The sequence below is a fragment of the Pseudoxanthomonas sp. CCNWLW251 genome (assembly GCF_037402255.1).
Lineage (GTDB): Bacteria > Pseudomonadota > Gammaproteobacteria > Xanthomonadales > Xanthomonadaceae > Pseudoxanthomonas_A.
On record NZ_JBBEGA010000001.1, the window covers coordinates 906,849 to 960,840 of the forward strand.

The window sequence follows — 53,992 nt, forward strand, 5'->3', positions numbered from 1 at the left end:
CGCGATCGGCCAGGCCCACCACGTCGTGGTCGGCGGGCAGCTCATCGATGGCGAACTGGAAGACGGCGTGTTCGGCATGGAAGGCGGCGGCGATGGCGGCGGCACCGTGCAGGACCACAAGATGTGGTCGCTGTTCGCCGAGGACAACTGGAACCCGATCGAAGCCCTCACCATCACGCTGGGCCTGCGCCATGACGACCACAATGTGTTCGGCAGCCATCTCAGCCCGCGTGCTTACGCGGTATGGGACGTCAGTGAAGCCTGGACGCTGAAGGGCGGCGTCAGCACGGGCTTCAAGACACCCAAGACCACCGACCTGTACGACGGCATCACCGGTTTCGGAGGCCAGGGCACCACGCCCTTCGTCGGCAATCCCGACCTGCAGCCCGAGACCAGCGTCAACAGCGAGATCGCGCTCTACTGGACGTCACCGGACGACGCGCACAACTTCAACCTTACGGTGTTCCGCAATGACTTCGACGACAAGATCGCGCGCGGCGAGACCAGCCTGAGCTGCGAGCAGACCGGCGGCGTGCGCCCCTGCGCCAACCTGGGCGACTACGCGCTGCTGGGCTACAGCACTTACGCGCAGAACATCAACATCGACGAAGTACGTATCCAGGGCGTGGAGATTGCCGGCCGCTGGGGCATCACCGACGCCTTGTCGCTGCGTGCTAACTACACCTTCACCGACAGCGAGCAGCTCAGTGGCGCGCAGAAGGGCTTGCCGCTCACCAACACCGCCAGGCATATGGTCAATACCAGCCTGAACTGGCAAGCCACGGAGAACTTCAGCCTGCAGTTGCTGGCCGAAGCCCGCTCCAAGCGCTACCGCGACACCCTCAACGGCGTTCGGCGCGACTACCAGGACTACACCGTGCTGCACCTGGGCGCGCAGTACCGCTTCAACGAGCACGTCTCGGTGTCGGGACGCATCAACAACCTGCTGGACGAAGACTTCACCACCTTCCAGACGGTCTTCACCGACCTCAACAACGATGGCACCTACACCTCCAACGAGGTGGCGTACCTGGACGACTACAACAACAAGGACAAGTCGCGGAACCTGTGGCTGAGCCTCAACGTCAACTTCTGACGCGAACGCGCGCTCCCCTCTCCACGCGGGAGGGGAGCGCGCCCCTTAATTGAGAGCCATTCTCATCTGTGATGTAATGGCGTCCCGCTCCACCCTGCGTCGAGACTGCCGTTGTCCTCTTCCGCGTCCCCCGCCCTCCAGCAACAACGCCGCGGCTTCTGGCTGCGCACGTTGCACCAGTGGCACTGGATCAGTTCGGCGGTCTGCCTGATCGGCATGCTGCTGTTCTCCATCACGGGGATCACGCTGAACCACGCATCCAGGATCGAGGCCTCGCCCGAGGTCACCAACCTCACCGCCACGCTTCCCGCCCCCTTGCTCGCCGCGCTCGGTGACCGGCAGGACGGCAATGCACCGCTGCCTGCCAACATTGCCGATTGGCTCGACAAGGAACTGTCGGTATCCGTCGGTCAGCGGCCAGCGGAATGGTCAGACATGGAGCTTTACCTATCGATGCCTGGCCCCGGTACGGATGCATGGCTGAGCATCGACCGGGAAACCGGCGCAGTGGAATACGAACGCACGCACCGTGGCTGGATCTCCTATTTCAATGACCTGCACAAGGGTCGCAACGCCGGGCCGGCATGGGGCTGGTTCCTCGACATCTTCGCCGTGGCCTGCCTGGTGTTCTGCATCACCGGCCTGTTCCTGCTCTACCTGCACGGTCGGCAGCGCCGCATGACCTGGCCGATGGTCGGCCTGGGCCTGCTGGTGCCGCTGTTGATCGCGCTGCTCTTCATCCACTGATTCCCTTCCACGAACCCACGAGTGACCGCATGTCGAAGATCGCCGTCCACACCACGCTGACCATCGCGCTCAGCGGCCTGCTGGCCACGCCGGCATATGCCGCCACGCTGGACATCAACGTCGAGATCCCCAAGCTCAACGTGGCCGAGTACCACCGCCCCTACGTGGCCATCTGGATCGAAGGCGCGGACCAGAAGGTCGCCGCCAATCTGTCGGTCTGGTACCAGCAGACGAGCAACGCCGAAGGCCATGGCACCAAATGGTTGCCCGACATGCGCCAGTGGTGGCGCAAGTCCGGACGCAGCCTGAAGGTGCCCGTGGACGGCGTGACCGGCCCGACCAAGCCGGTGGGCAAGCATGCGCTGAGTTTCACCGACAAGCAGCCACAACTGGCCAAGCTGGCGCCGGGCGAATACACGCTGGTGGTCGAGGCCGCGCGCGAGGTCGGTGGCCGCGAACTGCTGAAGATCCCCTTCAGCTGGCCGGCGAAGAAGCCTGCGCAGACCGGCAAGGCGCAGGGCAGCACCGAACTCGGCGCCGTGACCCTGGCCGTGAAGCCCTGATCGCCCTTCCCTTTTCCTTGCTGGAGACTTCCATGAAGCGTTCCCTTGCCGTCGCCATCGCCCTGGCCGCCACCATTCCCGCCACCGCCCTGGCGCACAAGGCCTGGATGATGCCGTCGCAGACGGTCATTGCCGGCACCAATCCGTGGATCACGGTCGACGCCGCCGTGTCCAACGACCTGTTCTACTTCAACCACGTGCCGCTGCGCACCGAAGGCCTGGTCATCACCGCGCCGGACGGCAGCACGGTGGAAGCGCAGAACCTGGCTACCGGCAAGTACCGCACCGTGTTCGATGTCGAACTGAAGCAGCAGGGCACGTACCGCATCGCGACCGTCAACAAGGGGTTGATGGTCCGCTGGGAAGGTGCCGACGGCAAGCCGGGCGGACTGCGTGGCGCCAAGCCGGAAGACCTCGCCACCAAGGTGCCGAAGGATGCGAAGAACCTGCAGGTATCGCAGTCCATCGGCCGCATCGAGACGTTCGTGACCAACGGCTCGCCCAACGACACGGCGTTGAAGAGCTCGGGCGAAGGCCTGGAACTGGTGCCGGTGACGCACCCGAATGACCTGTTCGCAGGTGAAGCCGCGAAGTTCCGGATGCTGGTCGACGGCAAGCCCGCTGCCGGCCTGGAATTCGAGATCACGCGCGGCGGCACGCGCTATCGCAACGCGCAGGAAGAGATCAAGGTCACCACCGACGCGAGCGGCGAGTTCAGCGTGACCTGGCCGGAAGCCGGCATGTACTGGCTTGAAACCGGTACGCAGGATGACAAGACGTCGGTACCGCAGGCCAAGCAGCGTCGCCTGAGCTACGTGGCGACGCTCGAAGTGCTGCCGCAGTAATTCCGCATGGCGCCGCCGGACAGGCACCCGGCGGCGCGCAATCGAATGAACGTTTCCCTCTCCCCGCTCTCCGCTCCTCCATCGCCCGTACAGGCCGTGCACGGGCAGACCATGGGCACCACCTGGTCGGTGCAATGCTCGAGCGCGACGCGCCTCGATCTCCACACACTGCATGACGCGGTGCAGGTGCGCTTGGACCAGATCGTGGCACAGATGAGCACGTGGCATGTGGACACGGACATCATGCGCTTCAACCGTGGCAGGGCGGGAGAATGGTTCGCGCTGCAGGACGACTTCCTGCACGTGCTGACGGCAGCGCTCGAGATCGCGGCCGCCAGCGAAGGAACCTTCGACCCGACCGTGTCGCCCCTGGTGGCCGCATGGGGTTTCGGCGCGCATGCCGGCGCCCGTGGACGTCCGACGCCAGCCGATCTCGTCGACGCGCGCGCGCGCGTGGGCTGGCAGCACCTGCGCTTCGATGCCGACCAACGCCGCGTCAGGCAACCGGGCGGCCTCATGCTCGATCTCTCGGCCATCGCCAAGGGCTACGGCGTGGATATCGTCGCGGCGCTGCTGCGCCGTCGCGGCATCGACAGTGCGCTGGTGGAAGTAGGGGGCGAACTGTACGGCTACGGCCGCAAGCCCGACGGCCAGCCTTGGCGCGTGCTGGTCGAGTCGTCGCCGGACGAGGAAGTGGATGACGATGGGCTGGAGCCGCGCGTGCTGACGCTCGATGGCGTGGCGGTCGCGACCTCCGGCGACCGTTGGCATGCCTACGCACACGAGGGCCGGCGCTATTCGCACACGATCGATCCGCGCAGCGGTGAGCCGGTAACCGATGCCGCAGCGGCCGTCACCGTGGTCGCGGCCGATGCCATGCAGGCCGATGCGTGGGCGACTGCGTTGACCGTGATGGGGACAGCCGATGGCCAGGCATTCGCAGCGCGCCACGGATTGGCCGCGCGCTTCCTCCAACGCTCCGCACAGGGCCTGCAGGAAACCATGACGCCCGCCTTCGAGCGACACCTCGCGGCATGAGCACGTCCCCGACGCCCTCGCGCGGAATCGCCCCGCTGCTGGGCAACACGCTGGTGATCCTGCTGCTGGTCGCATGCGCGTGGCTGTTCGCTCGCCTGCACGAAGGCGCCTGGTGGATGGCCGCGCCCTCGGCGATACGCGGCTACGCCGCTGCGGCAGCGGTGCTCGCGTACGCAGGCTTGACGGGTTGGTTCCTGCACCGTGCACGCGTGCGCGAACGCGCCGCCCAGCCCAGTGCGCATGCCGCGCAGGATGCAGTGTGGGTCGTGCATGCCAGCCAGACAGGCTTCGCGCTGGAACTGGCCGACCTGACAGCCGCCTCGCTCCGCCACAGCGGCGTGGTTGTGCAGCGCGCGGGGCTGGAGCATCTGGATGCGGTCCGGCTCAAGGGCATGACCCGCGCGGTCTTCGTGGTCAGTACGACCGGCGAGGGTGATCCACCCGATCCCGCCCTGGGCTTCGTGCATCAGGTGATGCCGCAATCGCTTTCGCTGGCAGGCTTGCAGTACGCGGTGCTTGCGCTGGGCGACCGTGAGTACGCGCACTTCTGCGCTTTCGGCCATCAACTGGACGACTGGCTGCGTCGCCACGGCGCGCAACCGCTGTTCGACCTGGTCGAGGTCGACAACGCCGACGACAGCGCGCTGCGCCACTGGCAGCACCACATCGGCCAACTCGGCAATGGCACGGACATGCCCGACTGGTCGGCGCCACGCTACGAATCCTGGCGATTGCGCGAGCGCATCGAACTGAATCCCGGCAGTCTCGGCGGACCCGCGTTTCACCTGGTGCTGGAACCCACCGCGGGAACAATGCCGGCATGGACGGCGGGCGACATCGCGGAGATCGGCCCACGACACGCCATTGCCGATGTCGAAGCCTTTCTGCGTGCCAGCAGCCTGCAGGGCGATGCTGTGGTGGACTGGCAGGGCGAACGGGTGACATTGACTGACGTGCTCGCACGCAGCCAGTGGCCTTCCTCTGCCGGCGCGTCCCTGTTTCCGACTCCGCAGGCACTCGTTGACGCCTGCGCGCCGCTGCCCCATCGCGAGTATTCCGTTGCGTCGATACCGGAAGATGGCGCGCTGCACCTGCTGGTCCGCTTGATGCAGCGCGCGGACGGTGTGCCCGGGCTCGGTAGCGGATGGTTGTGCCGTCACGCCCGGCCCGGAGAAACGATTGCCCTGCGCATCCGGAGAAATCCGAACTTCCACCCCCCTGCTGCCCACGTACCGATGGTGCTGATTGGCAATGGCACCGGGTTGGCGGGATTGCGGGCCCACGTGAAGGCCCGAATGCATGCCGGAGTGACACGGAACTGGCTGCTGTTCGGCGAACGCCAGCGTTCCCGCGACTTCTTCCATGCCGACGAATTGATGGCATGGCACTCACAGGGTGTACTCGAACACCTTGACCTGGCGTTCTCCCGCGATGACGACGAGCACCGGTATGTCCAGCACGCCTTGCTGGCGCAGGACGAGCGTCTTCGCCAGTGGGTCGACGAAGGGGCCGCCCTGTACGTCTGCGGCAGCCTGGCGGGCATGGCGCCGGACGTGGACGCCACGCTGCGCCAGATACTCGGAGATGACAGGGTCGAGCGACTGCGTGGCGACGGGCGCTACCGCCGCGACGTCTACTGACGCCATCCGCTCAGGCGTTCTTGCCAGCGCCCTCATCCTCGACGCGGATGGCCAACAGTTCGCCACCACCCTGAAGCGCGTAGCGGGTACGCGCCGGCCCGGCGGCCAGGATGGCAGTGTCACCGCTCCAGAGATTCCCGAGTCCGCAATCGGCATCGAACGCCGCCTGCCCTGCGAGCAGGTGAACCACCCAATGCACACTAGGCTCGGTGAAGAACAGCATCGGTCCAACCAAGGGGCGATGCAGCAGTTCGGTGCGGACGACACCGCGTCGCCACATCAGATTGAAGTCATGCGTGGCGCCATCGACCAGTTCGCCGGTCACCGCGTCTTCGCCCGCGAAACGATGGCGACCGTGCGGTGGGGCAAGCTCCACCACGCGCCCTCCGTTGAAACGGAGGCGCAGGCCGTTGCCACGCAGCAGGACCAGTTCGCGATCAATGCCGGGAAATTCGGAGAAAGCGGCATCTTGTTCGATCTCGGCGATCGAGAGGCGCCAGTTCCATGCCCCGGCATCAGGCACCCGCGCGATCTCGCGCGTCCAGCCCAGGCCATTCCTCCAGCGCTCCCGTCGGTACTCATTGGCGGGAATGATGCGCGACACGTCCGGCATGGTGGTCCCCTGTCTGGATGCGGCGCGATTCTAGCCCCTCCCCGTTATTGAGGCAGCTACGCGACAACCCCAAAACGACATCGCCCGGATGCGCTTCCTGCGCGCCCGGGCGATGTCCACCTCCGTGTCGGCATCCTGCCAGTGGCAGGCCAATGCCTGTTCCTGACCCATGCGCGTCCTGCGCGTTGTAGGTACGTCCTTGTCGGCCTCCTGCCTGTTTCCCCCTGGCATCCAGCCCCTGTGTCCGGCGCTCCACATCCTGTGGAACCGCCGGGCACGGGAATCGATCAGCGCCGTGCTACCGGCTTGGCAGGCGTCGCGGCGGCGGCCGGCTTGCGTACCGGGGCGGCACCGGCCCGCAGTTCGATGCGGTCGCGGTTCTGCTCCACGGTGCTCAGGCCGATGCCCTTCACCATCGCCAGTTCCTCGGCGCTCTTGAATGGTCCGTTGGCCTTGCGGTACTCGACGATGGCGGCGGCCTTCGCCGGACCCACGCCAGTCAGCACACGGTCCAGTGCGGCCGCATCCGCCGTGTTGATGTTGACCTTCTCCGCCGCCATGGCCTGTACGGCGATCAACAGCGAAAGTGCAGCGGCGAATACGATGTGGATGAACGACTTCATGACAACTCTCCTTGTGACGTTGGACTCTCCATGGATGGCGGGTGCGTCGACGCATCCGTCATGTGTCCGTCGGTCGCCTTGGGGCCGCGACGGTAGGGAGAGTGTCCAGCGCCCATGGGTGCCAAGGTATCGCCACTGCGCGTGCGAATCTGCCCGTAAACACCCCGGCCATGCGTAGGAAAAGTCCTACCCCAGGCAAGAGCGTAGAATGGCGTACTACGTCTCAAGTACTCCGGAGTTGCCATGGATACCGCCAAAGTCGACCGCTACGTAGCCGAAAAGTGGGATGACGACATCGTCCCGCAGCTGGTCGAGTACATCCGCATCCCCAACAAGTCACCGATGTTCGACAAGGACTGGGTAGCCAACGGGTACATGGAACAGGCGGTCCAGCTGATGGAGCGCTGGGCGAAGGCGCAGTCGGTTCCGGGCATGCAAGTCGAAGTGGTGCGCCTGGAAGGCCGCACCCCGCTGATCTTCATCGAGATTCCTGCGACCGGACCCGAGACAGCAGCGGATACGGTGCTGCTGTACGGCCACCTGGACAAGCAGCCGGAAATGACCGGCTGGGACGACGACCTGGGCCCGTGGGTGCCGGTGATCAAGGGCGACAAGCTGTACGGCCGCGGCGGCGCCGACGATGGTTATGCGATCTTCGGCTCGCTGGCCGCCATCCAGGCGCTGCAGCAACAGGGCGTACCGCATGCACGGTGCGTGGTGCTGATCGAGGCCTGTGAGGAATCGGGCAGCTACGACCTGCCCGCCTATGTGGATCACCTCGCCGACCGCATCGGCATGCCGTCGCTGGTCGTGTGCCTGGATTCGGGCTGCGGCAATTACGACCAGCTCTGGTGCACTACGTCGTTGCGCGGCCTGGCTGGCGGCAACTTCACCGTCAAGGTGCTGGAGGAAGGCGTGCACTCGGGCGATGCCTCCGGCGTGGTGCCGTCCAGCTTCCGCCTGCTGCGCCAGCTGCTGTCCCGGCTCGAGGACGAGCAGACCGGCCGCATCCTGCCGGAGGGCTTGCAAGTCGAGATTCCGGCGGACCGCCTTGCGCAGGCGCAGGAAGCCGCGCGCGTGCTGGATACGGCCGTGTTCGACAAGTTTCCGTTCCTTCCCGGCATGACCCCGATGGCGGACGACCTTGCGCAGCTGGTGCTCAACCGCACCTGGCGCCCGGCGCTGTCGGTGACCGGCGTGGACGGCATGCCGCCGCTGTCGTCAGCCGGCAACGTGCTGCGACCACATACCTCGGTGAAGCTGTCGCTGCGCCTGCCGCCCACGCTGGATGGCAAGCAGGCCGGCCAGTTGCTGAAGGAACTGCTGGAAAAGGATGCGCCCAACGGTGCGCAGGTCAGCCTGGACCTGGAGAAGGCCAGCACCGGATGGAACGCGCCCGCCATGTCACCGTGGCTGGAGAAGGCCATCGATGCATCCAGTCGCGAGTTCTTCGGTGCCCCGGCGATGTATATGGGCGAAGGCGGCACCATTCCCTTCATGGGCATGCTGGGCGAGAAGTTCCCCGGTGCGCAGTTCATGATCACCGGTGTGCTGGGTCCGCATTCCAATGCGCACGGTCCGAACGAATTCCTGCACATCCCGATGGGCAAGAAGGTGACCGCCTGCGTTGCGCGCGTGATCGCCGAGCACCATGCGGCGAGCGTGCGTGGCGAAACCACGGGCGTGGGCGTGGCGGCCGGTGGCGAGCAGCACGGCGACCACGGTTGCTGCTGAGCCGGATGGTTCGCGGGGGGAGTCCTGGGTTACGCTCCGGACACCCCCGCATTCCCAACTGGAGCGACTCGATGGAACAGATCTTTGGCGGCGGCATCCTCTGGACGTTGTTGATCGGCTTCCTCGCCGGCTTGCTGGCACGGGCCCTCAAGCCCGGCAACGACAAGCTCGGCTTCTTCATGACCATCGTGCTGGGCATCCTGGGCGCCCTGCTGGCGCGCTTCATCGGGGGTGCGCTGGGCTGGTACTCACCCGGCGAACCGGCAGGCTTCATCGCCTCGGTGATCGGCGCCATCGTGCTGCTCTTCATCTACGCCATGGTGAAGAAGAAGGCCTGAGCCGCCAGGGACAACCGGACGGCCCAGTGCCACGAAAAGCCCCGCCACGCGGGGCTTTTTCTTGTCCCCGTGCGGCGCGCACGACCGCTTTCATAATTCTTCATTCGGCTGTCAGGCGCTTCATCGAGGCCCGCGATGGAATGACGCTCCCTTCCAAGGAGTCATGCCATGCATCGTTCCCTGCTGTTGCTCTTCCTCGTCATGTCCCCCGTTGCACACGCGGCGGAGCCATCTGCCAGCGCCCCAGTCGTGCCGGAAGCCTATCGCCCGCCCGTGCCGATGCAGGATGGTTGGCAGACCGCCGACGCCCGTCGCGGCGGCTGGCAGGTTGATCGCCTGCAGGCGCTTCAAGCGGCCATCGCGAAGGGGGATTTCCCGGGCGTCACCAGTGTCGTCATCGCCCACCAGGGCAAGCTGGTGTACGAGCGCTACTTCAACGGCGGCGGCCCGGGCGTGCTCAACGACACGCGTTCGGCCACCAAGAGCGTCACCGCCCTGCTGCTGGGAGCGGCGATTGATCGCGGGCACATTCCCGGCGCGCAGGCGTCCGTGTATGCCTACTTCGCCGACAGGCAACCGTGGCAGCACCCCAGTCCGCGCAAGCAGCAAATGACGCTGAAAGACCTGCTCACGATGAGCTCGGCCTGGGAGTGCGACGACGAAAACCAGTTCTCCGCCGGCAACGAGGAGCGCATGTATCTGAGTGAGGACTGGACCCGGTTCGCGCTGGACCTGCCGATGCGCGGCTTCGCGCCGTGGATGACGCGACCCGAGGACAGCCCGCATGGCCGGGCCTTTTCGTACTGCACGGCGGGCAGCTTCCTGCTGGGCGCGGTGATTGAACGCGCAACAGGCAAGCCGCTGGCGACGTTCGCTGCCGAAGCACTGGAACACCCACTCGGTATCCGGCAGGTGCAGTGGAACAGGTCGTCGGAGGGTGTGGGCATGGGTGGCGGTGGAACGCGTTACCGCAGCCGCGACCTGGCCAAACTGGGGCAACTGGTAGCCGATGGCGGCCGCTGGCAGGGCCGGCAGATCATCTCCACGCCCTGGATCAACGCGGCACTGACGGTGCATGCGCAGGCGCGCGAGGATGCGGACTACGGCTACCAGTTCTGGCGGTTCCGGTTTCCGGGCAAGCAAGGAGAGCAGGCGGCATGGGCGATGTCGGGCAACGGCGGCAACTACGTCTTCATCGTGCCCGAACGGCAGTTGGTGGCAGTGATCACGCGGACTTCGTTCAACCAGCGCAACGTCCACCCGCAATCGCAACAGATGTTTGGCGACTACGTGCTCAAGGCGATGCCGTAAGGCGTTCCAGCAACGCGACGGGCACCTTGCGGTGCTCGAGCGCGACGCGCCGGTTCAGCGCATCCACGCTGCGGGCGAAGGCGGGCTCGGCAGCCAGCGTCCTGAACAACGGCGACACCCGCAGGTACGCCGCATCGCTGTAGCCCGCATCCACTGCGCGTTGCAGCGATGCGAGCGCCGCCGCGCGATCGCCGGCGGCCTCGCGCAGCACCACAACTTCAAGCCAGTCGGAGGGATAGCCCGCACCGTCCTCCAACTCGCGGGCAAGGCCGTCGGCACGCGCACTGGCCCACGCCGGGTCGACGGCGCCGGCATGGAGGCGGGCCAGCGTCGTCGGCAGGCTGGCACCGGGACGCAAGGCTTCCGCCTGCCGGTAGGCCGCCAGGGCAACCGCGGGATCGCCGCGCAGTTGCGCCAGTTCGGCCGCCAGCTGGAACAGGTCGGCATGTTCCGTGCCGCGCCGCATGGCCTGGTCCAGCGCGGCCTGCGCTTCCGTCGTGCGGCCGTGGCGGAACAGGAAACGCGGCCACGCGATGTTGGAGAACACGTTGTCGGGATACAGCGCGAAGCTCTGGCGATAACGCGCTTCCGCCGCCTGCGGATAGCCCAGCAGATCCAGGATGCCGGCGATCTGCACCTGCAGGTAGCGCACGCGCGCGGGATCGCCGCGCAATGATGTGTTCGCGAGCAGCGCCTGGGCGAGCCGCCCCTTGCGGTCATAGAGGTAGGCCGCGGACGCGCGGCTGTTGTCGGCGGTGGGGTCCAGTGCGACGGCACGTTCGTATCCGGCGAGCGCATCGTCGATACGGCCGCGACAGTCATGCGAATACCCCAGCGCGGCGTGGGCAGCCGCGCGCCTGGGCTCGGCGCGGATGGCCTGCTCTGCCAGCACTTGCGCGCGCGCCGCCCATTCCGGCGGGAAATTGAACAGGCAGACGCGGGCACTGTAGGCGCGGCTCAATCCGACCAGTGCATCCACGTTGCCGGGCTTTTCTTCTAGGGCTTGGCCGAAGAGTTCGACCGCGCGTTCGTTGTCGTCGCGCTGGCCGATGCTGGCGTAGTAGGCGGCACGCTGCAGCAACGAGGGCGGGGCGGTCGCCGTGGCCAGCGTACGGGCGTCCTTGCCATCGACATGCTGCTTCCACGCCCACAATCCCGTGCACGCTGCGAGCACCACGACGCCTGCCATGGCCATGACCACACGGCGTGATCGATGCGGCTTGGGTTCCGGCATGTTTGCGGGCTCGAAGGCAGGCATCGGTTCCGGGCGCGCGCACAACTGGTAGCCCTGCCCACGCACTGACCGCAGGTAGCGCGGACTGCGTCCGTCATCCCCCAGGGCCTGGCGCAGCAGCTTCACCCGCTGGGTGACGGTTTCCTCATTGACGATCGCCGGCGCCCACACGCGCTGGATGAGCTCATCGAAACCGACGACACGGTCGCCCTGTTCCAGCAGGTGGCGCAACAGCTGGAAGCTGAGACCCGCCACGTTGAGGAGTTCGCCATTGCGTTCGACGCGCTGCCGCTCCAGATCGATCACCAGATCGTCCAGGCGGTAGCGCACGGAGCTCACGCCATTACTCACTGCGACCGTAGACATCCTCGAAGCGGACGATGTCGTCTTCACCCAGATAACTGCCGGACTGCACTTCGATCAGCTCCAGCGGCACCTTGCCGGGATTCTCGAGGCGATGCTTCACGCCCAGCGGGATGTAGGTGCTCTCGTTCTCGGACAGCAACAGCGTCTCGTCGCCGCGCGTGACCTTCGCGGTACCGCTGACCACGATCCAGTGCTCGGCGCGGTGGTGGTGCATCTGCAGGCTCAATGCTGCCCCCGGCTTGACCTTGATGCGCTTCACCTGGTGGCGTCCGCCATTGTCGACCGAATCGTAGCTGCCCCACGGGCGGTGCACTTCGCGGTGCAGCACGGCCTGGCTGCGCTGCTCTTCCTTCAGCCGCGCCACCACCAGCTTCACGTCCTGCACGCGGTCCTTGCGGGCCACCAGCACGGCGTCGTCGGTCTCGACCACGACGATGTCGTCCACGCCCACCAGGGCCACCAGTCGTTGCGCGTAGGCGTAGCTGTTGCGACTGTCGACGGCGATCACGTCGCCGTGGTGGGCGTTGCCATCGGCATCGCGCTCCGCGACATCCCACAGCGCGGACCAGCTGCCGACGTCATTCCAGCCGATGTCCACCGGAAGCACCATCGCGTGATCCGTCTTCTCGAAGACCGCGTAGTCGATCGAGTCCGACGGACACGCAGTGAAGGCCTCCTTGTCGAGGCGGACAAAGTCGCCGTCGTGGCGCGCGGCTGCATGCGCCGCGCGCACGGCTTCGACGATGTCGGGGCGGAAACGCGCGAGTTCTTCCAGATAGCGGCTGGCGCGGAACAGGAACATGCCGCTGTTCCAGTAGTAGCCGCCCGCATCGAGGTAAGACCGGGCCGTGGCGGCATCGGGCTTCTCGACGAAGCGCGACACCTTCCGCAGGCCGTCGCCGGCTTCGGCCTGGATGTAGCCGAATCCGGTTTCCGGCGCATCCGGCACGATCCCGAACGTCACCAACGCGCCGGCGTCGGCTGCAGGCAACGCTTCGCGCACGGCGCGCTGGAAGGCGGCCTCGTCGCGCACCACATGATCCGATGGCAGCACCAGCAGCAGCGGATCGGCGCCGCCGGCCATCGCCTGCAGCGCGGCCGCCGCGATCGCGGGAGCCGTGTTGCGACCAACCGGCTCAAGCAGGATCGCCGGTGTTGGCGCGCCGATCTGCCGGAGCTGTTCCGCGACCAGGAACCGGTGTTCCTCGTTCGCCACCACGATGGGGCCCAGATCCGCGATGGCTTCGACACGACGCCAGGTCGCCTGCACCATCGTGTCGTCGCCCGCCAGTGGCAGGAACTGTTTGGGATACGCCTCGCGCGAGAGCGGCCACAGGCGCGTGCCGGAGCCGCCGGAAAGCAGCACAGGTTGGAGTTTGGCCATGCAAGCCTCGCAAGTCGGTAGGGCGCCAGTTTACCCTGTAGGCCTTTATCGCCTGTGCCCGGTCGCGACCGCATGAACCCAACGATTCAGGACCCCTCGGGGCGGGAAGCCCAGCGCCTGGAGTGGGCACGTGGCGCGCTCGGCGACCCGTTCGCGCAGTTGGAACGCGCATCGATGGATGCCGGGTTCCGCAGCTACTGGCGCAGCCTGGGCGACGGGCCTGGGCGCATCGTGATGGATTCGCCCCCCGGCCTGGAGGACGTGCGTCCATGGCTGGCCATGCGCGAGCTGCTGGCGGGCGGCGACGTGCGCGTGCCCGACGTGCTGGCCATCGACACCGAGCACGGCTTCCTGCTGCTGGAAGACCTGGGTGGCCCGACCCTCGCGCACGTCATCAGCGACGACAATGCGGACACCTGGTTCGATGCCGCCATCGAACAGTTGCTGCGCCTGCAGGCGATCAAGCCGCCGGCGGGCATGGGCGAATTCGGCGAAGCCCTGCTGCAACGCGATGCGGGACTGTTCGACGAGTGGTTCCTGCGGCGCCACCTGGGCCTGACGCTGGACTGCGGCGAAACCGAGGGGCTGGAACTGGCACAGCGGCGCCTGATGGACAATGCGCTGAAGCAGGCGCGCGTGCTGACCCATCGCGACTTCATGCCGCGCAATCTGATGCCGGTGACGCCGGGGCCGGCGGTGATCGATTTCCAGGACTGCGTCCGCGGCCCCATCGCGTACGACGCGATGAGCCTGTTCAAGGATGCCTTCCTGAGTTGGCCGGTGGAGCGCGTGGACGGCTGGCTGGCGCGCTACCACGCCCGCGCCACCCGTGCCGGGCTGCCGGTGCCGGAGCTGAAGGTGTTCCTGCGCGATGCGGACTGGATGGGCATCCAGCGGCACCTGAAGATCCTCGGCATCTTCTCCCGCCTGCATTACCGCGACGGCAAGATCCGCTACCTGCCCGACGTGCCACGCTTCGTCCGCTATCTGGACGAGGTGTTGCCACGCTATCCGGAACTGGCGGGCCTGCACACCTTGCTTGATGCGCGCATCAAGCCCGTACTGCATGCGCGCGGTGAGATCGCATGAAGGCATTGGTCTTCGCGGCGGGACTCGGCGAGCGCATGCGCCCGCTGACCGACCACACACCCAAGCCGCTGATAGAAGCCGGAGGCAAGCCGCTGATCGTCTGGCACCTGGAGAAACTGGCGGCGATGGGCGTGGACGAGGTGGTGGTCAACACCAGCTGGCTGGCCGACCGCTTCCCGGCGGTGCTCGGCGATGGCGCGCGCTGGGGCCTGCGGCTGCACTACCTGCATGAAGGCGACACGCCGCTTGAAACCGGTGGCGGCATGCTCAACGCACGGCCCTTGCTCGGCGAAGCGCCGTTCCTGCTGGTCAATGGCGACATCTGGACCGATTTCGATTTCGCGCGGCTGCCGCGTGAGCCGCAGGGCTTGGCACACCTGGTGATGATCGATCCACCCGGCTACGCCACCCACGGCGATTTCGCGTTGGATCCTTCCGGACATGTGCGGCGCGACGGCGGACGGCGCCTCACGTACGCCGGCATCGGCGTCTACCGCGCAGCGCTGCTGGACAACTGGCCGAGGCACGTAGACGACGATGTAGGCGTGACTGCGAACGGTAAGCCCCGCTTCCGCTTGGCGCCGATCTTGCGCGCGCACATGGACGCCGACGGAATCCACGGCGAACACCACCCCGGCTGCTGGACGGACGTAGGTACGCCGCAACGGTTGGCAGAACTGGAAGCCACGCTGAGTGTGTAGCCAAAAGCGTTCTTCCCTGCGCTACGCGGGAAGCATCGCGGGCAAGGCCCGCTCCTAAAGCACGCTGCGCAGGAACGGCACCGTGATACGTCGCTGCGCCGCGAGCGATGCGCGATCGAGGCGGTCCAGCAGCGCCACCAGCGCGCCCAGATCACGATCGGTCCGCGTGAGGAGCCACTCCAGCGCAGCGTCTTCCAGCACCAGGCCGCGCCGCTGCGCACGTTCGCGCAGCACATCACGCCGCCCCGCCTCGTCGAGCGGATCGAGCATCACGCGCAGGCACTGCTGCAAGCGTGAACGCAGGTCGGGGAGATCAAGGCCGATGTCGTCGGGGATACCGCGTGCGGTGTACAGCACGTTCAATCCGGAGGCACGCGCGCGGTTGTGGAAATCGAACAGCGCCACTTCATCCTCGCGCGTACCGGCGATCACTTCGATGCCGTCCAGCGCAACCACATCATTGCCCTCCAGTGCGTCGAGTGCATCGCGCAACCTGCCGGCGGCAGCCGTCATCGGCAGGTAGGCCGCGCGACGATGCTGCTGTTCGGCGGCAGCGCACAGCGCCAGTGCGAGATGGGTCTTGCCCGTCCTAGACGGGCCGGCCAGATAGACCCAGTCCGCGCCCGGCCTGGTTGCCAGGGCACCCAGCGCCGCCAACGCGCCCTGCGGCGGACCGATGAAGCTCTCGAAGCGTTGATCCGGCGGATAGCGCAGCGCCAACGGCAATTGCGGACCGAGGTCGGTACCCTGCATGTCCCTGCTCACGGCGTATCGGTGTCGCGCGCCGGCGCCTGCTCCACGCTGCCCTTGTCGATGTACGAGTCCAGCACGATGGAGGGGCGGTCACCGGCGTACAGCCGGCTCTGCGTGTAGCGTTCGTGGGCGAAGCGCAGCAGTACGTTGGCGATCGCCGCCACCGGCAACGCCAGCAGCATGCCAAGGAAGCCGAACAACTGGCCGCCGGCCATGATGGCGAAGATCACAGCGACCGGGTGCAGGCCGATGCGATCGCCCACGATGCGGGGCGTCAGCACGTAGCCTTCCAGCATCTGGCCGACCACGAACACGCCCAGCACCATCGCCACCAGCGACCAGTCGCCGCCGGACTGCACCAGCGCGGCGATCACGCCCAGCACGATGCCGGTGGCGGTACCGAGGTAAGGCACGAAGCTGATCAGGCCGGCGATGATGCCGATCAGCAGGCCGACCTTCAGCCCCACCACCGACAGGCCGGCCGCGTAGATCGCGCCCAATGCCAGCATCACCAGGAACTGGCCGCGCAGGAAGGCGCCGAGCACTTCGTTCGATTCCAGCGCCAGCCGCGTGACCGTGGCGATATGGTCGCGCGGCACCAGCGCTGCGACGCGTTCGACCAGGATGTCCCAGTCGCGCAGGAAGTAGAACGTCAGGATGGGCAGCAGCACCAGGTTGGCGACCCACGCCATCACCGCGAAACCGGAGCGCGAGAAATAGCCGAACATCGTGGCCGCCACGCCACCGGCCTGTTGCCAGTGGCCACGCACCCATTCGGTCAGCCGGTCCGGGTCCAGCCACGCGACCAGTTCCAGCCCGGTGCGGCGCTCCACCCACGGCAGCGCGGTCTGCACGAACCAGTCCCGATAAGCCGGCAGCGATTCGATCACCGTGACCACCTGACGTTCGATCATCGGCACCAGGATCACAAGCGCCAGCACCAGCAGCAGCAGCATCAGCGTGAACACCAGCACCACCGCCACGGTGCGCGAGCGCCCCGAGCGTTCCAGCCGGTCGACCCATGGGTCGCCAAGCCAGCCCAGCAGTGCCGCGCAGACAAACGGCGTCAGCACGGGCGCCAGCAGCCAGACCAGCCAGCCGACGATCACCGCGACCAGCAGCCATTGCCAGCGGCGGGCCAGCGTTCCGACCGGCGTGGGAGAGAGATCCATGGGCATCCTTGTGGCTCAGCGCATCTGGTAGGCCGGCGGCTCGCCTTCGCCACCGGTGAAGGGGGCTTCGTCGCCCATCGTGCGACGGAACCCGGCCAGGCCCGACACGAGCTCCAGGTCGAACTCGACGATATCGCCGTTGGCACGCACCGGGGTGATGCGGCGGACCACTGCCATCTTCTGCAGATGCCCGGTCAGGCGCAGGTAATCGTCCGTGCTGCGGATGCCCGTGAAGAGCACGCGATAGGTACCCGCGGGGCCCGCACTGCCGCGCTTGCCGTAGCGCTTCACCAGCGCATCGGCGGTGCCGTCGGCACCGGAGGCCATCGCGCGGCGCGCATCGGCGTCGGTCACCGACCACTTCGCCAGCACCTTGCCGGCATCGACGAACACCCAGTCGGCGGTCCAGCCACCCTTGGCACTGCGGTACAGCTTGCCGATCAGCTGCATCGGCGGGCTGTAGCGGGCCGACGCGCGCGCGACGGCGGCGGTGTCCTGGCGCCAGATGGCGCCGACCAGCGCCTGTTCCGCCGCGCCGCCGGCCGGCAGGCCGAGGCCGTAGCCACGCTCGATGGCGCGGTTGAGCAGCGGGCGCGCGGCATTGGACTGCGGCAAGCCAACCAGGCGCGGACCGCTGCCGTCGTTGATCGCCAGCCAGACCACCGGCTTCGGGCGTGGCTGCGGCCACACGGGCAGGCCGAGCGCGCCCGCCAGGCCATTGACCTGGTCTTCATCGAACCGCACCACCAGCGTGGTTCGGAAGGTGGGGGCGCCGGTGGGCGACGTGCCCTGGTCCTGCCGGTAGTCGTAGCCGTCCACATAGTCCTTGGCGTTGCGCAACTCGGCACCGACGCCAGGGCGCGACATCGCCGACCGGTCGCCCGACAGTTTGCCCAGCACCGTTCCCAGCGCGCGTGCGAAGCCGCCCTGCCGCTCTTCCTCGCCCTGCCCGTTGACCGGCACCTCGGCCTGATACAGCCCGCGCGCGGAGACCGCGTCGCCTTCGGTGCGCAAGCCCGATTGGGCGTGTGCGACGGGCGTCGTGGTCATGGCCGCCAACAGCACGGCGGTGGCGAGGGCGAAACCTGGGATCCAGCGCATCGAGCGTCCTTGGGCTCTGCAGACCCTGTGAATTGTTGCCCGAATGGCCCGCCATCGCCAACGGCACCCGTTCAGGACGGCCGCGAGGCCTGCCGATTCCATTAAAATCACGCCTCTTGCCCCATCGACGACCGCCCGTGACCCAGCCGACGCCTTCCGCCCCCACCCCGATGACCTATCGCGACGCGGGTGTCGACATCGACGCCGGCAACGAGCTGGTCGAACGCATCAAGCCGCTGGTCAAGCGCAGCTTCCGGCCGGAAGTGATGGGCGGACTGGGTGGCTTCGGCGCGCTGTTCGACCTGTCCGGCAAATACCGTGAGCCGGTGCTGGTCTCCGGCACCGACGGCGTGGGCACGAAGCTGAAGCTGGCGCAGCAACTGGGCCGCCACGACACCATCGGCATCGACCTGGTCGCCATGTGCGTGAACGACGTGCTGGTGCAGGGCGCCGAGCCGCTGTTCTTCCTGGATTACTTCGCGACCGGCAAGCTGGACGTGGACACCACGGTGTCGGTGGTCGGTGGCATCGCCCGGGGATGCGAGCTTTCCGGCTGTGCACTGATCGGCGGCGAGACCGCCGAGATGCCCGACATGTACGGCCCCGGCGAATACGACCTCGCCGGTTTCTGCGTGGCGGCGGTGGAGAAGTCGAAACTGCTCGACGGCGCCAAGGTACGCGCGGGCGACGTGTTGATCGGCGTGGCCTCCAGCGGCCCGCATTCCAACGGTTACTCGCTGGTGCGGCGCATCTACGACCGCGCCGGCCGTCCCGCCGACATCGATGTGGGCGGCGTGAAGCTGGCCGATGCCCTGATGGCACCGACCACGCTGTACGTGAAGCCCGTGCTGGAGCTGCTGCAGGCGCACGACCTGCATGCGATGGCGCACATCACCGGCGGCGGCCTGACCGAGAACATCATCCGCGTGATCCCGGACGGCCTGGGCCTGGACATCGACGCCAGTGCGTGGACGCTGCCGCCCGTGTTCGACTGGCTGCAACGGGAAGGCGCGGTGGAGAACGCCGAGATGTGGCGCACCTTCAACTGCGGCATCGGCTTCGTGCTGGTGGTTGCGCCGGACCAGCTTGCCGCCGTGCAGGCGGATCTCGTCCGCCTGCAACTGGCGCACTGGCAGATCGGTGAAGTCGTCACCGCCCACGGCGGCGAACGCGTCCGCATCGGCTGAGCGCGGCATGCCGCGCAGCAAGGGGATCGTCTTCGGACTGACGCTGGCGGTGTTCGCCGCCAGCTGGATCGCGCCGCGGTGGCCGGTCGAACAGGCCATGCACAGCAGCCTGACCGTGCTCGGACTGGCCTGGCTGTGGTGGCATGACCGCCGCTGGCCGCTGCGGCCGGTGCATTTCGCCCTGATCTGCGCCTTCATCGTGGCGCACTGCATCGGCGCGCGCTGGCTGTATTCCTACGTACCGTACGATGCGTGGCTGCAGGCCGCGACGGGCTGGTCGCCGGCGGAAGCGTTCGGCTGGCAGCGCAACCACTTTGACCGCTTCATCCACCTGATGTACGGAGTCTGCTTCACGCCCGCCGTCTGGCATTGGCTGCGCCAGCGCTGGTCACGGCTATCGGTGGGCCAGGCGTTCACGCTGGCGGTGATGCTGATCATGTGCACGAGCCTGCTATACGAATGGCTGGAGTGGGGCATCGCGCTGACCATGTCGCCCGAGGCGGCCGAGTCCTACAACGGCCAGCAGGGTGATGGGTGGGACGCGCATGCCGACATGCTGCTGGCCACGGTCGGTGCGTTGCTGGTCTGGCCACTGGCGCGCGCCGAGCGTCACGGCGTGAAGGCATGACCGCGCGCGTCGCGGTACTGGCCTCCGGCCGCGGCAGCAACCTGCAGGCCATCCTGCAGGCCATTGCCGACGGCACCCTCGATGCCGACGTGGTGGGCGTGTTCTCCGACAAGCCGACCGCCCCTGCCCTGCGTCTGGTCCCGGCAGCGCGGCGCTGGAGCGCGCGACCCGCAGCATTCCCGGATCGTGCCGCATACGAGGCCGCCCTGGCGGACGCTGTCGCCGCCACCGGTCCGGACTGGGTGGTCTGCGCAGGCTACATGCGCATCTTGGGCGATGCCTTCATCTCCCGCTTCCGCGGCCGGCTGCTGAACATCCATCCGTCGCTGCTGCCCAAATACCGCGGCTTGCACACGCACGCCCGCGCGCTTGAGGCCGGCGACACCGAGCATGGCGCGAGTGTCCACTTCGTCATTCCTGAACTGGATGCCGGGGCGGTGATCGCCCAGGCGCGGGTACCGGTCCTGCCCGGCGACACGCCGGAAGCACTGGCCGCACGCCTGCTCCCGCGCGAGCACGCCCTGTTGCTGGCCGTGCTGCGCCTGGCCGCCAGCGGCAACTTGGCTGAACAGGGCGACATCACGCTCTGTCACGGTCAGCCGCTATTAAATGCGCTGTCCCTAGATTCAGCCGACCGTCTGCTCCCCTGACCTGCTTGCCCCGATGCTTTGCCCACTCCGCTCCCTGCTGCTCGGCCTGTCCCTGGCCGGCGCCACCGCGCCCGCGCTGGCGCTGGAGCCGTTCGTGGCCAGCTACCAGGCCTACAACGAGGGCAAGCTGGCCGGCAGCGCAAGCATGAAGGTCGCGCCCAGGACCGGCAGCCAGTGGCAGATCGATCTGGATGTGAAAGGTACACGTGGTTTTGCGCGATTGGCCGGGTTGAACATCGAGCAGAGCACCGTATTCGATGCCAGCGACAACCAGTTTCGTCCGCTCAGCCAAGCCACGGCCCGCCGCGCCCTGCTCATGGGCAAGAGCATGGTCGGCACTTATGACTGGACCAACCGCACCGCCCAATGGCGGGGCGACATCAAGAAAGACCGCCGTGCACCGTTGTCGCTGCAGACAGGCGACATGAGCGCCCTGCTGATGAACCTGGCCGTGATCCGCGACGCCGCACCGGGGCGCGAGCTCAACTACCGCGTGGTGGACAACGGCCGCATCCGCGACTATCAGTACGTCGTGTCGTCCGAGCCCGAGATCGTGAGTGTCGAGGACCTGAGCTACAGTGCCCTGCGTGTCAGCCGGGCGAACGGCGGCAACGACGAAACCATTTTCTGGGTCGCCGACGGCGTGCCCACCCCCGTGCGCATCCTGCAGCGGGAGAACGGTCAGGACGGCGTCGATCTGCGCCTGGTCGAATACCAGGGAGTACCTTGAACATGATGAAGACCACGCTCCACTCTCCGCGCACACTGCTGGCTGCCGCGATCCTCGCCAGCGCCAGCGCACCCGCGTTCGCCGTCGAGGCCTTCACCGCGCAGTACAACGCCAGCGCCCTGGGCATGGTCGGCGAAGGCCAGATGGCGGTCGCGCCGCAGCCCGGCAACCGCTGGCAGTACACGCTGACCGTGCGCAACCAGGCCGTGGACCTGAGCCAGAAGACCGTGTTCGACGTGCAGGATGGCCGCATGCGGCCGCTGAGCAGCAGCGACAGCTCTCGCCTGTTGATCAAGAAGAAGAACGTCAACACGGTGTATGACTGGTCCAAGGCGCAGGCCACCTGGAGCGGCGATGTGAAGCCCGACCGCGCCGGCCCGGTGAAGCTGGCCGCCGGCGACATGGACGCCCTGCTGGTCAACCTGGCCATCGTGCGTGACGTGGCGGCGGGCAAGCCATTGACCTACCGCATGGTGGAAAACGGCCGCGCGAAGCCGATGACCTACCAGGTTGCCGGCAAGGAGCGCATCACGATTGGCGGCAAGCCGCAGGACGCCACCAAGGTGGTACGCACCGACGGCGACAAGCAGACCATCGTCTGGGTGGTGGCCGACGCGCCGGTGCCGGCGCGCATCCTGCAGCGTGAAAACGGACAGGACACCATCGACCTGACGCTCAAGTCCTGGCGCTGAGCCACGCGCTCCCGCATTTCCGAGACCCCCATGACACGGATGTCCGTCCTCCTCACGGCCGCGCTGGCCACGGTGGCCCTCCCCGCCCATGCGCTCAAGCCGTTTACGGCGCAATACGAGGCGTCCTTCAAAGGCATCTCGGCTGGCGGCGCGATGTCGCTCAGCCAGCAGGGCAACCGCTGGACCTACGCGATGGGCATCCGCAACACGATGGCGAACCTGAGCCAGGCTACGGTGTTCGAGGACGCGGCCGGCCGCTACCGGCCACTGGGTGGCAGCGATCGTGCCACGTACCTGATGAAGACCCGCTCGGTCATCACCGTCTACAACTGGAAAGGCATGCAGGCGCGCTGGACCGGCGACGTGAAACCGCAACGCGCGGGCCCCGTGGCCATGCAGCCGGGCGACATGGGTGCATTGCTGGTCAACCTCGCGCTGGTGCGCGACGTCGGCTTCGGTCGTACGGTCATGAGCTATCGCCTGCTGGAGAACGGCAAGGCCAAGCCGATGACCTACCGCGTGGCCGGCCGCGAGAAGATCACCGTGGGTGGTCGCGCGCTGGACACGATCAAGGTGGTGCAGAGCGCGGGCGGCAAGCAGACCACCGCGTGGATCGCCGCCGGCGTTCCCGCGCCGGTCCGCATCGTGCAGCGGGAAGACGGCAGCGACGTGTTCCGCCTGCAACTTACATCCTGGCGCTGAATCCTCCAGACACCCATGAAAAAGCCCGGCCAGGCCGGGCTTTTTCATTTGGCCGCTGCGTCCGCGGCCTGGAATACCGTCTTGCAGTCCATGCGGATCGTCCCGCTGCCGTTGCGCCACGCGTAAGCGTTGCACTGCCGGTTTCCGTCCTGCGTCTGCTCGACTACCACCGAGAACACCGCCTGCGCGATCTCGCCCTGGGTCACGGTGCCGTCGCCATTCCAGTCCATGTCCCGGGTGGTGATGCCATGCGTGGCGGCCGAACCGGTGTAATGCAGCCACGCCACCAGCGCGAGCAGCCCCACCACGATGCCCAACAGGATCTTGCGACGAAGGGGGAACCGCGAGCGGTTCCCGGACAGCGTGGGGTCGCGCCGGCTCACGATACGCGCCTGATCTGCGCGCCAAGGCCGCCAAGCTTCTCTTCGATGTTCTCGTAACCACGATCAAGGTGGTAGATGCGGTCGATGGTGGTTTCGCCCTCGGCCACCAGGCCCGCCAGGATCAGCGAAGCGGAAGCTCGCAGGTCGGTCGCCATCACGGGCGCCCCTCCCAGCCTTTCGACGCCGCGCACGATGGCCGTATGTCCTTCGACGCGGATGTCCGCGCCCAGGCGCAGCAATTCGTTGACGTGCATGAAGCGGTTTTCGAAGATCGTCTCGTTGATCACGCCCACGCCGTCGGCCACGCAGTTCAACGCCATGAACTGCGCCTGCATGTCGGTCGGGAACGCCGGGTACGGTGCAGTGGTCAGGCTGACGGCTTTCGGGCGCTTGCCCTGCATGTCCAGCGTGATGCTGTCGGCCGTGGTCTCGATCTTCGCACCGGCTTCGGTGAGCTTGTCCAGTACGGCTTCCAGCGTGTCAGGCCGTGCATTGCGCGCGGTGACCCTGCCGCCGGTCATCGCCGCCGCGACGAGGAAGGTGCCCGTTTCAATGCGGTCCGGCACCACCGAGTGGCGGCCGCCGCCCAAGCGCTCGACGCCATGGATGACGATGCGCGACGTGCCGGCGCCTTCGATCTTCGCGCCCAGCGCATTGAGGCATTCGGCCAGGTCGGTGACTTCCGGCTCCATCGCCGCGTTTTCCAGCACCGTGGTGCCTTCGGCCAGCGCCGCCGCCGCCATCACGTTCTCGGTGCCGGTCACGGTGACCATGTCGAACACGAAGCGTGCGCCCTTCAATCGTGCGGCACGCGCCTTGATGTAGCCGTTCTCGACGGTGATCTCCGCGCCCAGCGCCTGCAGGCCCTTGATATGCTGGTCGACCGGACGCGAACCGATCGCACAGCCACCCGGCAGCGATACCACCGCGGCACCATGGCGCGCGACCAGCGGGCCGAGCACGAGGATCGACGCGCGCATGGTTTTCACCAGTTCATAGGGCGCGACGAAGCGGCTGACGGTGGTGGGATCGACGGTGATGCCGCGGCCCTTGGCCAGCGTGCCCTCGTCGATGGTGATGCCCGCGCCCAGCTCGCCCAGCAGCTTCACGGTGGTCACCACGTCGTGCAGATGCGGCACGTTGGTGATCTCCACCGGCGCATCCGCCAGCAGCGTCGCACACAGGATGGGGAGCACGGCGTTCTTGGCGCCCGAGATGGTGACTTCGCCGTTGAGCGTGTTGCCACCGGTGACGATGATCTTCTGCATGGAAATCCGGAAGGGAGAATTCGGGTGGAGGACGGAATCGACGTGGATCGCTGGCTGCCACGCTTCAGCGGGCGGCGCCAGCCTCGTCGGGAGTCACGGTCTTGAGCTGCAACGCATGGATCGCGCCGCCCATCAGGTCGCCCAGCGTGGCGTAGACCATGCGGTGGCGGGCCAGGGGCAGCTTGCCGCGGAACGCATCGGACACGACGGTCGCCTCGAAATGGACGCCATCGTCGCCCTGGACATCGGCGCGTGCGCCCGGCAGGCCGGTTTCGATCAGTTTACGGATGGTTTCGGCGTCCAACGGGCTTTCCTAATAAAATACCCGGCCATTCTACCCGCCGGCGCCCCGTCCGCATGTCCCAGCCGTCCCCCCTGACACCCCCCGTCTCGCCTGCCAGCCTGGCGGCCAGCGGCCGTCGGGTCATCGAGATCGAGGCGCGTGCACTGGATGCCCTGGCCGCCCGTATCGACGGCACGTTCTCGGCGGCCTGCCAGGCGATCCTCGCCGGCCAGGGCCGCGTGGTGTGCACCGGCATGGGCAAGTCCGGGCACGTGGCGCGCAAGATCGCGGCGACGCTGGCCTCCACCGGCACGCCGGCGTTCTACGTGCACCCGGGCGAAGCCGGGCATGGCGACCTGGGCATGATCACCGACGCCGACATCGTGCTGGCGCTGTCGTACTCGGGCGAGTCGGACGAGGTGCTGATGTTGCTGCCGGTCCTGAAGCGCCAGGGCAACCTCGTCATCGGCATGACCGGCCGGCCGCAGTCCACGCTGGCGCGCGAGAGCGACCTCCACCTGGACGTCAGCGTTCCCGCAGAAGCCTGCCCGCTGGACCTCGCTCCGACCAGCAGCACCACCGCCTCGCTGGCGATGGGCGATGCGCTGGCCGTGGCTCTGCTGGATGCACGCGGCTTCACCGCCGACGACTTTGCCCGTTCGCACCCGGCCGGGAGCCTCGGCCGCCGTCTGCTGCTGCACATCACCGACGTGATGCATGCAGGCGATGACGTGCCGCGCGTAGGCGCGGATGCCACCCTCAGCGAGGCGCTGATGGAGATGAGCCGCAAGCGCCTCGGCATGACGGCGGTGGTCGATGCCGACGGCCGACTGGCCGGACTGTTCACCGACGGCGACCTGCGCCGCACGCTCGACGATCCGGCAATGGATGTACGTACCGCCCGGATCGCCGACGTGATGACACGGCACCCGAGGACCATCGGTGCGGACCAACTCGCGGTCGAAGCCGCGCGCCTGATGGAAACCCACAAGATCAGCGGCCTGATCGTGGTGGACGATGAACAGCGTCCGCTTGGCGCCCTGAACATTCACGACCTGTTGCGTGCCCGCGTGGTGTAAACCGCAGGGTCGTCCTTGCCCCGACCCTTGCGTTGCCCCCATCCCCACCCGATCCTGTCCCCATGCCCCTTCGCCATCTCCATGACCTGACCGATGACGTGCTGGCCCGCGCCGCGCGCATTCGCCTGGCGTGCTTCGACGTGGACGGGACATTGACCGATGGCCGCCTGTACCTGGACGGCGAAGGTCGCGAACAGAAGGCTTTCCATGTGCAGGATGGCCAGGGGCTTGTGCTGCTGAAGCGTGCCGGCATTGAAGTGGCCTTCATCACGGCCCGCGGTGGCACGGTCGCCGTCGCCCGCGGTCGCGAACTGGGCGTGCAGGTCTTCACCGGCATCAAGGACAAACTGGTCAAGGTGCGCGAGTTGTGCCTTTCGGGAGGGATCGGCCTGGAGCAGGTCGCCTTCATGGGGGACGACCTTCCCGACGTGCCGCCGTTCTCCGCCGTAGGCCTCGCCATCGCGCCTGCGGACGCGCACCCGTGGACGGCCCGGCACGCGCACTGGCGCACCCGCCGGGCGGGAGGCCAGGGCGCGGCGCGCGAGGCCTGCGACCTGCTGCTGGGCGTGCAGGGCCATGCACCCACCTTCGAAGGAGGCACCGCATGAGCTGGCGCACCACGCTGGGCCTGGTCCTGCTGCTGGCGGCCATCGTGAGTGGCTGGTCGGCCTGGAAGAACCGCGACATTCCCGCAGCCAACCGCGTGGTGGTCGACCGATCGGACTACGTGATGCGCGACTTCGAAATGATCGCACTCAACGGAGAGGGGCAAGAGGCCGTAGCGGTGCGTGCCCCCGAGATGGCGCGCAATCCGCACGACCAGACCTTCACCATCACCACCCCGCTGTTCCTGCTGCCGGAAGAAGATGGCCGGTCGTGGGAACTGCGCTCCAAGACCGGCTGGCTCAGCGCGAAGGGCGAGGAATTGCGCCTGAAGGGCAATGTGCATGGCACGTCACCGAAGGGCGGCACCCGCCAGGCGGAATTCCGCACGGACACGTTGAACGTGTTCCCCGACCGGGACGTGGCGCAGACCGATGACGTGGTGACGGTTACCCAGCCCGGCTCTAGACTGAGCGGGCGCGGTTTTGAGACCAATCTCAAGACCAAGGACTACACATTCAAATCCGAGGTGAGATCCATCTATGAACCGCGCTCTGCTCGCTAGTGCCGCACTGTTGCTCCTGCTGCCCGTCGCAGGTGCCATGGCCAAGTCCACGGACCGCAACCAGGCCATGACCATCGATTCCGGCAGCCAGTCCGGCAACATGGAAGGCAATGGCAAGACCTTGCTGGGCGGTGGCGTGGTCGTCACCCAGGGGTCGCTGGAAATCCGCTCCAACGCCGCCGAGATCCACATGGCCGACGGCGAGATCTCGCGCTCCATCTTCACCGGCAAGCAGGTGAAGATGAAGCAGCAGATGGACGACGGCAGCTGGATGGATGCCCAGGCCGACCGCGTCGAATACGACATGAAGTCGGAGACCATCACCTTCATCGGCAACTACACCGTGAAATCCGACCGCGGCTCCAACAGCGGGCAGCGCATGGTCTACAACACCAAGTCGGGCAACATGGAAAGCGGCGGCGACGGCACCCGCGTGCGCACCGTGATCCAGCCCAAGGCGGCGGCACCCGCGCAGGGCAAGAACTGATGCTCACCGCGAAGGGACTGCGCAAGCGCTACAAGCAGCGCGAGGTCGTCGCCGACTTCGGGCTGACCCTGCAGCCGGGCGAAGTGGTCGGCCTGCTGGGCCCGAACGGCGCCGGCAAGACCACCTGCTTCTACATGATCGTCGGCCTGGTGGCCGCGGACGCAGGCACCATCGAACTGGACGGCAAGGACATCACCGCGCAGCCGATGTACCAGCGCGCCAAGCTGGGCGTGGGCTACCTGCCGCAGGAACCTTCGGTCTTCCGCAAGCTCAGCGTGGCCGACAACATCCGCCTGGTACTGGAACTGCGCGAGGATCTGGACAGCGCGGGCATCGAACGCGAACTGGCCTCGCTGCTGGACGAACTGCAGATCACCCATGTTTCCGACCAGCTGGGCGCCAGCCTGTCCGGCGGTGAGCGCCGGCGCGTGGAAATCGCCCGCGCGCTGGCTGCGCGACCGCGCCTGATGCTCCTGGACGAACCGTTCGCCGGCGTGGACCCCATCTCCGTCGGCGAGATCCAGCGCATCGTGAAGCACCTCAAGGATCGCGGCATCGGCGTCCTCATCACCGACCACAACGTGCGCGAAACCTTGGGAATCTGCGACCGGGCGTATATCCTCAATGCCGGTAGCGTTCTGGCGCAGGGGGCCCCGGACGCACTGCTGGCCAATCCGGACGTACGCCGGGTCTATCTGGGCGAAACCTTCCGCCTGTGATCCCGTCGGCGGCTCTTGGCCGCCTTTCGGGTTCCAGGGTCGGACATGAAGCCACGCCTGCAGACATCGCTGGGACAACATCTGGTCATGACGCCACAGCTGCGTCAGGCCATCCGGCTGTTGCAGATGTCCACGGCCGAACTCGAGATCGAGTTGACCGAGGCGGTGGAGACCAATCCCCTGCTCGACTGGACCGAGGCCGACGAAGAGCCTGTGCCCACGCACGGTGCGGAAGATGACCGTCCGCCCGAAGAAAGCCCCAGGGAGGCCGAACGCGACGCGCCCGACGATCGCGACGACTGGTCGCCGGATGAAGGGCCATGGACCTCCTCGAGCGGCGGCTCGTTTGACGACGAAGACGGCGGCAGCCCGGCCGAGCGCGTGGCCGAAGCCGATACGCTGCACGGGCACCTGCTGTGGCAACTCCACCTGTCCCACCTCTCCCCGCGCGACCGCCGCATCGGCGCCACTCTGATCGATGCGCTGGAAGAAGACGGTTACCTGCGCGAGCCGTTGTCCGGCATCGTGCAGGCGCTGCGTCCGGATATCGAGGCGGACGAAGAGGACGTCCTCGTCGTCCTGCACCAGGTGCAACGTTTCGACCCGGTGGGCGTGGCGGCGCGGACGCTCGGGGAATGCCTGCACCTGCAGTTGGCGGTACTCAGCGACGACACGCCGGGCAAGGCGCTGGCCCTGCAGATCGCCGACACCGCCCTGGAGCGCCTGCCGCGCAGCGGCGTGGCCGGCATCGCCCAGGAGTTGAAACGGCCCGTCGCCGAGGTGGACGAGGCCGTGCACCTGCTGCGCACGCTCGATCCCAAGCCCGGGGCGCAGATCGGCGACCTCTCGCACGACACCTATGTGGTGCCCGACTGCGTGGTCTGGCGCCAGCGTGGCGTATGGCGCGCCGCGCTCGCAGGCAGCACGCTGCCGCGGATCGCGATCCATCGCGGCTACGAACAGATGATCCGGCAATGCGGCGACAGCGATGCCGGTTACCTCAAGGCGCAACTGCAGGAGGCCCGCTGGCTGCTGAAAAGCGTCGAAGCGCGCGGCGAGACCCTGCTCAAGGTCATGCGCTGCCTGCTGCACCAGCAAGCCGGCTTCCTGGAATTCGGCGAGCAGGCGCTGCGCCCGCTGACGCTGCGCGACGTGGCCGAAGAAGTGGGCCTGCACGAATCCACCGTGTCGCGCGCCATCGCCCGCAAGTATGTCCGTACGCCGCGCGGCACCCTTCCCATGCGCGCCTTCTTCGCCTCCGGCATCGACACCGAGGGCGGCGGTGAAGCATCCAGCACCGCCATCCAGGCGATGATCCGCCAGCTGGTCGATGCCGAGAACCCCCGCAAGCCGCTGTCCGATGCGAAGCTCGCTGACCTGCTCAAGGCGTCCGGCATTCCGGTGGCGCGACGCACCGTGGCCAAGTACCGCGAAGCATTGAACATCCTCTCTTCGCACGAACGCGTGCGCATCGCCTGAATCCTGCTTGGCGCGCACCGGTTCCGTGATCGCGTTCCGGGGCGGCGCAACGCATTTTTCACACCAGCTCACACTGCGCGAAAAAGAACGCGCCAGAGGTTGATAGTTGCCGCCGACGGGTCCATCTTTGAACCTGGAAGCACCGCTTCCCATCGCAACTGACAGAGGAGGATTGCCGGAACCCAGACCCTGTCCGCGTTGTCATTCCATGACACGCCATCCGCGCCCTGCGCGCGGTTCTACCGACCCGAAGGAGGCAACATGCGTATCGAGACTTACGGCCATGAAATCGAAGTCACTCCCGCCCTGCGCGAATACGTCGAAACCAAACTGAAGCGGCTCGAACGCCACTTCGAGCAACCCTTCGAGGTCCGTACGCAGCTGGGAACCCGCAAGCCCGATTACCTGGCCGAGGCCACGATCATTGTGGCGGGTCGCACCCTGCACGCCGACGCCGGCGCGCAGACCATGTACGCCGCCATCGACATCCTGGCCGACAAGCTCGACCGCCTGCTGGTCAAGCACAAGGAAAAGCGCAACGATGTCCATCGCACCGCTGCGCGCGGAGAGCTGATCGGCTGACGCCGGCCGCACGTGACGCCACGCAAGGTCGCTCCGCCCCGCGGAGCGGCCTTCACTGATCCCGGCGCGCACCGCATGCACGCAGCGCGCCGCCAAGCGCCCGCGCGGTCGCGAACCCGCGGATGGGCCATTACACTGGCAGACGCCGCTCCCGGCATGCGAACGCGACGACGATGTCGATGCGCGCCTTGCTGCCCCGGGCCCGGCACCCCCTCCTGCCGGCCGCCTCCGCATGATGAATACCAGCATCACCGCCCGTGAACTGTTCGATCAGCAGAAGGACAAGCTGGCCCTGCGCTGGCTGGCGGGCCAGAAGGGCGAGAAGCGGATACTCGAATCCGGCGACACCGTGTCGCGGCGCCCCTCGCTCGCCGGTTATCTCAACGCGGTGTATCCCAACAAGGTGCAGATCCTGGGCACCGAGGAACTGACCTGGCTGGATTCACTGGATTCCCGCCAACGCTGGGAGACGATCGAGAAGATCGTGCAGGCCAAGCCGCTGGCGCTGGTGATCAGCAAGAACCAGTCCTGCCCCGAGGACCTGCGCGAGGCGGCGAACGAGAACGACACGCCGCTGTGGCTCTCCCCCAAGCGCGGACATGAGCTGCTCAATCATCTGTCCTACCACCTGGCGCGCACACTCGCGCCGCGGGTCACGCTGCATGGCGTGTTCATGGAAATCTATTCCATTGGCGTGCTGATCACCGGCGAAGCCGGGTCCGGCAAGAGCGAACTGGCCCTGGAACTGCTGAGCCGTGGCCACCGGCTGGTCGCCGACGACGCCCCCGAGTTCACCCAGATCGCACCGGACGTGCTGGACGGCACCTGTCCCGAGCTGCTGCAGGACCTGCTGGAAGTGCGTGGCCTGGGGGTGCTCAACGTCCGCGAGATGTTCGGCGACACGGCGGTGAAGAAGAACAAGTACCTGCGCCTGATCGTGCACCTGACCCGGCCGATGACCGAGCCCAATCCCCATGGCTACGAGCGCCTGACCGGCGATTCCGGCACCCGCCACGTGCTGGACCTGGACGTGCCGCTGATCACCCTGCCCGTCATGCCCGGCCGCAACCTGGCCGTGCTCACCGAAGCGGCGACGCGCCTGCACATCCTGCGCACCAAGGGCATCGACCCTGCCGCCATGTTCATCGCCCGCCACAGCAACCTGCTGGAGCGCAGCACGCCATGACGCAGGCCGATGACAACCCCGTGGACGCACACGAAGAGAACGGCACAACGCCTCCACTTCCACCGACCGTGGTGATCGTCAGCGGCCTGTCCGGCTCGGGCAAGTCGGTGGCGCTGAAGACCTTCGAGGACCTCGACTACTACTGCATCGACAATCTGCCGGTGGACCTGTTGCCATCCTTCGTCCGCAGTCTGATGCGCGAGGACGAGCTGCCGCCCAGGATCGCCATCGGCATCGATGTGCGCAGCCGCCAGAGCGACCTATCCAAACTCGCCCAGTGGCGCGCCGCACTGGCGCAGTTGGGGTTGGAAGGCAGGCTGATCTTCTTCGATGCCGATGACGAGGTGCTCCTTCGCCGTTACTCGGACACCCGCCGCCGCCACCCGCTGGGCCACGGTGGACTGTCCCTGCAGGAAGCCATCCACCAGGAACGGGCGATCATCCAGCCCCTGCGGGACGAGGCCGATGTCGTCATTGACACCAGCCAGCTCAACGTCCACCAGCTGCGCCGCCGGATCATCGCCGAGTTCGCCTTCAACAAGGGCACGCAGCTCTCGCTGCTGTTCGAATCCTTCGCCTACAAGCGGGGCGTGCCCGCCGACGCCGACTTCGTGTTCGATGCACGGGTGCTGCCCAATCCGCACTGGAACCCCGAACTGCGCCCGTACGCCGGCCGGGATCCCAAGGTGCGGGCATTCCTCGACGCCCAACCGGAGGTCGCCGAGTACGTCGGCCAGGTCAGCGGCTTCCTGGATACCTGGCTGCCCCGCCTGCGCGGCGAGACCCGCAGCTACGTGACCATCGCCTTCGGTTGCACCGGCGGCAAGCACCGTTCGGTCTACCTGGCCGAAACCATGGCGCGGCATGCGCGCGAGCAGGGCTGGGAAGAAGTCGCCACCTTCCACCGCGAGCTGGACTGACCCCGTCGCAGGACGGGCTTTCGCCCCGACCCGGCACCCCGGACACCCTGTTTGGAGGCGAAAAACCGTCGGGGCCACAGCCCTTCCTGCATCACAGCACTCCGGAACCACGGGCCGGAGTGCCAGGCAACAACGTCTACGCCGCTCGGCGAAGACGATGCCCTGCAACCCGGTCCCGCACCATTCCACCGACGCAGCTTCCAGCCCGTCATGCCCGTCTGTTAACGTTCCTGCATGGCCTGTGGCATTCTTCTTGTAACTCATCCTGGCGTGGGCGCGGCGATCCTGGCGGTCGCCACCGCGCTGCTGCGGCAACTTCCCCTGAAGGCGGAGGCCTTCGAGGTGGCGTTCGATGCCGACTTGGACGCGCTGCTTCCGCAGGCATCCGCAGCGCTGCGGCGCGTGGACAGCGGCGAGGGCGTGCTGGTGCTGACCGATCTGTACGGTGCCAGCCCCAGCAACCTGGCCGGCAAGCTCGCGCGCCTGGGCACGCCCGTGCGCCGCGTTTCGGCGCTCAGCCTGCCCATGTTGTTGCGCGTGATGAATTATTCGGAACAGGGACTGGACGAACTGCCGGCCACCGCTGCGGCCGGCGCACGCAATGGAGTCATTCACGACGATGCTTGAACGCGAACTCACAATATCCAACCGCCTCGGGCTGCACGCGCGCGCCACTGCCAAGCTGGTGCAGACGCTGGCCGGCTTCCGCTGCAACGCCACGTTGGCCGCCAAGGGACGCGAGGTGAATGCCAAGAGCATCATGGGCGTCATGCTGCTGGCTGCAGGCCAGGGCACGCCGGTCACCGTCCGCATCGAGGGCGAGGACGAGGCCGCCGCCATGCAGGAAGTCGTGTCGCTGTTCGAACGACGATTCGACGAGGACGCCTGATGCGGGCGCTGCTGCCGGGCCATGGGGCGTCGCGCGGCAGCGCGCTGGGACGCGCCCGGGTCCGGCTGCCGCATGTGCTGGATGTGGCCGAGCAGCACATCCGCCAGGACCAGCTCGACGACGAACTGGTCCGCCTGCATGACGCCGTCGACGCCACCCGCCGCGAGATGCACAGCCTGCGCGCACGCCTGCACGGCGCGCTGGCGAAGGAGGTCGGCGAGTTCCTCGACCTGCATGCCCTGCTCCTGGACGACCCCGAGCTGCTGCATGGCCTGGACGAACTGATCCGCACCGGCCGCTATTCGGCCGACTACGCGCTGCGCCTGCAACGCGACCGGCTGGCTGCCGTGTTCGATGGCATGGACGATGCCTACCTCAAGAGCCGCATGGACGACCTCGACCATGTGATCGGTCGCATCCACGCGCACCTGCACCAACGCGCCGATGACACGCCGGGCGCGGCAGGCGAGATCCTGGTCAGCAACAACGTGGCCCCTTCGGAACTGGCGGAACTGCAGACACAAGGGGTGGTGGGGGTGGTCACCGCCGCCGGCAGCACGCTGTCGCACAGTGCGATCCTGGCACGCAGCCTGCACCTGCCGCTGGTCGTCGGCAATGCGCTGGCCCTGCAGAAGATCAACGACGGCGACGTACTGCTGGTGGACGGCAGCACGGGCGAGGTCGTGGTCAATCCCGACCCCGAAGACCTGCGCCGCTATCGTGAACGCCTGCGTGATGCGGCACGTGAAGCGCGCGAACTCGGCCGGCTGCGCTCCAAGCCCAGCCGCACCCGCGACGGGGTCGACATTGCGCTGTGGGCCAATGCCGAATCGCTGGAGGACGTGGCGAATGCCCATGCCCTGGGTGCGTCCGGCGTGGGCCTGTACCGGACCGAATTCCTGTTCCTGCAGCGGCGCGAACTGCCGGGCGAAGACGAGCAGTTCCAGGTCTACCGCGATCTCGTGCTCGGCATGAGCGGACGCCCGGTGACCATCCGCACGCTCGACCTGGGCGCGGACAAGGCCGACCGCACCGGGCTCGTCGTCAGCGACGAGGACAATCCCGCGCTCGGTCTGCGCGGCGTGCGTCTCTCGCTGGCGCACACCGGCGTTTTCGACACCCAGCTCCGTGCCATCCTGCGCGCCTCCGCCTACGGCCCGGTCCGCATCCTGGTGCCCATGGTCAGCAGCCGCGAGGAAATCCTCGAGGTACGCCGTCGCCTGCGGCGCGCGGCGCTGCAGCTGCGCAAGCAAGGGCTCGAGATCGCCGAACAGGTCGAGGTGGGCGCGATGATCGAAGTGCCGGCCGCGGCGATCGCGTTGCACGCGTTCGTCGACGTGGTCGACTTCGTCTCCATCGGCACCAACGACCTTGTGCAGTACCTGCTGGCCGCCGACCGCAACAACGAAGCACTGGGCGAACTCTATTCGCCGCTTCACCCGGGCGTGGTGCGCCTGCTCCGCCACGTGATCAGCGTGGGCACGGAGCACAAGGTTCCCGTGGCGATGTGCGGCGAGATCGCTGGCGACGCCACGCTGGCGCCCATGCTGCTGGCACTCGGCCTGCGGGAGTTCAGCCTGCATCCGGCCACGCTGCTGGAACTGCGCAAGGCCATCCGCGATGTCGACCTGGGTGCGTTGCAGACGCGAGCGGCCAAACTGCTGCAGGCACGCGACCGCGCCGGCATCGAGCGCTGGCTCAAGACGGCGACGACGGCCTGAGATACCTGTTGTGGGAGCGACGCAAGTCGCGATGGACCGCCGGGAACGCCTCATCGCGACTTGCGTCGCTCCCACATCTGGCCCCACTTCTCCTCCGTCTCCAGGGTGTCCATAAATCGCAGCCCGGGCGATAATGGTGCAATGAACGCCTGATGCCCCGGTCGCATCCGCCTGACGGATCGGCCCCATTCCGGAGTACCGAATGGTCGAGACCATCCGCCACGACAAGACCGCACGCCAGTTGCGCCTGCTCTCCGACGCGCTCGACAGCGGTCGGCTGGGGCCCGTGCGCCGGCTGGTCAATACCTTGTCGCCCGCGGAGATCGGCAACCTGCTGGAATCGCTGCCGCCCGGCAAGCGCGAAGTGGTGTGGGGCTTGGTCGATCCCGAGGACGACGGCGAAGTGCTGGTGCACGTCGGCGACGAGGTGCGCGAGAGCCTGCTGGCGGACATGGACACCGACGAAATCGTCGCCGCCGTCGAGGACCTCGATATCGACGATCTTGCGGACCTGGTCGAAGACCTGCCCGACACCGTCATCGACGAAGTCCTCAAGTCGATGGACCGCGAGAACCGCGAGCGGCTGGAGCAGGTGCTGTCGTATGCGGAGGACACCGCCGGCCGCCTGATGAACCCGGACGTGGTCACCGTGCGCGCCGACGTCAACGTCGACGTGGTGCTGCGCTACCTGCGCCTGCGCGGCGAACTGCCCGATCACACCGACCACCTGTACGTGGTCAGCCGTCGCCACCAGTACCTGGGCCGCGTGCCGCTGGCCGCGCTGGTCACGCACGAGGACACCACCCCCATCAACCGGCTGATCGACGACGAGCAACCGGCGATCGACGTGGGCGAGAGCGCGCAGGAAGTGGCGCGCCAGTTCTCCGACCATGACTGGGTGTCCGCGCCCGTGGTGGACGACAACAACATCCTGCTCGGCCGCATCACCATCGACGACGTGGTCGACATCATCCGCGAACAGGCCGAGCACCAGGCGCTGGGCGCCGCCGGCCTGGACGAGGACGAGGACCTGTTCTCGCCGGTCAAGCGCGCCGTGCGCGGCCGCGTGGTGTGGCTCGGCATCAACCTGTTCACTGCGTTCATGGCCGCCAGCGTGATCGGCCAGTTCGAGGCGACACTGGAGAAGATCGTCGCGCTGGCCGTTCTGATGCCGATCGTCGCGGGCATCGGTGGCAACGCCGCCGTACAGGTGCTGACGCTGATGGTGCGTGGCCTGGCGCTGGGCCAGGTGGGTTCCAGCAATGCGCGGATCCTGTTGTGGAAGGAAATCCGCGTCGCCCTCATCAACGGGCTGCTGATCGGCGGCATCGTCGGCGTGATCGCCTTCGCGTGGTTCCGCAGTCCGCTGCTGTCGCTGGTCATCACATTGGCACTGATCATCAATTTCTGCGCCGCCGCCACCGCCGGCGTGCTGCTGCCTCTGCTGCTGAAGCGCATGAACATCGACCCGGCCGTCGCCGGCACGGTAGTGGTCACCGCCGTGACCGACGTGATGGGCTTCTTCTGCTTCCTGGGCCTGGCCACGCTGATTCTGCTGCACTGAGGCCTCGCCCCCGATGGAACGGCTCGGCAAAGTCAGCGAATGGAACGACGACCGGGGCTTCGGCTTCATCGCGCCACTCGATGGCGAACCGGCACGCGTGTTCTTCCACGTACGCGACTACCGGCTCGACGGCCGCCGTCCCGAGATCGGCGAACTCGTGAAGTTCACCGCGCAGCGACAACCCGATGGCAAGTGGCGCGCCCAAGCGGTCCGTCGGACGGTATCCGCCACGCGACCTGCAACACCCCCGGCACCCGCACGGACGGCTTCGCCGCGACCCGAGTCGTGGCAAACCGGCGCAGTTGCCACCGCGGCCTATGCCTTGCTGGTGGCCTGGGCCATCGGCAACGACCGCCTTCCGTTCGAGGCGGTGTTCATACCGCTGGCGATGTCCGCCATCACTTTCGTCGCGTACGCCCTCGACAAGCACGCGGCGCAGACCGGCCGCTGGCGCACACCCGAATCGACCCTGCATCTGCTGGAACTCGCCGGTGGCTGGCCGGGCGCGTGGATCGCGCAGCAGATGCTGCGGCACAAGTCGCGCAAGCCGGGCTATCGCGTCGCCTTCTGGACGATGGTGGCCCTGCACGGCGGCGCGCTGGTCGCATGGTGCTGGATGAGGTCGTGATGGCGAAGCCATGTGCCGCTTCGGTCTACGCAGCCCGGCCAATCTGAGCCTGCTGTCCCGGGCGATCACCGCACGGGGGGCTTTCCTACACGCCGCCGCGATGTGCACCGATGCCCACCTTCGTGCGGGCTGGCGACGCTGTCGCTCCCCCGTCCTGTTGGCCGCACCATGCGCCTGATCCTCACCGCCTTGCTGTGTCTGCTGATATGGCCCGTCCTGTCGGCACCACCCCCCGATCCGATGCTGGCGACGCCATACCGCGATGGCCTGCCGGTCGGCGCCTTCCTGGTCAGCGAGAAGCTCGACGGCGTGCGTGCGCGCTGGGATGGACGGGCACTGTGGACGCGTGGCGGCGCGCGGATCATGGCACCGGCCACGTTCACTCGCGGCTGGTCTGCCGAACCCATGGACGGCGAGCTGTGGATCGCACGCGGCCGCTTTGACGACATCAGCGCCCTCGTCCGCCGCGTGGGAACCGATGCGCAGGCATGGCGTGATGTGCGCTTCATGGTCTTCGACCTGCCCACCCACCCTGGGCCGTTCGCGGAACGCGTCGTTCGCATGCGCAGCCTGGTGTCGACGGCACGCAGCGCGCATCTGGCAATGATCCCGCAGCAACGCCTCGACACCCGGGCCGAACTGGACGCAGAACTGGCCCGCGTGGTCGCCGGCGGCGGCGAGGGTCTGATGCTGCATCGGCGCGACGCGCGCTATCGCGCCGGACGCAGTGAAGACCTGCTCAAGTACAAACCCCATGAGGACGCCGAGGCACAAGTCGTCGCGCATCTGCCGGGCAAAGGCAAATACGCCGGGATGATGGGCGCGCTGCAGGTGCGCACGCCCGACGGGCGCCACTTCCGCATCGGCACCGGCTTCACCGATGCCCAGCGGGCCAAGCCACCGCCGGTGGGCGCGTGGCTGACCTATCGCTACAACGGCCTGACGTCTACCGGACTGCCGCGCTTCGCCCGCTTCATGCGGATGCGGGACGACATGCCGCCAGCCGATCCGAAACGGTGACGCAGTCCGGTCGATCGGGCGCCCCGTTTCCCCATCGGGTTATGCTGCCGCCCGGTCCCCTTCGATTGCGACTGCCATGCGCTCTCTTGCCACCGCCTGCCTGGGCTTGCTGCTGATCCTCATGACGTCCTGTACCACGACACCCCCCATGAACCCGACCGGCGAATTCGTCTCGCGCGAGGTCGCACTCGAAGGAAAGACCTACCGCTACCAGGTGTTCGTACCTGCGGCGCGCTTCCGCCGCGGCAAGCCGCCCGTGGTGCTGTTCCTCAACGGCTCCGGCGAGCGCGGCAGCGATGGCGTGAAGCAGACGATGGCGGGGCTGGGACCGTACCTGCGCCAGCATGCCGACACGTTCCCGGGCCTGGTGGTCTTCCCACAGGCGCCGGATGACACGGAGTGGACCGAGGCAGCCGGCCCCCTTGCGTTCGCGACGCTGGACGCGGCCGTGCGCGAGTTCAATGGCGATTCCGATCGCGTGTACCTGACGGGCATGTCGATGGGGGGCTACGGTACGTGGGAACTGGCATTGCAACAGCCGGCCCGGTTCGCCGCCCTGGTCCCGATCTGCGGAGGAATCACCGTCGACTGGACCGATGCGCGGCCGGGCCTGCGTGCGCACAGCGTTGCCAACGCCGCAGACCCGTTTGCCGCCGCCGCACAGCGCCTGAAAGACATCCCTGTGTGGATTTTCCACGGCGGCAAGGACGACGTGGTGCCCCCGTCGCAATCGCGCCGCATGGACGCCGCGCTGAAGGCCGCCGACGCACGCGACGCGCGCTACACCGAATTCCCGGACGCCAACCACAACAGCTGGGACGCCACCTACGCGTACACCCCGATGTGGGAATGGCTGTTCGAACAACGCCGCGGACGTTGAGCCGTGGCCGAGCTCGTTCCCGACTACTTCACCGCGGGTTGGCGTGAGCGTGAACTGCCGTGTCCGTGCGGCTGGCAAGGCGACAGCCGTGCGATGGCCATGGAGTTGCACGATGCGGTCACCGACTACGCCTGCGCGCAATGCGGCAACCTGCTGCTGATCGTCTCGCATCCCAGCCTGGAGCAGGTCCGCCGCGCCGCCGAGGCCGGCCATGCCGAGGCCGTCGCCCAGCTGGCCATCATCGAAGAAGCCCTCACCCGCTTCCCCCCGGACGCGGGCTGATCGGCGCGCCTGCGCGCGCGCAGGGTCACGATTCCCGCCTCCACGTGCCCGCCCTGGTCGCCCCGCCCTCAATCAATGCTCTCCGCGGCCGATAACCCGGCATCCCCTGACGCCTGACGGGTGCCTGCCCGTGGCCGTGCGAGTGACCTGCAATGACTGACATGGCCGACGACAACTCCGGTTTTCCTGGCGGCCTGCGCCGGCTCTGGTCGCGGCGGCGGGACGCCGCGCCGTCGTCGTCGCGGGAACTGGCCCCGGCGGCCAGCGCCGGGCCCCGCACCAGCATCAGCGCGCAACAATTGCAGGCCCTGTTCGCACATGCCGAAGAGCCGGCCGCCCTGTTGTCCGCCTTCGCCGACGGCGTCGCTGGCCTGCCGGGGGAACTGCATGGCATGGGCGAGCGCCTGCAGTCCGCGCACGCCGATGCCGACTGGCCCCGCTACGGTCGCGCACTGCGGCAACTGGTCGACAAGTACATCCGCACGATCCAGGACGAGCCGCTGGCCGGCGAGGCCGAGCAACTGCGCGACCTGCTGCAGCACCTGCTCGTTGCCGGCATGGAGCACCTGCTGCGCGACGACGCGTTGCTGCTGCCGCAAGCGCACGCGCTGGCCGACCGCGTCCGCCAGTGGCAACCTGCCCAGCCGTTGGATGGGCTGGGCAGTGACCTGCGGGAACTTTGCCAGCAGATCGGCCTGCGCACGCACGAGGTCAACGACGCGCAGGAACTAATGCGCAGCCTGTTCGACCTGCTGCTGGAGAACGTCGGCGAACTGATCGAGGACGGCAGCTGGCTGCAGGACCAGATCGGTGCGGTGCGCCAGCTGCTGTCCGGCCCGCTAGACCGCACCGCGCTGGAGCAGACCCGCGCCGGGCTGCGCGAAGTGATCTACAAGCAGGGCCTGCTGAAGCAGGGACTGGCCGAGTCCAAGGCGTCGATGAAGGAGATGATGGTGACCTTCGTCGAGCGGCTGGACGGCATGGCGTGCAGCACCGGCGAATACCACGACCGCATCAGCTTCCATGCGCAGGCCATCCGCGACAGCCGCAGCATCGCCGAACTGGGCAAGCGGATGGAGGACATCCTGGCGGACACGGCACAGGTGCAGGCGCAGGCGCTGCGCGCGCGCGACAGCCTGCTGGAGGCGCGGCGCGAGGTGGAGGAGGCCGAGCGCCGCGCGGCGGATCTCGAACAGGAACTGCAATCGGTCTCGGCGCTGGTGCGCGTGGACCAGCTGACCGAAGCACTGAACCGGCGCGGCTTCGACGAACTGTTCAAACGCGAATCCGTGCGCGCGCTGCGCAGCGGGCAGACGCTGAGCCTGGCACTGCTGGACCTGGACGATTTCCGCCACATCAATGCCGCGCACGGCCACCTGGGTGGCGATGCCGCCTTGTGCCACGTGGTAACCCTGGCGCGCGCCACCCTGCGTGCCAGCGATGCCGTCGCACGTTTCGGTGGCGAAGAGTTCGTGCTGCTGCTGCCCGACACCAGCTTCCTGGAAGCGATGGGCACGCTGGAGCGCCTGCGTGCCCGCCTCGCGCACAAGCCGCTGATCTACGAGGGCCGCGGCATCATGCCGACGTTCAGTGCCGGCGTGGCGCGCTGGGTACCGGGCGAATCGCAGGACGAACTGCTCGCCCGCGCGGACCGCGCCATGTACCAAGCCAAGCAGGCGGGCAAGAACCAGGTGGTCGCGGCACCGGAGTAAGCCACCCCGCGCAAGAGGCCCTTCAGGGCCGACCGGAACCCGTCGGCCCTGAAGGGCCTCCTACGGGCGAGGGTGCCGCCCTCACCCCAGCAACATCTCCAGCACCGCCATGCGGATGGCGACACCGTTGCTGACCTGGCGCAGCACCAGCGACTGCGGGCCGTCGGCGACCTCGTCGGTGATCTCCACGCCACGGTTGATCGGGCCCGGATGCAGCACCACGGCATCCTTGGCGGCACGCGCCAGGCGCGCGGTGGTCAGCCCGTACTCGCGGTGGTAATCCTCCAGCGATGCGACAAGGCCTTCTTCCATGCGCTCGCGTTGCAGGCGCAGCATCATCACCACGTCCACGCCTTCGAGCATGGCGTCGAAATCCTGTCCCGTCCGGCAACCCGCCAGGGTGCCATCGTCGGGCAGCAGCGATTGCGGTCCGCAGACGCGGATCTCGCCCGCGCCGAGCGTATGCAGTGCATGCAGGTCGGAACGCGCCACGCGCGAATGCTTCACGTCGCCGACCATCAGCACCTTCAGGCGCGAGAAATCGGCACCCTTGGCCTGGCGGATCGTCAGCACGTCCAGCAACCCCTGGGTGGGGTGCGCGCTGCGGCCGTCGCCCGCGTTGATCAACGCAGTGCCCTCGCCCGCCTCGGCGGCCAGCGCCGCGACCGCGCCGTCGTCGGCATGACGGACGATGAATCCGCGCACGCCCATCGCCTCGAGATTGCGCAGGGTATCGCGCGCGGTTTCGCCCTTGCGCGTGGACGAGGTGGAGGCATCGAAGTTCAGCACGTCCGCACCCAGCCGCTGCGCGGCGATGTGGAATGAGCTGCGCGTGCGCGTGGACGGTTCGAAGAACAGCGTGCAGACCGTGGTGCCGTCCAGGACCTTTCGCCGCGGCGTGCGACCGAGCGCGGCATCGCGGATCTGGCCGGCACGGTCGATCAGGCGGCAGAGAGTCTCGCGGGGCAGGCCCTCGAGGGTCAGCAGGTGACGCAGGCGTCCATCCGGATCAAGTTGGGAAGTCATGGAGTTTCGTCAGGGAAGAATCAGGTCAACTGGGTCGCGTCCTGGGGAGCGGCCAGCCAGCGTTCGATGATCACGGCCGCCGCGACGGCGTCCAGCGCCACCGCGTCGCGGCGGCGCTTGCGGCCCTCGGCACGGTCCAGTGCGAAGCGTTGCGAGGCTTCGACGGAGCTGGTGCGCTCGTCCACCAGCACCACCGGCAGGTTGTAGCGCGCGCGCAGTTCGCGGGCGAAGGCGTGCGCGCGCTTGCGGATGGGCTGGTCGCCGCCGTCCAGCGTCATCGGGTCGCCGACCACCAGGCCGTCGGGCTTCCACTCCGCATGCAGCTTGTCGATCGCCGGCCAGTCCGGCCCGTGGCCATGCACGTCGATCACCGCCAGCGCACGCGCGCCGGTGCCGAACGCGCTGCCGACCGCCACGCCGATGCGGCGGGCGCCCACGTCGAATCCCAGTACGGTGCCATCCAGCTTCATGCCACCTGCCTCCGTTCGATCACGCGTGCGCCATCCTGCACCGGTCGCTGTGGAGACAACGTCTGCGGGCGCAGGCAGAGGCTCATGCGTGGCCGCTGTAGTCCGTCAGGCGCGTCATGTCCACGCCGATCCGCTGGCCTGCCGCCTGCCAACGCCGCTCCAGCGGCAGCGCGAACAGCAGTTCGGCATCGGCGGGCGCCGTCAGCCAGCTGTTCTCGCCCAGTTCGTATTCCAGCTGGCCTGCTCCCCAGCCCGCACAGCCCAGCGCCATGACGGCGTTTGCCGGACCCTCGCCTACCGCCATCGCTTCCAGGATGTCGCGCGAGGTGGTCAGGTACAGGCCGTCCGCGACTTCCAGCGTGGACTCCCACGCGCGCGCGTCGTCATGCAGCACGAAGCCGCGCTCCGGATGCACCGGCCCGCCCGCCAGCACCACCTGGTCGTCCAGGCGCGGGTTGTGGGAAGCGAGGTTCATCTGCCGCAGCACTTCGCCCAGCGTGTACTCCGACGGGCGATTGACGACCACACCCATGGCGCCTTCGTCGTCGTGCTGGCAGATCAACGTGACGCTGCGCGCGAAATTGGGATCGGCCAGCACCGGCAAGGCGATCAGCAGCTGGTTGGCCAGGGGCGTGGCGGCATCGTGCATGGGCGTCATTCTAGCCCGGACCCGCGCGGGCGGTTCCTGTCCGCAACACGGCCTAGAATCGGGAATCCCCTTCCTGGCCGATCTTCCATGTCCGGTTATTGCGATATTGCCCCCGGCCACCCGCTGCACGGGCCCTACCACGACCGCGAGTACGGGTTCCCGCAACGCGAGGAAGCGGTCCTGTTCGAGCGCCTGCTGCTGGAAATCAACCAGGCCGGCCTGAGCTGGGAGACGATGCTGAGGAAGCGCGAGGGTTTCCGCGCCGCCTATGGCGGCTTCGACGTGGACACGGTGGCCCTCTATGGCGAGAAGGACCGTGCGCGGCTGATGGCGGACGCCGGCATCATCCGCAACCGGTTGAAGATCGACGCCGCGATCCACAACGCGCAGGTCGTCCAGCGGCTGCGTGCCAGCCATGGCGGCTTCGCGGCATGGCTGGATGCCCACCATCCCCTGCCGAAGGCGGACTGGATCAGGCTCTTCAAGAAGACTTTCCGCTTCACCGGCGGCGAGATCACCGGCGAATTCCTGATGAGCCTGGGCTACCTGCCCGGCGCGCACCGCGAGGATTGCCCCGCGTTCCGCCGTGCCGCCAAACACCGGCCGCCGTGGATGACGGCCACCGGGCATTGATCCCACGCAACACGTGCGTGCCACCAAGGTCGTATCCTGCGGCGCAACACCCCACCGCGATAATCCGCGTTTCGCTCACTGGATGCCCAGCCCGATGCCACAGGAAGACCGTATCCGCCACGCCGGCCTGCGCGACCGCGTGGTCAGCGCCGAACAGGCGGCCGCCCTGATAAAGCCCGGCGAGACGGTCGCCATGAGCGGCTTCACGGGCTCCGGCTACCCCAAGGCGGTGCCGCTGGCGCTGGCCGCGCAGATCGAACAGGCCCATGCGGACGGACTGCCGTTCCAGATCAAGCTGATGACCGGCGCCTCGACCGCGCCCGAACTCGACGGGGCCCTCGCCAAGGCCGACGCCATCGCCCTCCGCATGCCGTTCCAGAGCGACCCGGACGCACGCAAGCGGATCAACGACGGCACGCTGGACTACATCGACATCCATCTGAGCCATGTCGCCCAGCATGTGTGGTTCGGCTTCTACGGTCCCATCGACACGGCGGTGATCGAGGTCTCGGCGATCCGCGAGGACGGCACGCTGGTGCCGTCGACCTCGGTCGGCAACAACAAGACCTGGCTGGACCTGGCGAAGAAAGTGATCATCGAGGTCAACGACTGGCAGCCTGCCGGTGTCGACGGCATGCACGACATCTACTACGGCACGGCCCTGCCGCCGTACCGCAAGCCGATCCCGCTGGAACACGTGCAGGACCGCATCGGTGAGACCGCCCTGCGCTGCGACCCGGACAGGATCGTCGCCGTCGTGCGTACGCACGGACCCGACCGCAACAGTCCGTTCACGCCCATCGACGCCACCAGCGAGCGCATCGCCGGACACCTGATCGACTTCCTCAAGCACGAGGTCGCGCTCGGCCGCCTGCCGCCGAACCTGCTGCCGCTGCAGTCCGGCGTGGGCAACATTCCCAATGCCGTGCTGGCGGGGCTGGCGAAGAGCGGCTTCCGCGGCCTGACCGCGTTCACCGAGGTGATCCAGGACGGCATGCTCGACCTGCTGCGCGAAGGCGTGCTGGACGTCGCGTCATGTACCGGTTTCGCGCTGAGCCCGGAAGCCAACGAAGCGTTCAAGCGCGACATCGCGTTCTACCGCGAGCGCATCATCATGCGCACGCAGGAGATGTCCAACCATCCCGAGCTGGTGCGGCGGCTGGGCTGCATCGGCATGAACGGCATGATCGAGGCCGACCTGTACGGCAATGTCAACTCCACCCACGTGATGGGCAGCCGCATCCAGAACGGCATCGGCGGCTCGGGCGACTTCGCACGCAACGGTTTCATGTCGGTGTTTCTCAGCCCGAGCACCGCCAAGGGCGGCAGCATCTCCGCGCTGGTGCCCATGGTCAGCCACGTGGACCACACCGAGCACGACGTTTCGGTGATCGTCACCGAACAGGGCCTCGCCGACCTGCGCGGCCTCACGCCCAAGCAACGCGCCCGCCTGCTGGTCGCCAACTGCGCACACCCCGACTACCGCGACGCGCTGCAGGACTACTTCGACCGCGCCCTGCATCACAGCTATGGCAAGCACACCCCGCACCTGCTGCCGGAAGCGCTGTCGTGGCACCAGCGGTGGTTGGAATCGGGAACGATGAAGGGCTGAAGTCGTTTGTAGGATGGGTTGAGCCGAAGGCGATACCCATCATCGCTGGATCATCAGCGCCTTGATGACGGGTATCGCCTTCGGCTCAACCCATCCTACCTGTCTCGTCAGGCACTACGCTCCACCAGCCGCTGCCGCTTCATCACCGCCAGCACTCGCAGCGCACGCGCCATGAACATTCCGCTGAAGAGCCCGTACGTACCGGCGACCACAACGACCGCGGTTATCGTCCCGAGCACGCCCGGCTTCATGGCATGGACCACCGCCACCGCGTACTTGAAGAAGAAGATGCCCATCATCAACGCCAGGGGCACCCAGCTGCCGGCGACGGTGAACCGCCGGGTCTCGGCATCGTAGGACGCGCGGTGCGAAGGCACCCGCACCAGGGCGATGGCCACCACGGCGACCCACGCGCAAGCCCACGCCGCCAGCGCCGTGACGTGGGCATCGAAGGTCGACCAGACCGAGTACAGCGACCAGGCCAACATGGCGAGCGGCAGCACGATGAGGCGGCCGCGAGAAACCCGGCGCGTCCTGCTCTGGAGATAACCCAGGTAGACCAGGCCGAAGAACAGACCAAAAACCCAAAGGGGGGTGTGCGAGAGGATCTGCGTCATGGGGCAAGGGTCCTGGAGAGGCCGACATCGCGTCGGTTCCCGCACATCATCGGATCCAGCTGTCGTGCAATGAGGTGCCGGAAGTCAACATTTTCGGGTGCCGGAGGTCCTTGAAGGCAGGCGACTGCCCACGAAAAAGGGGCGGTCACCCGCCCCTTCCGTTTGACGTGTACTGCGCGGAATCAGCGGACTTCCGCAATCTCCACGCCGTCCAGCCCCTGCGCCAGTGTGCGGGCATCGCCGCCCTGGGCCAGCTTGATGCGCAGGCGCACTTCGTTCTGCGAATCGGCGAAGCGCAGCGCGTCCTCGTAGCTGATCTCGCCGGCCTGGTACAGCTCGAACAGGGCCTGGTCGAAGGTCTTCATGCCGAGGTTGGTGGATTCCTTCATCACTTCCTTCAGCTTGTGCACCTCGCCTTCGCGGATGTAGTCCTGCACCAGCGGCGTGCCGAGCAGGATCTCCATCGCCACGCGGCGCGCCTTGCCGTCCGGCGTGGGGATCAGCTGCTGCGCCACCACGCCCTTGAGGTTCAGCGACAGGTCCATCAGCAGCTGGGTGCGGCGGTCTTCCGGGAAGAAGTTGATGATGCGGTCCATCGCCTGGTTGGCGTTGTTGGCGTGCAGCGTGCACAGCACCAGGTGGCCGGTTTCGGCGAACGCGATGGCGTGGTCCATGCCTTCGCGCGTGCGCACTTCGCCGATCATGATGACGTCGGGCGCCTGGCGCAGGGTGTTCTTCAGCGCCGCGTCCCAGCTGTCGGTGTCGATGCCCACTTCACGCTGCGTGATGATGCAGCCCTCATGCTTGTGCACGAACTCGATGGGGTCTTCGATGGTGATGATGTGGCCGGTGGAATTCTGGTTGCGGTAGCCGATCATCGCCGCCAGCGAGGTGGACTTGCCGGTACCGGTGGCGCCGACGAAGATGATGATGCCGCGCTTGGTCATGGCCAGCGTCTTGATGACCGGCGGCAGGTTCAGCTCTTCGATGGTCGGGATGCGCGTTTCGATGCGGCGCAGCACCATGCCCACCTGGTTGCGCTGGTAGAAGCAGCTGACACGGAAGCGGCCCACGCCGGCCACGCCGATGGCGAAGTTGCACTCGTGGGTCTTTTCGAACTCCTCGCGCTGCGACGGCGTCATCACGTTCAGCACCAGGTCGCGCGACTGCTGCGATGTCAGCGGCGTCTGCGTGATCGGCGAGATCTTGCCGTTCACCTTGATGGATGGCGGCATGCCGGACGTGATGAACAGGTCCGACGCCTTCTGGTGCGCCATCAGCTTGAGGAACGAGGTGAAATCGATGGTGCTCATGGGTGGCTCCTGGAGGAGCCGTGATTCGTGATTCGTGAGCAGTGACTCGCAGGAACGGACGTCCCGGCCGCGCATTCACTCCATCACTTCATCAGAACCCCGGCTTTTGAAAAATCACGAATCGCGAATCACCCCGCACAAGGCTATTCGAACAGACGCTTGTCCTTCGCGTATTCCTTGGCCTGCTGCCGGGTGATGAGGCTGCGCTTCACCAGATCCTGCAGATGCTGGTCCAGGGTCATCATTCCGTAGTTCTGGCCGGTCTGGATGGACGAGTACATCTGCGCCACCTTGTCCTCGCGGATCAGGTTGCGGATGGCCGGCGTGCCCACCATGATTTCCCAGGCTGCGGTACGGCCACCGCCGATCTTCTTCAGCAGCGCCTGCGAAATGACCGCACGCAACGATTCGGACAGCATCGAGCGCACCATCGGCTTCTCGCCGGCGGGGAACACGTCGATGATGCGGTCGATGGTCTTGGCCGCCGAACTGGTATGCAGGGTGGCGAACACCAGATGGCCCGTTTCCGCAGCGGTCAGCGCCAGGCGGATGGTTTCCAGATCGCGCAACTCGCCGACCAGGATGTAGTCGGGATCCTCGCGGAGGGCCGAGCGCAGCGCCTCGTTGAAGCCGTGCGTATCGCGATGCACTTCGCGCTGGTTGATCAGGCACTTCTGCGAGGTGTGCACGAACTCGATCGGATCCTCGACGCTGAGGATGTGGCCGTACTCGTTCTTGTTGATGTGGTCGATCATCGCCGCCAGCGTGGTCGACTTGCCCGAGCCGGTCGGGCCGGTGACCAGGATCAGGCCCTGCGGCTGCTGGATCAGCTCGCGGAACAGCGGCGGGCAACCCAGGTCTTCCAGGGTCAGCACTTCCGAGGGAATGGTACGGAATACCGCACCCGCACCGCGGTTCTGGTTGAACGCATTGACGCGGAAGCGCGCCAGCGACGGGATCTCGAACGAGAAGTCGACTTCCAGGAATTCCTCGAAGTCGCGCCGCTGCTTGTCCGACATGATGTCGTAGACCAGCGCATGCACCTGCTTGTGGTCGAGTGCCGGGATGTTGATGCGGCGCACGTCGCCGTCCACGCGGATCATCGGCGGCAGGCCGGCTGACAGGTGGAGGTCCGATGCCTTGTTCTTTACCGAGAACGCCAAGAGTTCGGCGATATCCATGACGCTGCTTCCCCAAGTTGCTGCGAACTGGAACGTTACTTCCCCGAAGGGCAGTATAGCGCCCTTGCCGTTTCCGCCAATGGTTGGATGAACATGCTCGCCGACGCTCTCAGCGAGACCCTGCAACGTCTTGAAAACGCAGCGGATGCCGCCCATCGGCCAGTACCCGATCTGCTGGCCGTGTCCAAGCTGCACCCCGCCGCCGCCGTGGCCGCACTGGCCCGTACCGGGCAGCGCGCCTTCGGCGAGAACTACGTGCAGGAGGCGCAGGCGAAGATCGGCGAACTGGCCGGCATGGGGCTGGAATGGCATCTCATCGGCCACCTGCAATCGAACAAGGCCGAGATCGCCGCACGCATCTTCGACTGGGTGCAAACGGTAGACCGTCACACATTGATCGGCGCCCTGTCACGCTATCGGCCTGCGGATCGCCCGCCCCTGAATGTGCTCATCCAGGTGAACATCGACGATGAGGCCAGCAAGCACGGCTGCCATCCCGACGAGGTGATGACCCTGGCCGATGCCATCGCCGCGGCACCCGGACTGCGACTGCGCGGACTGATGGCGATTCCCGCCCCGCATCCGGACCCGGCCGCACGCGCGGCGGCATTCAGCCGCATGAAGTCGCTGCAGGATGCGCTGGCGTCGCGGCACCCTGGCATCGACACTCTGTCGATGGGCATGAGCGATGACTTCGCACAGGCCATCGCGCATGGCGCCACGATGGTCCGTATCGGCACCGCACTGTTCGGCGCGCGGCCGGCGCGAACCGCTTGATTCTGCCTCCCACCCAGCCGCTTCCACGAGGCTCCACCTCATGACCCGCTCGAACACTTCCCCTCTGTTGACGCATCCGCTTGCCTTCATCGGCGGCGGCAACATGGCGCGCAGCCTGATCGGTGGCCTGGTCAAGCGCGGCGCGGATCCCTCGCGCATCCGCGTGGCGGAACCCGCGGAACCCCTGCGTGCCGCGCTGGCGGCAGATTTCGGCGTGCAGGTCTTCGGCGAAGCAGGCGAAGCCGCTTACGGTGCCGATACCTGGTTGTTCGCGGTGAAGCCGCAGGTGATGCGCGCGGTGTGCGAAGGCCTCGCGCCGCTTGCGCAGTCGCAGCGGCCATTGGCTGTGTCCATCGCGGCCGGCATCACGACCACGCAGATGCAGCGCTGGCTGGGTGGCGGCGTGCCGGTGGTCCGCAGCATGCCCAACACGCCCGCCCTGCTGGGTGCCGGTGTCACCGGGCTGCACGCCAGCAGCGAAGTCGATGCGGCGGGCCGGCAGCGCGCCGAGTTGCTGCTGTCCGCAGCAGGACCGACGGTGTGGATCGAGGCGGAGGCCACGATGGATGCGGTCACCGGCGTATCGGGAAGCGGGCCGGCCTATGTCTTCCTGCTTGCCGAAGCGATGGAAACGGCGGCGAAGGCGGAAGGCCTGTCCGACGAGGCGGCACGTACGCTGGTACTGCAGACCGTGCTGGGCGCGGCGCGCATGCTGACCGAGAGCGGTGAAACCCCGGCCGAGCTGCGCCGTCGCGTCACCTCGCCCAACGGCACCACGCAAGCGGCCATCGAGACCTTCCAGGCAGGCGGCTTCGAAACGCTGGTGGCACAGGCCGTGCACGCCGCCACCGTGCGTGGCGGCGAGTTGTCGGCGGCGAACGACTGAACCTGCATCCGCCTCCTTCCCGACGTCGTACGCTACCCAGGCCCACATCCCCCATGCCCATGAAACGATTCGCCGCCCCGTTCGTCCTGGTCCTGCTGTCCGCCTGCTCCGGCGGCGAGGCCCCGCGCACCGCGGAGTTCGTGCAAGCCACGCCGGCCGAGGCCGACTTCGGTACCCTGCGCGTGCGCTACAACGCGCTGCCAACGCTGGCGTTGAGCGAGGCGGTCGCCAGGCAGTACGGCGTGCCACGCGACGCCGGCACGGCGCTGGTGCTGGTCGCGCTGCGCACCGTGGACGGTGGCGAAGAGGTCGATGCGGATGGCAACGTCAGCGTCACCGCGCACGACCTGTCCGGCGCGCGGCAGGCCATCACGCTGCGCAAGGTCGACGCCGGCGGCTACGCGGACCATATAGGCACGGCGCGCATCTCGCCGCGCAATTCCTACCGTTTCGAAATCGAGGTGACGGCCGGCGGTCGAACCGAGACGGTGAAGTTCCAGCGGAATTTCTGACGGCCGGCTCGTCCCATGCAGGAGCGACGCAAGTCGCGACCGCACGCCATCCGTGACATCGACCCATGGCAAACGTGAGGATCGCGAACGTCCCATTCCGTCTCGCGACGTCCAGTCCGCGGTCGCGACTTACGTCGCTCCTACAACGGACACCAGCCTCACGCGCGCCGCGCCGCCCACCCCTGCACGATCGCCGCGATCGCCCGCACGCCATCCGTCAGCGCCGCCGGACCCGGCTGCAGGATCAACGGCGACTTGATCTCGTGGAGTTCGCCGTTGCGCACGGCGGGAATGGCATCCCAACCCGGCCGTTGCGCGACCTTGTCGGGGCGGAACTTCTTGCCGCACCACGAGCCGAGGATGATGTCCGGCGCACGCCGCACGACCTCGCTGCCGTCGGCGAGGATGCGCTGCTTCGCCAGCGGCTCGCGCGCCATCTCGGGAAACACGTCATCGCCACCCGCGATACCGATCAGTTCCGACACCCAGCGGATGCCGGTGATCTGCGGTTCGTCCCATTCCTCGAAGTAGACCGCCGGTCGGCGCGGCAGGCGCGCCGCCTGTGCACGCACGTCATCCAGCCCGCGCTGCAGCGCATCGGCGTACTCGTTGGCGCGTGCGGCGGCACCGACCAGTGCGCCGAGTCGCCGGACGTAGTCGACGATGCCGTCCACGCTGCGGTGGTTGCTGATCCAGACCTCCACGCCATGCCGCACGAGTTCGGCGGCGATATCGGCCTGGATGTCGGAGAAACCGATCGCGAGATCCGGCTGCAGCTTCAGGATCTCGCCGATCTTCGCGCTGGTGAACGCGCTGACCTTCGGCTTCTCCTTGCGCACCTGCGGCGGCCGCACGGTGAACCCGCTGATGCCGACGATGCGGTCCTGCTCGCCCAGCGCATACAGTGTTTCGGTGGGCTCCTCGGTGAGGCAGACGATGCGTTGCGGGCCCATGGTTCAGTCGACCAGCCGCTTGCGGAAATACACCACGCGCTCGGTCTCCTCGAAGCCGCAGGCCGCATGCGCCGCATGGCTGGCGGTGTTGTCGAGCAACGCATCCGACGCCAACTCGACGCAGCCGCGTGCACGCGTCCAGGCTTCCACCTGCGCGATCAGCGCACGCCCCACGCCACGTCCGCGCCAGGCGGGGGCGACATACCAGCCCTCCAGGAAACCGACCGGCGAGCCGTCGGTACCGTTGACGTAGTCGTGCCGCAGACTGGCTTCGGCCAGGCCGATGGCATGGCCCTCCCCGTCGAAGGCCAGCCATGCGACGCCGCGCGTGGCGTCCCAGACCCCGGCCTCCTCACGCAGTTCCGCAGCATCGGCATCCGGCCACAGTCCGGCGCGCAGTGCGACCCAGGCCGTGACGTCCGACGGCGCGGCCTCCGCGATACGTACCTCGCTCAAGGAAACAGCATCCGCTTGCTCCATACGCCGGCAGCATCGCATTCGTAGCGCCAGCGCTCGTGCAGCCGGAACTGCGCGCCGTACCAGAACTCGATCGCCTCCGGTGCCACGCGGTAACCGCTCCATCCGTCCGGGCGCGGCACGTCGGCACCGGCGAAGCGTGCCTCCACCTCCGCCATGCGCGTCTCGAAGGCTTTGCGCGAATCCAGCGTCTCGGACTGGATCGAAGCCCACGCGCCCAGCTGGCTCTGGCGTGGGCGGGAGGCGAAGTAGGCATCGGCTTCGGCATCGCTGACCGCCGTCACCGTGCCTTCCACGCGCACCTGGATGCCGGCCTCGCGCAGGCTGCGCCACAGGAACAGCAGCGCGGCCCACGGGTTGTCGTGCAGCTCGCGCCCCTTCTGGCTGTGGGTGTGGGTGTAGAAGACGAAGCCCAGTTCGTCGAACGCCTTCAGCAACACGGTGCGTGCGGAGGGACGGCCGTCCGGCGTGGCGGTGGCCAGCGTCATCGCATTGGGTTCGACTTCGGTGCCCGATGACTTGGCCTCGCCGTAGAGTGTGGCGAACGTGGACAGGGCTTCGGCGTACAGATCGGTCATGGCGTGGTCAGGGCAGCGCCCGCGTGCCGGGCATGCGCTATTGTCGCGCGATGAGGCAGGCTGCGCATCCCGAGGGCTTTCCCGACGTTCTCGTCCGCGACGCGCTTGCCGCCGCGCGCGCATTGCCTGCGCGCACGCCGGTCTTCGCCATCACCGGCCTGCAGGGAAGTGGCAAATCGACGCTGGCCCACCAGATCGCCACGCAGGCAGAAGCGGCCCACCTGCGCGTCGCCGTGCTGTCGCTGGACGACCTGTACCTGACCCGTGCCGATCGTGTGCGTCTTGCCGGAGATGTGCACCCCTTGCTCGCCACGCGCGGGCCGCCGGGGACTCATGACGTGGCACTCGGCTGCCGCGTACTGGATGCGTTGCGTGCCGGCCAGGACACCGCACTGCCCCGATTCGACAAGCTGGCCGATGACCGTCTGCCAGAAACCGGCTGGCCACGCATCGCGGAACGGGTGGACCTGGTGCTGTTCGAAGGCTGGTGCCTGAACGCCGTGCCCGAGGACGACGCGGCCCTGCACGTGCCACTCAATGCGCTGGAACGCGACGAAGACTCTGGCGGCGTGTGGCGCCGGTACTGCAACGATGCCCTGCGCCGCGACTATCCCGCGCTGTGGTCGCGCATCGACGCGCTGTGGTTCCTGCAGCCGCCGGGCTTCGACATTGTACGGACCTGGCGCTGGCAGCAGGAACAGGCGATGGTGGCGCAGGACCCTGCACGCACCGGCATGGATCGCGCGCAGCTGGACCGCTTCATCCAGCACTACGAGCGGACCAGCCGGCACCTGCTGGTGACGCTGCCGGGAATGGCGGACAGGACGATAGCGCTGGATGAGGCGCGCACCCCGCGTCTGTAGGTGTAGGAGCGACGTGAGTCGCGACCGCACGCCCGCAGGTTCAGCGGCGCATGAGGCTCGGAATTGTCATCCCGCCCAGGCAGTTTCCGTTCGTGCCCGATCCGCGGTCGCGACTCACGTCGCTCCTACAGGGGGTACGCTGATGGCGTCACGCCACTACGAAACTGATCCGCAGGTTCACGCGCCACTCGGTGACGTTGCCGCCATCGTCGGTGACGACCTTGATCTCGTTGACCCAGGCCCCCTTGATGTTCTTCA

61 protein-coding genes (2 of these 61 only partly in view) are annotated in these 53,992 nt (G+C 67.3%); 41 read left to right on the forward strand and 20 right to left on the reverse strand.

Annotation, left to right across the window (positions count from 1 at the left end):
- The 6 genes from WBN46_RS04305 to WBN46_RS04330 all read left to right on the forward strand — a co-directional run.
- Positions 1 to 1,096, forward strand: partial view of a TonB-dependent receptor gene (locus tag WBN46_RS04305; RefSeq protein WP_337730432.1) — the end only. Its footprint begins 1,268 nt before the window's first position; only the last 1,096 of its 2,364 coding nucleotides appear in the window; its start codon lies off the left edge, out of view; it ends in the stop codon at positions 1,094 to 1,096.
- A 111-nt stretch (positions 1,097 to 1,207) separates the two neighbouring features.
- Positions 1,208 to 1,843 carry a PepSY-associated TM helix domain-containing protein gene (locus WBN46_RS04310; protein WP_337730433.1) on the forward strand — a complete coding sequence of 212 codons (636 nt, stop codon included), beginning with the start codon at positions 1,208 to 1,210 and terminating at the stop codon, positions 1,841 to 1,843.
- A 29-nt stretch (positions 1,844 to 1,872) separates the two neighbouring features.
- The gene (locus tag WBN46_RS04315) at positions 1,873 to 2,406 is read left to right on the forward strand and encodes a DUF2271 domain-containing protein (protein WP_337730434.1); all 534 of its coding nucleotides are present in this window, start codon (positions 1,873 to 1,875) and stop codon (positions 2,404 to 2,406) included.
- A gap of 32 nt (positions 2,407 to 2,438) precedes the next feature.
- Positions 2,439 to 3,251, forward strand: a complete 813-nt coding sequence (locus tag WBN46_RS04320) for a DUF4198 domain-containing protein (RefSeq protein WP_337730435.1) — start codon at positions 2,439 to 2,441, stop codon at positions 3,249 to 3,251.
- Between the two features lie 45 nt (positions 3,252 to 3,296).
- Complete coding sequence (locus WBN46_RS04325; protein WP_337730436.1) at positions 3,297 to 4,289, forward strand: FAD:protein FMN transferase; 993 nt, start codon at positions 3,297 to 3,299, stop codon at positions 4,287 to 4,289.
- Positions 4,286 to 5,929, forward strand: a complete 1,644-nt coding sequence (locus tag WBN46_RS04330; RefSeq protein WP_337730437.1) for a sulfite reductase flavoprotein subunit alpha — start codon at positions 4,286 to 4,288, stop codon at positions 5,927 to 5,929. The genes WBN46_RS04325 and WBN46_RS04330 overlap by 4 nt, the downstream gene beginning before the upstream one ends.
- Before the next feature lie 10 nt (positions 5,930 to 5,939).
- Here the strand turns inward: WBN46_RS04330 and WBN46_RS04335 are convergent, their stop codons facing one another.
- Both WBN46_RS04335 and WBN46_RS04340 read right to left on the reverse strand, forming a co-directional pair.
- Positions 5,940 to 6,542, reverse strand: a complete 603-nt coding sequence (locus WBN46_RS04335; RefSeq protein ID WP_337730438.1) for a HutD family protein — start codon at positions 6,540 to 6,542, stop codon at positions 5,940 to 5,942.
- 287 nt (positions 6,543 to 6,829) lie between these two features.
- The gene (locus WBN46_RS04340; protein ID WP_337730439.1) at positions 6,830 to 7,165 is read right to left on the reverse strand and encodes a helix-hairpin-helix domain-containing protein; all 336 of its coding nucleotides are present in this window, start codon (positions 7,163 to 7,165) and stop codon (positions 6,830 to 6,832) included.
- Between the two features lie 243 nt (positions 7,166 to 7,408).
- Between WBN46_RS04340 and WBN46_RS04345 the strand changes: the two genes are divergently transcribed.
- From WBN46_RS04345 to WBN46_RS04355, 3 genes are all read left to right on the forward strand, one after another.
- A complete protein-coding gene (locus WBN46_RS04345; RefSeq protein WP_337730440.1) occupies positions 7,409 to 8,899 on the forward strand; it encodes a M20 family metallopeptidase in 1,491 nt (496 codons plus the stop codon).
- 71 nt (positions 8,900 to 8,970) lie between these two features.
- Entirely contained in the window at positions 8,971 to 9,237 is a 267-nt protein-coding gene (locus WBN46_RS04350) for a GlsB/YeaQ/YmgE family stress response membrane protein (protein ID WP_337730441.1), read from the forward strand.
- A gap of 168 nt (positions 9,238 to 9,405) precedes the next feature.
- Positions 9,406 to 10,548 carry a serine hydrolase gene (locus tag WBN46_RS04355; protein WP_337730442.1) on the forward strand — a complete coding sequence of 381 codons (1,143 nt, stop codon included), beginning with the start codon at positions 9,406 to 9,408 and terminating at the stop codon, positions 10,546 to 10,548.
- Here WBN46_RS04355 and WBN46_RS04360 read toward each other — a convergent pair.
- Positions 10,532 to 12,121, reverse strand: a complete 1,590-nt coding sequence (locus tag WBN46_RS04360) for a winged helix-turn-helix domain-containing protein (protein WP_337730443.1) — start codon at positions 12,119 to 12,121, stop codon at positions 10,532 to 10,534. The two genes, WBN46_RS04355 and WBN46_RS04360, sit on opposite strands and share 17 nt — an antisense overlap.
- A 4-nt stretch (positions 12,122 to 12,125) precedes the next feature.
- Positions 12,126 to 13,532: a mannose-1-phosphate guanylyltransferase/mannose-6-phosphate isomerase gene (locus tag WBN46_RS04365; protein WP_337730444.1), complete on the reverse strand. Its 1,407-nt coding sequence runs from the start codon at positions 13,530 to 13,532 to the stop codon at positions 12,126 to 12,128.
- Positions 13,533 to 13,604: 72 nt separating this feature from the next.
- On the opposite strand from WBN46_RS04365, the gene WBN46_RS04370 reads away from it, so the two are divergent.
- Positions 13,605 to 14,621, forward strand: a complete 1,017-nt coding sequence (locus tag WBN46_RS04370) for a phosphotransferase (RefSeq protein WP_337730445.1) — start codon at positions 13,605 to 13,607, stop codon at positions 14,619 to 14,621.
- The gene (gene murU, locus WBN46_RS04375; protein ID WP_337730446.1) at positions 14,618 to 15,322 is read left to right on the forward strand and encodes an N-acetylmuramate alpha-1-phosphate uridylyltransferase MurU; all 705 of its coding nucleotides are present in this window, start codon (positions 14,618 to 14,620) and stop codon (positions 15,320 to 15,322) included. The genes WBN46_RS04370 and murU overlap by 4 nt, the downstream gene beginning before the upstream one ends.
- A gap of 54 nt (positions 15,323 to 15,376) precedes the next feature.
- On the opposite strand, the gene hda is transcribed toward murU, so the two are convergent.
- The 3 genes from hda to WBN46_RS04390 are packed head-to-tail and all read right to left on the reverse strand — an operon-like array spanning position 15,377 to position 18,348.
- Positions 15,377 to 16,075 carry a DnaA regulatory inactivator Hda gene (gene hda / locus WBN46_RS04380; protein WP_337730447.1) on the reverse strand — a complete coding sequence of 233 codons (699 nt, stop codon included), beginning with the start codon at positions 16,073 to 16,075 and terminating at the stop codon, positions 15,377 to 15,379.
- A gap of 8 nt (positions 16,076 to 16,083) precedes the next feature.
- Positions 16,084 to 17,247, reverse strand: coding sequence for an AI-2E family transporter (locus WBN46_RS04385; protein WP_192200378.1), 1,164 nt, complete (start codon positions 17,245 to 17,247; stop codon positions 16,084 to 16,086).
- Positions 17,248 to 17,262: 15 nt separating this feature from the next.
- On the reverse strand, positions 17,263 to 18,348 hold the full coding sequence (locus WBN46_RS04390; protein ID WP_337730448.1) for a DUF2066 domain-containing protein: 1,086 nt from the start codon (positions 18,346 to 18,348) through the stop codon (positions 17,263 to 17,265).
- A gap of 170 nt (positions 18,349 to 18,518) precedes the next feature.
- Here WBN46_RS04390 and purM point away from each other — a divergent pair, with 170 nt between their 5' ends.
- The 6 genes from purM to WBN46_RS04420 are packed head-to-tail and all read left to right on the forward strand — an operon-like array spanning position 18,519 to position 22,937.
- Positions 18,519 to 19,535, forward strand: a complete 1,017-nt coding sequence (gene purM, locus WBN46_RS04395) for a phosphoribosylformylglycinamidine cyclo-ligase (protein ID WP_337730449.1) — start codon at positions 18,519 to 18,521, stop codon at positions 19,533 to 19,535.
- Between the two features lie 7 nt (positions 19,536 to 19,542).
- Positions 19,543 to 20,163, forward strand: a complete 621-nt coding sequence (locus WBN46_RS04400) for a DUF2238 domain-containing protein (RefSeq protein WP_337730450.1) — start codon at positions 19,543 to 19,545, stop codon at positions 20,161 to 20,163.
- Positions 20,160 to 20,813, forward strand: a complete 654-nt coding sequence (gene purN, locus WBN46_RS04405; RefSeq protein WP_337730451.1) for a phosphoribosylglycinamide formyltransferase — start codon at positions 20,160 to 20,162, stop codon at positions 20,811 to 20,813. The genes WBN46_RS04400 and purN overlap by 4 nt, the downstream gene beginning before the upstream one ends.
- Before the next feature lie 13 nt (positions 20,814 to 20,826).
- Complete coding sequence (locus WBN46_RS04410) at positions 20,827 to 21,543, forward strand: DUF3108 domain-containing protein (protein ID WP_337730452.1); 717 nt, start codon at positions 20,827 to 20,829, stop codon at positions 21,541 to 21,543.
- Positions 21,544 to 21,548: 5 nt separating this feature from the next.
- A complete protein-coding gene (locus WBN46_RS04415) occupies positions 21,549 to 22,235 on the forward strand; it encodes a DUF3108 domain-containing protein (protein ID WP_337730881.1) in 687 nt (228 codons plus the stop codon).
- Positions 22,236 to 22,274: 39 nt separating this feature from the next.
- Positions 22,275 to 22,937, forward strand: coding sequence for a DUF3108 domain-containing protein (locus WBN46_RS04420; protein ID WP_337730453.1), 663 nt, complete (start codon positions 22,275 to 22,277; stop codon positions 22,935 to 22,937).
- A gap of 44 nt (positions 22,938 to 22,981) precedes the next feature.
- Here the strand turns inward: WBN46_RS04420 and WBN46_RS04425 are convergent, their stop codons facing one another.
- From WBN46_RS04425 to WBN46_RS04435, 3 genes are all read right to left on the reverse strand, one after another.
- Complete coding sequence (locus WBN46_RS04425; protein ID WP_337730454.1) at positions 22,982 to 23,320, reverse strand: EF-hand domain-containing protein; 339 nt, start codon at positions 23,318 to 23,320, stop codon at positions 22,982 to 22,984.
- Complete coding sequence (gene murA, locus WBN46_RS04430; RefSeq protein WP_337730455.1) at positions 23,317 to 24,588, reverse strand: UDP-N-acetylglucosamine 1-carboxyvinyltransferase; 1,272 nt, start codon at positions 24,586 to 24,588, stop codon at positions 23,317 to 23,319. The genes WBN46_RS04425 and murA overlap by 4 nt, the downstream gene beginning before the upstream one ends.
- A gap of 64 nt (positions 24,589 to 24,652) precedes the next feature.
- Positions 24,653 to 24,892, reverse strand: a complete 240-nt coding sequence (locus tag WBN46_RS04435; RefSeq protein ID WP_192200371.1) for a BolA family protein — start codon at positions 24,890 to 24,892, stop codon at positions 24,653 to 24,655.
- Positions 24,893 to 24,945: 53 nt separating this feature from the next.
- Between WBN46_RS04435 and WBN46_RS04440 the strand changes: the two genes are divergently transcribed.
- The 18 genes from WBN46_RS04440 (at position 24,946) to WBN46_RS04525 (ending at position 41,187) form a co-directional block, all read left to right on the forward strand.
- A complete protein-coding gene (locus tag WBN46_RS04440; RefSeq protein ID WP_337730456.1) occupies positions 24,946 to 25,950 on the forward strand; it encodes a KpsF/GutQ family sugar-phosphate isomerase in 1,005 nt (334 codons plus the stop codon).
- A gap of 62 nt (positions 25,951 to 26,012) precedes the next feature.
- Positions 26,013 to 26,558, forward strand: coding sequence for an HAD hydrolase family protein (locus WBN46_RS04445; protein ID WP_337730457.1), 546 nt, complete (start codon positions 26,013 to 26,015; stop codon positions 26,556 to 26,558).
- Positions 26,555 to 27,118 (forward strand): LPS export ABC transporter periplasmic protein LptC, encoded by a 564-nt coding sequence (gene lptC / locus WBN46_RS04450; RefSeq protein ID WP_337730458.1) that lies wholly within the window; start codon positions 26,555 to 26,557, stop codon positions 27,116 to 27,118. The genes WBN46_RS04445 and lptC overlap by 4 nt, the downstream gene beginning before the upstream one ends.
- On the forward strand, positions 27,096 to 27,605 hold the full coding sequence (gene lptA / locus WBN46_RS04455; RefSeq protein ID WP_337730459.1) for a lipopolysaccharide transport periplasmic protein LptA: 510 nt from the start codon (positions 27,096 to 27,098) through the stop codon (positions 27,603 to 27,605). The genes lptC and lptA overlap by 23 nt, the downstream gene beginning before the upstream one ends.
- Positions 27,605 to 28,324: an LPS export ABC transporter ATP-binding protein gene (lptB, locus tag WBN46_RS04460; protein ID WP_142123602.1), complete on the forward strand. Its 720-nt coding sequence runs from the start codon at positions 27,605 to 27,607 to the stop codon at positions 28,322 to 28,324. Before lptA ends, lptB begins: the two co-directional genes overlap by 1 nt.
- A 45-nt stretch (positions 28,325 to 28,369) precedes the next feature.
- Entirely contained in the window at positions 28,370 to 29,803 is a 1,434-nt protein-coding gene (locus WBN46_RS04465; protein ID WP_337730460.1) for an RNA polymerase factor sigma-54, read from the forward strand.
- 261 nt (positions 29,804 to 30,064) lie between these two features.
- Positions 30,065 to 30,385 carry a ribosome-associated translation inhibitor RaiA gene (gene raiA, locus WBN46_RS04470; RefSeq protein WP_142123600.1) on the forward strand — a complete coding sequence of 107 codons (321 nt, stop codon included), beginning with the start codon at positions 30,065 to 30,067 and terminating at the stop codon, positions 30,383 to 30,385.
- Between the two features lie 235 nt (positions 30,386 to 30,620).
- Positions 30,621 to 31,571, forward strand: coding sequence for an HPr(Ser) kinase/phosphatase (gene hprK, locus WBN46_RS04475; RefSeq protein WP_142123599.1), 951 nt, complete (start codon positions 30,621 to 30,623; stop codon positions 31,569 to 31,571).
- Positions 31,568 to 32,491 (forward strand): RNase adapter RapZ, encoded by a 924-nt coding sequence (gene rapZ, locus WBN46_RS04480; RefSeq protein WP_337730461.1) that lies wholly within the window; start codon positions 31,568 to 31,570, stop codon positions 32,489 to 32,491. The genes hprK and rapZ overlap by 4 nt, the downstream gene beginning before the upstream one ends.
- A 234-nt stretch (positions 32,492 to 32,725) precedes the next feature.
- Positions 32,726 to 33,118 carry a PTS fructose IIA subunit family protein gene (locus WBN46_RS04485; protein ID WP_337730462.1) on the forward strand — a complete coding sequence of 131 codons (393 nt, stop codon included), beginning with the start codon at positions 32,726 to 32,728 and terminating at the stop codon, positions 33,116 to 33,118.
- Positions 33,111 to 33,380 (forward strand): HPr family phosphocarrier protein, encoded by a 270-nt coding sequence (locus tag WBN46_RS04490; protein ID WP_337730463.1) that lies wholly within the window; start codon positions 33,111 to 33,113, stop codon positions 33,378 to 33,380. The genes WBN46_RS04485 and WBN46_RS04490 overlap by 8 nt, the downstream gene beginning before the upstream one ends.
- Positions 33,380 to 35,101: a phosphoenolpyruvate--protein phosphotransferase gene (ptsP, locus tag WBN46_RS04495; RefSeq protein ID WP_337730464.1), complete on the forward strand. Its 1,722-nt coding sequence runs from the start codon at positions 33,380 to 33,382 to the stop codon at positions 35,099 to 35,101. Before WBN46_RS04490 ends, ptsP begins: the two co-directional genes overlap by 1 nt.
- 202 nt (positions 35,102 to 35,303) lie before the next feature.
- Entirely contained in the window at positions 35,304 to 36,665 is a 1,362-nt protein-coding gene (gene mgtE, locus WBN46_RS04500; protein WP_337730465.1) for a magnesium transporter, read from the forward strand.
- A 13-nt stretch (positions 36,666 to 36,678) separates the two neighbouring features.
- Positions 36,679 to 37,293 carry a DUF1294 domain-containing protein gene (locus WBN46_RS04505; RefSeq protein ID WP_337730466.1) on the forward strand — a complete coding sequence of 205 codons (615 nt, stop codon included), beginning with the start codon at positions 36,679 to 36,681 and terminating at the stop codon, positions 37,291 to 37,293.
- 168 nt (positions 37,294 to 37,461) lie between these two features.
- Complete coding sequence (locus tag WBN46_RS04510) at positions 37,462 to 38,313, forward strand: DNA ligase (protein ID WP_337730467.1); 852 nt, start codon at positions 37,462 to 37,464, stop codon at positions 38,311 to 38,313.
- Positions 38,314 to 38,389: 76 nt separating this feature from the next.
- Positions 38,390 to 39,193, forward strand: a complete 804-nt coding sequence (locus WBN46_RS04515) for a prolyl oligopeptidase family serine peptidase (protein WP_337730468.1) — start codon at positions 38,390 to 38,392, stop codon at positions 39,191 to 39,193.
- 3 nt (positions 39,194 to 39,196) lie between these two features.
- Positions 39,197 to 39,475: a hypothetical protein gene (locus WBN46_RS04520; protein ID WP_337730469.1), complete on the forward strand. Its 279-nt coding sequence runs from the start codon at positions 39,197 to 39,199 to the stop codon at positions 39,473 to 39,475.
- A 161-nt stretch (positions 39,476 to 39,636) separates the two neighbouring features.
- On the forward strand, positions 39,637 to 41,187 hold the full coding sequence (locus tag WBN46_RS04525) for a GGDEF domain-containing protein (RefSeq protein ID WP_337730470.1): 1,551 nt from the start codon (positions 39,637 to 39,639) through the stop codon (positions 41,185 to 41,187).
- 81 nt (positions 41,188 to 41,268) lie between these two features.
- Here the strand turns inward: WBN46_RS04525 and WBN46_RS04530 are convergent, their stop codons facing one another.
- The 3 genes from WBN46_RS04530 to WBN46_RS04540 all read right to left on the reverse strand — a co-directional run bounded on the left by WBN46_RS04530 (position 41,269) and on the right by WBN46_RS04540 (position 43,332).
- On the reverse strand, positions 41,269 to 42,213 hold the full coding sequence (locus WBN46_RS04530) for an aspartate carbamoyltransferase catalytic subunit (protein WP_337730471.1): 945 nt from the start codon (positions 42,211 to 42,213) through the stop codon (positions 41,269 to 41,271).
- A 20-nt stretch (positions 42,214 to 42,233) separates the two neighbouring features.
- A complete protein-coding gene (gene ruvX / locus WBN46_RS04535) occupies positions 42,234 to 42,683 on the reverse strand; it encodes a Holliday junction resolvase RuvX (RefSeq protein ID WP_142123588.1) in 450 nt (149 codons plus the stop codon).
- Between the two features lie 82 nt (positions 42,684 to 42,765).
- On the reverse strand, positions 42,766 to 43,332 hold the full coding sequence (locus tag WBN46_RS04540; protein WP_337730472.1) for a YqgE/AlgH family protein: 567 nt from the start codon (positions 43,330 to 43,332) through the stop codon (positions 42,766 to 42,768).
- Between the two features lie 87 nt (positions 43,333 to 43,419).
- Here WBN46_RS04540 and WBN46_RS04545 point away from each other — a divergent pair, with 87 nt between their 5' ends.
- Both WBN46_RS04545 and WBN46_RS04550 read left to right on the forward strand, forming a co-directional pair.
- Positions 43,420 to 43,965, forward strand: coding sequence for a DNA-3-methyladenine glycosylase I (locus tag WBN46_RS04545; RefSeq protein WP_337730473.1), 546 nt, complete (start codon positions 43,420 to 43,422; stop codon positions 43,963 to 43,965).
- A gap of 94 nt (positions 43,966 to 44,059) precedes the next feature.
- The gene (locus tag WBN46_RS04550; RefSeq protein ID WP_337730474.1) at positions 44,060 to 45,577 is read left to right on the forward strand and encodes an acetyl-CoA hydrolase/transferase family protein; all 1,518 of its coding nucleotides are present in this window, start codon (positions 44,060 to 44,062) and stop codon (positions 45,575 to 45,577) included.
- A gap of 107 nt (positions 45,578 to 45,684) precedes the next feature.
- On the opposite strand, the gene WBN46_RS04555 is transcribed toward WBN46_RS04550, so the two are convergent.
- The 3 genes from WBN46_RS04555 to WBN46_RS04565 form a co-directional block, all read right to left on the reverse strand.
- The gene (locus WBN46_RS04555; protein ID WP_337730475.1) at positions 45,685 to 46,239 is read right to left on the reverse strand and encodes a DUF6622 family protein; all 555 of its coding nucleotides are present in this window, start codon (positions 46,237 to 46,239) and stop codon (positions 45,685 to 45,687) included.
- Positions 46,240 to 46,376: 137 nt separating this feature from the next.
- On the reverse strand, positions 46,377 to 47,507 hold the full coding sequence (locus WBN46_RS04560) for a PilT/PilU family type 4a pilus ATPase (protein ID WP_142123584.1): 1,131 nt from the start codon (positions 47,505 to 47,507) through the stop codon (positions 46,377 to 46,379).
- 143 nt (positions 47,508 to 47,650) lie between these two features.
- Positions 47,651 to 48,688 carry a type IV pilus twitching motility protein PilT gene (locus WBN46_RS04565; RefSeq protein ID WP_192200351.1) on the reverse strand — a complete coding sequence of 346 codons (1,038 nt, stop codon included), beginning with the start codon at positions 48,686 to 48,688 and terminating at the stop codon, positions 47,651 to 47,653.
- Positions 48,689 to 48,781: 93 nt separating this feature from the next.
- Between WBN46_RS04565 and WBN46_RS04570 the strand changes: the two genes are divergently transcribed.
- The 3 genes from WBN46_RS04570 to WBN46_RS04580 are packed head-to-tail and all read left to right on the forward strand — an operon-like array spanning position 48,782 to position 50,863.
- Positions 48,782 to 49,465 carry a YggS family pyridoxal phosphate-dependent enzyme gene (locus tag WBN46_RS04570; RefSeq protein WP_337730882.1) on the forward strand — a complete coding sequence of 228 codons (684 nt, stop codon included), beginning with the start codon at positions 48,782 to 48,784 and terminating at the stop codon, positions 49,463 to 49,465.
- A 40-nt stretch (positions 49,466 to 49,505) separates the two neighbouring features.
- Positions 49,506 to 50,351, forward strand: a complete 846-nt coding sequence (gene proC, locus WBN46_RS04575) for a pyrroline-5-carboxylate reductase (RefSeq protein WP_337730476.1) — start codon at positions 49,506 to 49,508, stop codon at positions 50,349 to 50,351.
- A 59-nt stretch (positions 50,352 to 50,410) separates the two neighbouring features.
- Positions 50,411 to 50,863 (forward strand): DUF4426 domain-containing protein, encoded by a 453-nt coding sequence (locus WBN46_RS04580; RefSeq protein WP_337730477.1) that lies wholly within the window; start codon positions 50,411 to 50,413, stop codon positions 50,861 to 50,863.
- A gap of 158 nt (positions 50,864 to 51,021) precedes the next feature.
- On the opposite strand, the gene WBN46_RS04585 is transcribed toward WBN46_RS04580, so the two are convergent.
- The 3 genes from WBN46_RS04585 to pdxH are packed head-to-tail and all read right to left on the reverse strand — an operon-like array spanning position 51,022 to position 52,871.
- Positions 51,022 to 51,816 (reverse strand): cobalamin-binding protein, encoded by a 795-nt coding sequence (locus WBN46_RS04585; protein ID WP_337730478.1) that lies wholly within the window; start codon positions 51,814 to 51,816, stop codon positions 51,022 to 51,024.
- A 3-nt stretch (positions 51,817 to 51,819) separates the two neighbouring features.
- Complete coding sequence (gene aac(6') / locus WBN46_RS04590) at positions 51,820 to 52,296, reverse strand: aminoglycoside 6'-N-acetyltransferase (RefSeq protein ID WP_337730479.1); 477 nt, start codon at positions 52,294 to 52,296, stop codon at positions 51,820 to 51,822.
- Complete coding sequence (gene pdxH, locus WBN46_RS04595) at positions 52,269 to 52,871, reverse strand: pyridoxamine 5'-phosphate oxidase (protein WP_337730480.1); 603 nt, start codon at positions 52,869 to 52,871, stop codon at positions 52,269 to 52,271. Before pdxH ends, aac(6') begins: the two co-directional genes overlap by 28 nt.
- Positions 52,872 to 52,921: 50 nt before the next feature.
- Here pdxH and WBN46_RS04600 point away from each other — a divergent pair, with 50 nt between their 5' ends.
- Positions 52,922 to 53,734 (forward strand): kinase, encoded by an 813-nt coding sequence (locus WBN46_RS04600; RefSeq protein ID WP_337730883.1) that lies wholly within the window; start codon positions 52,922 to 52,924, stop codon positions 53,732 to 53,734.
- Between the two features lie 148 nt (positions 53,735 to 53,882).
- On the opposite strand, the gene WBN46_RS04605 is transcribed toward WBN46_RS04600, so the two are convergent.
- Positions 53,883 to 53,992: the 3' portion of a dodecin family protein gene (locus tag WBN46_RS04605; protein ID WP_142123577.1), read on the reverse strand. 94 nt of this gene lie beyond the right edge of the window; the window shows 110 of its 204 coding nt (coding positions 95-204); its start codon lies beyond the right edge, outside the window; its stop codon occupies positions 53,883 to 53,885.

Bases quoted from the DNA above. Each gene is read 5' to 3' on its own strand.
- WBN46_RS04315 (WP_337730434.1), top strand. From the start codon at position 1,873: ATGTCGAAGATCGCCGTCCACACCACGCTGACCATCGCGCTCAGCGGC.
- WBN46_RS04320 (WP_337730435.1), top strand. From the start codon at position 2,439: ATGAAGCGTTCCCTTGCCGTCGCCATCGCCCTGGCCGCCACCATTCCC.
- WBN46_RS04325 (WP_337730436.1), top strand. From the start codon at position 3,297: ATGAACGTTTCCCTCTCCCCGCTCTCCGCTCCTCCATCGCCCGTACAG.
- WBN46_RS04330 (WP_337730437.1), top strand. From the start codon at position 4,286: ATGAGCACGTCCCCGACGCCCTCGCGCGGAATCGCCCCGCTGCTGGGC.
- WBN46_RS04335 (WP_337730438.1), bottom strand. From the start codon at position 6,542: ATGCCGGACGTGTCGCGCATCATTCCCGCCAATGAGTACCGACGGGAG.
- WBN46_RS04340 (WP_337730439.1), bottom strand. From the start codon at position 7,165: ATGAAGTCGTTCATCCACATCGTATTCGCCGCTGCACTTTCGCTGTTG.
- WBN46_RS04345 (WP_337730440.1), top strand. From the start codon at position 7,409: ATGGATACCGCCAAAGTCGACCGCTACGTAGCCGAAAAGTGGGATGAC.
- WBN46_RS04350 (WP_337730441.1), top strand. From the start codon at position 8,971: ATGGAACAGATCTTTGGCGGCGGCATCCTCTGGACGTTGTTGATCGGC.
- WBN46_RS04355 (WP_337730442.1), top strand. From the start codon at position 9,406: ATGCATCGTTCCCTGCTGTTGCTCTTCCTCGTCATGTCCCCCGTTGCA.
- WBN46_RS04365 (WP_337730444.1), bottom strand. From the start codon at position 13,532: ATGGCCAAACTCCAACCTGTGCTGCTTTCCGGCGGCTCCGGCACGCGC.
- WBN46_RS04370 (WP_337730445.1), top strand. From the start codon at position 13,605: ATGAACCCAACGATTCAGGACCCCTCGGGGCGGGAAGCCCAGCGCCTG.
- murU (WP_337730446.1), top strand. From the start codon at position 14,618: ATGAAGGCATTGGTCTTCGCGGCGGGACTCGGCGAGCGCATGCGCCCG.
- hda (WP_337730447.1), bottom strand. From the start codon at position 16,075: ATGCAGGGTACCGACCTCGGTCCGCAATTGCCGTTGGCGCTGCGCTAT.
- WBN46_RS04385 (WP_192200378.1), bottom strand. From the start codon at position 17,247: ATGGATCTCTCTCCCACGCCGGTCGGAACGCTGGCCCGCCGCTGGCAA.
- WBN46_RS04390 (WP_337730448.1), bottom strand. From the start codon at position 18,348: ATGCGCTGGATCCCAGGTTTCGCCCTCGCCACCGCCGTGCTGTTGGCG.
- purM (WP_337730449.1), top strand. From the start codon at position 18,519: ATGACCTATCGCGACGCGGGTGTCGACATCGACGCCGGCAACGAGCTG.
- WBN46_RS04400 (WP_337730450.1), top strand. From the start codon at position 19,543: ATGCCGCGCAGCAAGGGGATCGTCTTCGGACTGACGCTGGCGGTGTTC.
- purN (WP_337730451.1), top strand. From the start codon at position 20,160: ATGACCGCGCGCGTCGCGGTACTGGCCTCCGGCCGCGGCAGCAACCTG.
- WBN46_RS04410 (WP_337730452.1), top strand. From the start codon at position 20,827: ATGCTTTGCCCACTCCGCTCCCTGCTGCTCGGCCTGTCCCTGGCCGGC.
- WBN46_RS04415 (WP_337730881.1), top strand. From the start codon at position 21,549: ATGAAGACCACGCTCCACTCTCCGCGCACACTGCTGGCTGCCGCGATC.
- WBN46_RS04420 (WP_337730453.1), top strand. From the start codon at position 22,275: ATGTCCGTCCTCCTCACGGCCGCGCTGGCCACGGTGGCCCTCCCCGCC.
- murA (WP_337730455.1), bottom strand. From the start codon at position 24,588: ATGCAGAAGATCATCGTCACCGGTGGCAACACGCTCAACGGCGAAGTC.
- WBN46_RS04440 (WP_337730456.1), top strand. From the start codon at position 24,946: ATGTCCCAGCCGTCCCCCCTGACACCCCCCGTCTCGCCTGCCAGCCTG.
- WBN46_RS04445 (WP_337730457.1), top strand. From the start codon at position 26,013: ATGCCCCTTCGCCATCTCCATGACCTGACCGATGACGTGCTGGCCCGC.
- lptC (WP_337730458.1), top strand. From the start codon at position 26,555: ATGAGCTGGCGCACCACGCTGGGCCTGGTCCTGCTGCTGGCGGCCATC.
- lptA (WP_337730459.1), top strand. From the start codon at position 27,096: ATGAACCGCGCTCTGCTCGCTAGTGCCGCACTGTTGCTCCTGCTGCCC.
- lptB (WP_142123602.1), top strand. From the start codon at position 27,605: ATGCTCACCGCGAAGGGACTGCGCAAGCGCTACAAGCAGCGCGAGGTC.
- WBN46_RS04465 (WP_337730460.1), top strand. From the start codon at position 28,370: ATGAAGCCACGCCTGCAGACATCGCTGGGACAACATCTGGTCATGACG.
- raiA (WP_142123600.1), top strand. From the start codon at position 30,065: ATGCGTATCGAGACTTACGGCCATGAAATCGAAGTCACTCCCGCCCTG.
- hprK (WP_142123599.1), top strand. From the start codon at position 30,621: ATGAATACCAGCATCACCGCCCGTGAACTGTTCGATCAGCAGAAGGAC.
- rapZ (WP_337730461.1), top strand. From the start codon at position 31,568: ATGACGCAGGCCGATGACAACCCCGTGGACGCACACGAAGAGAACGGC.
- WBN46_RS04485 (WP_337730462.1), top strand. From the start codon at position 32,726: ATGGCCTGTGGCATTCTTCTTGTAACTCATCCTGGCGTGGGCGCGGCG.
- WBN46_RS04490 (WP_337730463.1), top strand. From the start codon at position 33,111: ATGCTTGAACGCGAACTCACAATATCCAACCGCCTCGGGCTGCACGCG.
- ptsP (WP_337730464.1), top strand. From the start codon at position 33,380: ATGCGGGCGCTGCTGCCGGGCCATGGGGCGTCGCGCGGCAGCGCGCTG.
- mgtE (WP_337730465.1), top strand. From the start codon at position 35,304: ATGGTCGAGACCATCCGCCACGACAAGACCGCACGCCAGTTGCGCCTG.
- WBN46_RS04505 (WP_337730466.1), top strand. From the start codon at position 36,679: ATGGAACGGCTCGGCAAAGTCAGCGAATGGAACGACGACCGGGGCTTC.
- WBN46_RS04510 (WP_337730467.1), top strand. From the start codon at position 37,462: ATGCGCCTGATCCTCACCGCCTTGCTGTGTCTGCTGATATGGCCCGTC.
- WBN46_RS04515 (WP_337730468.1), top strand. From the start codon at position 38,390: ATGCGCTCTCTTGCCACCGCCTGCCTGGGCTTGCTGCTGATCCTCATG.
- WBN46_RS04525 (WP_337730470.1), top strand. From the start codon at position 39,637: ATGGCCGACGACAACTCCGGTTTTCCTGGCGGCCTGCGCCGGCTCTGG.
- WBN46_RS04530 (WP_337730471.1), bottom strand. From the start codon at position 42,213: ATGACTTCCCAACTTGATCCGGATGGACGCCTGCGTCACCTGCTGACC.
- ruvX (WP_142123588.1), bottom strand. From the start codon at position 42,683: ATGAAGCTGGATGGCACCGTACTGGGATTCGACGTGGGCGCCCGCCGC.
- WBN46_RS04540 (WP_337730472.1), bottom strand. From the start codon at position 43,332: ATGCACGATGCCGCCACGCCCCTGGCCAACCAGCTGCTGATCGCCTTG.
- WBN46_RS04545 (WP_337730473.1), top strand. From the start codon at position 43,420: ATGTCCGGTTATTGCGATATTGCCCCCGGCCACCCGCTGCACGGGCCC.
- WBN46_RS04550 (WP_337730474.1), top strand. From the start codon at position 44,060: ATGCCACAGGAAGACCGTATCCGCCACGCCGGCCTGCGCGACCGCGTG.
- WBN46_RS04560 (WP_142123584.1), bottom strand. From the start codon at position 47,507: ATGAGCACCATCGATTTCACCTCGTTCCTCAAGCTGATGGCGCACCAG.
- WBN46_RS04565 (WP_192200351.1), bottom strand. From the start codon at position 48,688: ATGGATATCGCCGAACTCTTGGCGTTCTCGGTAAAGAACAAGGCATCG.
- WBN46_RS04570 (WP_337730882.1), top strand. From the start codon at position 48,782: ATGCTCGCCGACGCTCTCAGCGAGACCCTGCAACGTCTTGAAAACGCA.
- proC (WP_337730476.1), top strand. From the start codon at position 49,506: ATGACCCGCTCGAACACTTCCCCTCTGTTGACGCATCCGCTTGCCTTC.
- WBN46_RS04580 (WP_337730477.1), top strand. From the start codon at position 50,411: ATGAAACGATTCGCCGCCCCGTTCGTCCTGGTCCTGCTGTCCGCCTGC.
- WBN46_RS04585 (WP_337730478.1), bottom strand. From the start codon at position 51,816: ATGGGCCCGCAACGCATCGTCTGCCTCACCGAGGAGCCCACCGAAACA.
- pdxH (WP_337730480.1), bottom strand. From the start codon at position 52,871: ATGACCGATCTGTACGCCGAAGCCCTGTCCACGTTCGCCACACTCTAC.
- WBN46_RS04600 (WP_337730883.1), top strand. From the start codon at position 52,922: ATGAGGCAGGCTGCGCATCCCGAGGGCTTTCCCGACGTTCTCGTCCGC.